Genomic DNA, 55,115 nt, shown 5'->3' on the forward strand with positions numbered 1-55,115 from the left:
TGACCTCCTGCGAGACCTGCGTCGCCATGTCGGCGAACTCGGGGATCGCGACGAACTGGATGCCGGCCGCGGGGCGCTTCTGGACGCCGGGGTTGTTCGGGTCGACGCTCTCGATGGCGGTCTGCGTCTGCTTGTAGAACGCCTGCGTGGCGTTCTGGTAGTCGGTGTTCTCGTACGTCGAAGCACGCTTGCCCGCGGGAACCCGCGACCAGCCGAGCTTCTTGCCGACGAGGTCCTCGTACTTCTTGCTGGAGGCCCAGGCGACGAACTTGGCCGCGGCGTCCTGGTTCTTCCCGGCCTTCTCGATGCCCCAGGCCCAGGTGTACAGCCAGCCGGATTCCTTCGTCTGGTCGACCGGAGCGGCGACGTAGCCGATCTTGCCCTTGACGGGCGAGTCGTCCGCCTCGAGGCTGCCGGCGGCCGAGGTGGCGTCGTACCACATGGCCACCTTGCCCTGGGTGAGGTCGTTCAGGCACTCGGTGAATCCGGCCTGTGCCGCTCCGCTCTCGCCGTGCGCCTTGACGAGGTCGACGTAGAACTGCGTGGCCTTGACGAACTCGGGCGAGTTGACCTGGGCGTTCCAGTCCTTGTCGAACCAGGTGCCGCCGAAGGTGTTCACCACGGTGGTCAGCGGCGCGAAGACCTGACCCCAGCCGGGTTGGCCGCGGAGGCAGATGCCCTTCATGCCCGGCTGGACCCCGTCGACCTTGGCGGCCGCGTCGGCGACCTGCTGCCAGGTCGGCTGGTCGGGCAGCGTCACGCCCGCCTTCTGGAAGACGTCCTTGCGGTACATCAGGAACGACGACTCACCGTAGAACGGCTCGGCGTAGACCTTGCCGCCGACCGTCAGCGCCTGCGTCATCGGCTTCAGGATGTCGGACTGATCGAACCCCTTCGACTTCGCGACGGTGTCGTCCAGCGGGCTCAGCCAGCCGTTCTTGGCGTACGACGGCACCTCGTAGTTGCTGAGGCTCGCCACGTCGTACTGCCCCGCCTGCGCCGAGAACTCCTGGCTGATCTTGGCGCGGACGTCGTCCTCGGGGAGGGTGGTGAAGTTGACCTTGATGCCGGTCTCCTTGGTGAAGTCCGATTTGGCCAGCTTCTGCAGGTCGATCATCTGCGGGTTGTTGACCATGAGGACGTTCACCTCTTTCGAGCCGCCGGAGGCGCTCGAGCCGCCGGCACCCCCGCACCCGGTCAGGGCGAGGGCCGTGACCAGGCCGAGCCCGGTCGCGACCATCAGCTTCTTCTTCGTCGAAATCGTTCTTCTCACGGGGTTCTCCATTGATCGCCGTCACATTTGAGATTCGCCTCTCAAGTGAGCAGTAGCCTCGCATAGCGAACTCATATGTGCAAGACCAATCATTTGAGCCACAATGGGGGCACTTCCTCAGAAAGTTGCCCCATGCCCGAACGCACGACTCCGCGCCTGGCGCGCGACCAGTGGATCCTGCTCGCCGATCTCGCTCGCGGGTACTACGTCGACGACCGGTCCAAGGTCGAGCTCGCCGACCGGTTCGGCCTCAGCCGGTTCCAGGTGGCCAAGCTGCTGCGCACGGCGCGCGACGAGGGTGTGGTGTCGATCGACATCCGCGACCCTCGATCGTGGTCGCCGCACCTCCACGAGGGGCTCGCGGAGGCCCTCGGGATCGACCGCGTGCAGGTCGTCGACATCGAAGACGTCAGCGACGAGCAGGCGACAGCGCGGGTCGGGAGCGCCGTCATGCAGGCGCTCAAGGAGACCGTCCGGGCCGGCGACACCGTCGGCATCTCGTGGTCGCGAACCCTGGACGCCGCCGCCAGGTCGCTCCCCGAGCTGCCTCCCTGCGTCATCGTGCAGCTGGCCGGCGCCCTCCAACTTCCCGGCGCCGGGACGCTCCCCCAGGTCATCCAGAATCTCGGCTCGGCCCCGGGCATCACGACCCTGCCGATCCACGCGCCTCTCCTCGTCGATCGGGCCTCGACGGCGAGCGACCTCCGAGGTCAGCCCGAGATCAAGGAGGCTCTCGACCGGGCCGACTCGCTCGATGTCGCCGTGGTCGCCATCGGCGGCTGGTTGCCGGGCGAGTCCAGCATCTGGGAGAAGACCGGCGACGGCGAGCGCGAGCAGGCGCGCGCCTCGGGCGCGGTCGGCGAGATCTCCGGACGGCTCTTCGACTCGGCGGGCCGCCCCGTCGTCACCCCCTCGACGAGCGCCTGATCGGGGTCCGCTTCGACCAGCTCGAGCGGACGCCGAGGGTGATCGCCGTCGCCCACGGCCCCGGCAGAGCCGCCGCCGTGGTCGCCGCGGCGAACGGAGGATTCCTCACGCACTTGATCGTGGACAGTACGCTGGCAACGACCCTGAACACCCTGCTCGACGAGGAGCGCCGATGACGTCCACCCCCACCCGAACCCTGGTCGCCGGAGTCGACTCGTCGACCCAGAGCTGCAAGGTCGTCGTCCGCGACGCCGCAACCGGCGACTTGGTGAGGCAGGGAGTGGCCAGGCACCCGATCGGCACGGAGGTCGCACCCGCGGCCTGGTGGGACGCCCTCCTCGAGGCCCTCGCGGCGGCCGGTGGGCTCGACGACGTCCGGGCGATCGCGGTGGCCGGCCAGCAGCACGGCATGGTCGTCCTCGACTCGAGCGGCCGGGTGATCCGCGACGCGCTGCTCTGGAACGACACGCGGAGCGCCGGAGCGGCCCGCGACCTGACCGCCCAGGTCGGCGCGGCGGAGTACGCGAGGCGAGCAGGATCCGTGCCGGTCGCGTCCTTCACCGCGACCAAACTCCGGTGGTTGCGCGACGCCGAGCCGCAGAACGCCGACCTGGTCGCGGCGGTCGCGCTGCCGCACGACTGGCTCACCTGGCGGCTGCTCGGCTACGGCCCGGCGGGTGAGGCCCCGCTCGGGCCCGACCTCGACGCCCTCGTCACCGACCGCTCCGACGCGAGCGGCACGTCGTACTGGAGCCCCGAGACCGGCCGGTACGACCTCGAGCTGTTCGAACTCGCTTTCGGGCGACCGGGCCGCGAGGCCGGAGGCGCAGGCACCGCTGCGCCCGACGGCGACGTCGTGCTTCCTCGGGTGCTCGGTCCTTCGGATCCTGCGGGAACGACCGTCGCGAACGGCGCGATCCCGGCCGGTCTCACCGTGGGCCCCGGCGCCGGGGACAACGCCGGCGCGGCGCTCGGGCTCGACGCCGGCGTCGGCGACGTCGTGATCAGCATCGGCACCAGCGGGACGGCCTTCGCCGTGACGGAGAAGGCGGCGACCGACCCGAGCGGGACGGTGGCGGGCTTCGCCGACGCCACCGGCCGGTACCTGCCCCTGGTCGCGACGCTGAACGCCGCGCGGGTGCTGACCTCGATCGAGACGCTCCTCGGCGTCGACCACGACGAGTTCGCCAGGCTCGCCCTCGCCGCCGAACCCGGCGCCGGCGGGATCGCCCTGGTGCCCTACTTCACCGGCGAGCGCACTCCCGATCTGCCCAACGCCACCGCCACTCTCGCGGGCATGACTCTGGAGGGCACCACCCGGGAGAACATCGCGCGCGCCGGAATCGAAGGAATGCTGTCGGCCCTCGCCGACGGGGCGTCGGCCATGCGCTTCCAGTCGCTCGACATGCGGCGCGTGCTGCTGATCGGCGGCGCGGCGCAGAACGTCGCCGTGCAGCGGGTCGCGGCGCAGGTGTTCGACGTGCCCGTCGTCGTTCCCGCCCCCGGTGAGTACGTGGCGAACGGAGCCGCACGGCAGGCCGCTTGGACGCTGACCGGAGCGAATCCGGCCTGGGCCGCGTCCAGCGAGGTCACTCTCGAGAGCGACCACCACGCCGAGATCACGAAGCGCTACCGCGAGGCGCAGCGACTCACCTCCCTGCCCCGGACGGCCGAGGAGAGCGGCGCGTCGGCCTGAGGCAGCCGGCCGCGCTTCCGCCGGCGCGTCCACCTGCGGTTCCACCGGCCGTTCCGCCGCCTAGGATCAACGCATGAGCGGCCAGCGCACCCCGGCGGGAGGAGTGAAGCTCTCGCGTCGCCAGGCCCAGATCATCGAGGGCATCGGTCGCGGCAACACGTATCGCGCCCTGGCCGAAAAACTCTCCATCAGCCCGGCGACGGTCGCGTACCACGTCGGTCGGCTCCAGCTGAAGCTGCGCACGCCGACGCTGCCCGCCCTCGTCGGGCTGGCGATCGTCTCGGGCATCCTCTCGAGCGACCAGTTCCCCCTCGAGCTGACCGGAAATCTCGTCGTGCCGGACGAGTTCCTGGCCGATCCGTGATCGCCTGAGAGCGGTCGAGGAGCGCGTCGGCAAACGTTGGCCAGCCCGTTGCACGCCGTTCATTTCCTATCGCTTCTTCTAGTCGAGTCTGGTTCTGCGCCCCATTCAGGGGTGCTCGACCAGGAGCCTGACGTGAAAAAATCCGCCACCCGCCCACCCGTCGCGCGCAAGCGTGCCCTCACCCTCGGCATCGGCGTCCTTGCCGCAGCGGTGCTCCTCCCCAGCGCAGCCGTCGCCGGAGCCGGCGTCGCCCTGTCGCAGAACGGAGGGGCGGCCCGCCACACCGGCGACCAGACGGCCGACGTCCGTGCCGCCATCAAGAACTCCACGGCCAAGAACGTCATCTTCCTGCTCGGCGACGGCATGGGCGACTCCGAGATCACCGTCGCCCGGAACTACGCCTACGGCGCCGCCGGCAAGCTGCCCGGCCTCGACGCCCTTCCTCTCACGGGCTCGTACACGACCTACTCGCTCTACAAGGACGGTGCCACCAAGGGCAAGCCGGACTACGTGACGGACTCGGCCGCCTCCGGAACCGGCTGGACCACCGGCACGAAGAGCTACGACGGCGCGATCTCGGTCGATATCGACGGCACCCCGCAGGACACCCTCACCGAGATCGCCAAGGCCAACGGTCTCCGGACCGGCGACGTGAGCACCGCCGAGATCCAGGACGCGACGCCCGCCGTCCAGGTCGCGCACGTCAAGGATCGCGGCTGCTACGGCCCGGACACCGCCGCGTGCGGCACCGACGCCCTGGCCGCAGGCGGCCTCGGCTCGATCAGCGAGCAGCTGTTGAACACGCGCCCCGACGTCACCCTCGGCGGCGGCCGGACCAGCTTCCTCCAGACGGCGAAGGCCGGTCAGTACGCGGGCGAGTCGCTCTTCGACCAGGCCTCCGCGCGCGGCTACCAGGTCGTCCAGGACGGCGCGAGCCTCGCCGCGGTCAAGACCGCCGACCAGAAGAAGCCGCTCCTCGGGCTCTTCACCCCGGGCAACTTCCCGACCCGCTACGCGCCGACGACGGCGACCGTCGGAGGCGCAGACGCGGCGCCCGTCACGTGCACGGCGAATCCCGATCGGCTGAGCAGCGACCTCAGTCTCTCCAGCATGACGAACAAGGCGATCTCGCTCCTGAACAAGCCCAAGAACGGCAAGGGCTTCTTCCTGCAGGTCGAGGGCGCGTCGATCGACAAGCAGGATCACGCCGCGAACGCGTGCGGTCAGATCGGCGAGACCCTCGACTTCGACGAGGCCGTCCAGGCCGCCCTGGCATTCGCGAAGAAGGACGGCAACACCCTCGTCATCGCGACGGCGGACCACGCTCACTCGAGCCAGATCGTCGACAGCACTCCGCCGGCGACCCTGAGTTCCGCGCTGCTGACGGCCGACGGCACGACGATGAAGGTGGCCTACGGGACCGCCGCCGCGGGCGCCTCGCAGCAGCACACCGGCACGCAGGTCCGGATCGCGGCCTACGGCCCCGGCGCGGCGAACGTCGTCGGACTCAGCGACCAGACCGACACCTTCTTCACGATGACTCGCTCGCTCCGCCTCGACCGTGACACCGACCGCTTCAGCAGGTCCGCTCGGGCGACGGCGAACGACGTGCGACCTCGCCCGTCCGAGAAGATCACCGTCACGGGCACGCGATTCGCCGGTGATCGTCAGGTCACGGCCACGGCCGGATCCGCCGACCTGGGCACCTTCGACGTGATCGACGGAACGGTCACCGTGACGTACACCGCGCCCGCCAAGACGGGAGACGTCGCCGTCACCCTGCACGGCGTGCAGAGCGACGCCTCGGCTGTCGTCCGACTGCGGGTCACGAAGTAGCGCGACGCGCAGCCCTCGAGCGGGCCCGCCGCCGCGATCCTGCGGCGACGGGCCCGCTTTCCGGCGCTCGGACGGTCAGCGCAGGATCACGCGGGCTCACCGAGCAGGCCGAGATCGCGCAGGCTCTCGGCCGTCTCGACGATCGTGGCCTCGACGGGACGCGGCCGGAAGCCGAGCTCGGCCTTGGCGCGGTCGTTGTGGATGACGAGGCTCGGCAGTTCGTCGCCCGGAGCCTCCTCCGTGGGCACCCGCACCGCCAGCGACCCGAGCCGCTCGCGCAGCACCCGGGCCACGGCGAGGAACGTCGTCGTCGGGCCGTCGGCGAGCGCCAGGTAGCGCTTGCCGGCCGCCTCGGGCGCGGCCATCGCTGCTACGTGCAGGTCGGCGACGTCGCGCACGTCGGCGATGCCGAAGCGCTGCCGCGGCGTCACGGTCATGGCTCCGCTGAGCATGGCGGTGAAGACCTGCAGCGAGGAGCGAGCCGCGGTCGTCAGGGTCGGGCCGGCGATCCAGGTCGGGTTGATCACGACCAGCTCGGTGTCGCCGCCCTCGTGGTCGATGAAGTCCCACGCCGCTCGCTCCGCCACCGCCTTCGACAGGGGGTAGGCGGGGAGCCCGGGGTGTCGGGGTCGGTCCAGTCGGCCTCGGTGTAGTCGCGGACCGGCTTCGGCGAGTAGCCCACCGCCGCGAAGGACGACGTCAGGACCACCCGACGGGCGGAGGCGTCGCGGGCCGCGCGGAGCAGGCGGAGAGCGCCGTCGCGGGCGGGCACGACGACGTCGTCGGGATCCTGCGCCTGGATCATCGGCGACGCGAGGTGATAGACGTCGTCGATCCCGGCGACGGCCTCCGCCCAGCCCGCGTCGGCGGTCAGGCTCGCGACGACGAACTCGAGTCCGTCGTCGTCGGCGCCGCCGCGTCGCACGGCGGCGCGGACCTCGGCCTCGCTCGCGAGCGACCGGACGGTCGTGCGAACTGCCGTGCCACCGCGCAGAAGGTCGGCGATCAGCCGGGTCGCAAGGTAGCCGGAGCCACCGGTCACGAGGACGGGGCTCATCGGATCACCGCCTGGAGGCTCGGAACGATCTCGTCCACGCGGGCGCGCGCTTCGGCCTCGCCGGCGGCGTCTCCCCGGTCTCGGGCGTCCCAGAGGGCCGCCTTCGCACCCAGGTAGTCGAGATGGACGTGGAGCGTCTGGATCTCCTTCTCGATCCGCGTCGCGTGCCGGAGCAGGAGGTCGCGCTGCTCGGCGGCGGCGGCCGACCCGAGAGCCCGGTTCGCCTGGTAGGTGCGCATGTCTTCGATGCCCACTCCCATCGCGCGAAGGCAGGCGAGCACCTGCAGGGAGTCGAGATCGCGATCGTCGTAGCGGCGATGCCCGCTGCTGTCGTCGCGGGCGATCGGGCCGACGAGCCCGACGTCTTCGTAGTAGCGCAACGTCGGCTCGCTGAGCCCGCTCCGTCGCGATGCGTCCTGGATGGTCATCGTGGTCATGACCCGAGGTAAACACACCTCAAGCGCTTGAGGTCAAGCGCCGGTCGTCGAGTGCCCACGAGAGGCGAGCACGACGCGGGCGACATCGCGGGCACGCTCGAACGGGTGAGCGAAGGTTTCCATGCCCACCGTGACGATGGCACCCTCGTAGAGCAGCATCATGGTCGTCGCCGTCTCGCGCGGGTCGTCGAAACCCGCCTCGTCGAGGAGGTCGGCGAACACGCCCAGGAGCCACGTCTTCTGCCGAGCCACCTCGGGGAAGACCGGGTTGCCGTCGTGCCCGTCGCCGATCTCTGCGCGCGCGTTGATCGCGCTGCACCCCTTGGTGTTGTTCGCGTCCGACCACGAGATCGCCGCATCGAAGATCGCGAGCACGCGCGCCGGTCCCGGCTCGGGGACACGCTCGAGGTGAGCGGTGAGATGGTCGCGCCAGCGCGCGTCGCGGTGCTGCAGGTAGACGACGACCAGCGCCTCCTTCGAACCGAATCGGTCGTAGAGGGTCTTCTTCGTGACACCCGCGGTGGCTGCGATGGTGTCGACGCCGACCGCGTGGATTCCACTCTCGTAGAAGAGGCCCGACGCCGCATCGAGAACGCGACGTGCTGCGGGGGTGAGAGGGGCGAGCTCCGAAACGGCATCTGGCATACCCTGATTATACAGATCTGTATAGTAACGGGAATGAGTAAACAGATCGGTGTAATCGGAGTCGTCGTCTCGGCCTTCGCCGCGGCCGCCTTCGTCGCGGCCTGGAGTTCGGGCTTCGTCATCGCGGCGGTTGCGACCGTGGACGTGCCCTGGACGACGCTGCTCGTCTGGCGGTTCGTGCCCCTGGCCGGCGTCCTCGTGGTCCTGGCCGCCGCCCGCACATCGACTCACCGGGTGACGCGCGCCGACCTCCGACACCAGGCCGTGATCGGTGTGTTCGCGCAGTTCGGGTACTGCACCTTCGTCTATGCCGCGATCGCTGCGGGAGTGGCCACCGGCACGAGCGCCCTGATCGACGCCGCCCAGCCACTCGTCGTCGCGACGCTGGTGGGGCCGCTGCTCGGGCTGCGCGTGCGCGGCGGGCAGTGGGCCGGTCTGATCGTCGGGGCGCTCGGGGTCGCACTGGTCATCGGCTCGCAGCTGGGCGGCTCGCAAGCGCCGCCCGCCGCCTTCCTTCTGCTCGCCGGTGCGATGGCCTGCCTCGTCGCCGGCACCTTCGTCGAGAGACGGCAGGATGCCAGGCTCCCCGTCCTGACGACGCTCACGGTCCACGTCGTGGTCACGGCCGCCGCCTTCGTGGTGCTCGCCGCAGGGACCGGCACCCTCGCGCCGCCGATGACGTCGGCCTTCTGGCTCTCGGCGCTGCTCTCGGCGCTCGTGCCCACCGTCCTTGCCTACGGCCTCTACTGGTGGCTGCTGCGCCGGCTCGGCATCACGGCGGTGAACGCCCTGCTGTTCCTGGTCGCGCCGGCGACGGCCCTCGCCAGCGCGCTCCTGCTGGCCGAGCCGCTCGCGCCCGTGACGGTCGCCGGCTTCGCCCTCTGCGGTGCCGGAGTGGCCGCGGTCCTGGTCGCCGACGATCGACGTCGGCCACGGGCGGCGCGGGTCTCGACGTGACGCCTCCGCGGGCGGGCGGGGCTTGGTCGGCCGTCGGGCGTCGTCCTCAGGCGGCGGGCTTGGGGCGTCGGCGTCGGGCGCCGGGCGCCGGGCGCCGAGCGCCGGGCGCCGGGCGCCAGCAGGCGAGATCGCACGTCGACCGGCCCGAAATGCCCTGCACCGGGCCACCGTGCGATCTCACGGCACGCGGGCGCACCCAGCCACCTCGCGACGGCTCAGCGCTTCGAGGCGACGGCCTCGCGGCTCGGCTCGGTCAGGTGGCCGCTGTCGCCGGCCACCTTGGCCATCAGGGGCAGCAGGATCGGCCACTGCACGATCCGCATGACGAGGGCGTTGAACCGGATCCCGAAGCGGGTCTTGGGCGCGACCATGTCGACTCGGCCCGGAATCAGCTTCTGCGCCGCCGTCACGCGGGGGCGCATGCGGCGCTCGTACTCCGCGAGCAGCTGTGCCCGGACGCGGTCGTCGCCCAGCCCGGACCCGTCGCCGAACGCGTCCGCCAGAGCCGCAGCACCGCTCAGCCCGAGGGCGGTGCCGAGGCCGCTGAGGGGGCTGGCACACCAGGCGGCGTCACCGAGCAGGATCACCCGATCGTCCGTCCAGTTCGGCATGTGGATCTGGTCGTAGGTGTCGAGCGCGAAATCGCGCGCGGTGCGGGCGGCGGCGAGGAACTCGCGTGTCCGCCATCCGACGCCGTCGAACGTCTTCTCGAGCAGGGCGAAGCGCGCCTCCACGTCGCCGCGCGAGGAGTGTGTCGGCAGCGAAGGTGAGGCCGACCTCCTGCTCGCCGGGGTGGCCCGGCCGAGCCGCGACCGACCGGCGCCCGGGCGCGTTGTGCACGAGGGCCCAGCCGTCGACGGACGGTGTCGCCGGGTTCTCGGTCAGCGTGTACCAGGCGTGGGCGAGGCCGAGCGGCCGACGGAAGAGTTCTTCGGAGCCGAAGCGCAGGGCCCGGATGCGGGAGTGCGCACCGTCCGCGCCGACGACGAGGTCGAAGGTCGCGAGATCGCCGGAACGGAAGCGGACGGAGACGCCCGCCCCCACGTCGTGCAGCTCGTCGACGGTGTCGCCGAAGCGGTGCTGAACGCCGGCATCGACCGCGGCTTCGTGAAGCAGTCGCGCCAGGTCGGTGCGCAGCAGCTCTTCCTCGACACGAAGCCCTGGCCGCCGAACGCCTCCACGGGCATCGCGGCCAGCCGGCGTTCGCGTTCGTCCACCCAGGCGATGCCGCGCTGCGGGACCAGGACGCCGAGAGCGGCATCGAGAAGACCCAGCCTCTCGAGCACCTCGCGGGAGTCGCCGCGGAGGTCGACGGTCTGACCGCCTTCGCGGAGCGCGGGCGCGATCTCGACGACGGTCACGTCCCAGCCCGAGCGCCCGAGCAGGACGGCGAGGGTGTCGCCGGCGATACCGGCGCCGGTGATGAGGATGGTGGGCATGTCAACTCCTGTCTAGTAATGCAAAAATACTTGCAAAAGGGAGCTTACGATTAACGCAAGTGAATTTGCAATAGAATCAGGATCATGCCCGAACACTCCGGAGTCTCTCGCCCAGGCGGCCGCACGGCCCGCACCCGTGACGCCGTACACGCCGCGGTCCGCGAGCTCCTGGCCGAGCCGGAGACCGAGATCACCATGGCCGCCGTCGCCGAGCGATCGGGCGTGCACTTCACGACCCTCTATCGGCGCTGGGGCAACATCGAGTCGATCGTTCTCGACCTCGCCGTCGAGCGCGTCACGGAGGAGTCGCCCGTGCCGGCGACCGGCGATCTGCGCGCCGATCTGACGGAGTACGTGCACCGACTGCTGGCCTCCCTCCGCCAGGCGGGTACGGGCACCCTGCTGCAGGCACTCCTCGCGGCGGCTGGGCAGGCCACCGAAGCGGAGCAGGTGACCCAGTTCGTCGAGCCCCGGATCGAACAGTTCCAGTCCCTGCTCGACGCCGCCGAGGTCACCCGCATCGACGGCTTACGCCTGGTCGAGCTCATCCTCGCCCCCGCCTACCTCTGGGCGCAGTTCGGTGCCCCGCTCGATCCCGACGCCGACACCGCCCGGCTCGTCGACACCGTCCTGGCCGTCGCGCGAGATCCTGCTTGACGGAGTCCGCTCAGCAGCCCCTGACCGTCGGCTCGCCCTCCGCGTTCCAGGCGAAGAGGGTCAGGTGCCAGAGTCCCGGGCGCTGTCGGGACGGGTCGATCAACCCGAACGCTCCGAGTTCGACCAGCGCATCCCGCACCCGCCAGGACGGTGGCGTGCGACCCGCCGCGACGTCGGCCTGCCACGGAGCCGCTGCCGCCTCCACGTCGATCCCGAGCGCTGCCATCCGGGATCGATCCCGGAGGTCCGCGATCCCCGGCGCGTCCACCTCGAACTCGAGGACCTCGCGCGGAGGTGCGCTCGGGTCGACGTGGGCGATCATGGCCGCCGCGACACCCTCGGCGGACGAACTCAGGTAGAGCGTGGGAACCCCCGGCGGCGAGAACCTGCCGGCCGAGCGCGACCCGGCGAGCGCCGATTCCCGATAGGCAGGATCGACGCCGCGAGAGAACGTGCCGCGGACCCTGCTCCAGAGGGCTCCATCCCTTTCGACGCAGGGCTCCTCAGGTTCCATGACCCCAGAGTGTCCCCATCCGGCCGGCCGTGCGCACGCGACCGGCGAGGGCAAGTCGACCGTGGCCGCCGACGTCTCGCGACTGCCCGCCGGTCGCGACGTCACGGGCGCGTTCTGCGGTCGAGCACCGGACGAGACAGGTCAGAAGACGTCGTTGACCAGGATCACCTTCCCCCACCGGGGACGCTTCTCGGCGGCCCGGTGCGCGGCGGCGGCCTGCGAGAACGGGAACGTGCCCCGCAGGGGAACACGAAACGACCCCTCCCTCGCCAGGCGCGCCGCCTCGGCGAGGCCGTGTCGTCCGTCTGCCTCTCCCGCGAGCGCGCCCCGGGTCAGGCGGACGCCGTGTTCCGCGGCGGAGAAGTCGGCGATGGTCACGACCCGATCCGGGCTTCCGGTGAGGGCCACCAGGGTGGGGAGGACTCCGGCCCCGCTGGTGTCGAGGGCCCGGTCGACGCGGTCGACCCCCTCATCCCGGAGGTCGTGCGAGAGATGCATCCCCGCACGAATGGCGGTGACACCGTCCAGGGCCGCAACGACGTCGAGGCTCTCCGTCCGGGCCGTGCCGAAGACGCGGGCCCCTCGGGCGACCGCGAGCTGCGCGGCGACGACGCCCACCCCTCCCGCCGCGCCGTCGACGAGGACGGTCGTGCCGGTGTCGACCTCCAGCAGGTCGAGGGCCCGGGTCGCCGTCTCCACAGACGATCCTGCGCCTGCCGCTTGCGACCAGGGGAACTCGGCCGGTCGGGCCGCCCACGCCGCGAGGACGGCGAACTCGGCGGTGGCGCCCCCGAGGGTCGCGAGGTCGACGCTTCCGAACACCTCGTCTCCGACCCGGACGTCGTCGACCCCGTCTCCCAGGGCGACCACGACGCCGGCCGCGTCGACGCCGGGGACGTGGGGTAGCGGCAGCGACGACGCCATGGGCGTCGTCCCGGCGCGGAGCCCGAGGTCGACCGGAGAGATCCCCGCTGCGCGGACGTGGATCAGCACGGATCCGGCGCCGGGCTCGGGGCGCGCGTGCTCTGCCAGGCGGAGCACGGACGGGTCTCCGGTTCGGTCGAAGTGGACGGCGATCATGGTGGCTCCCGGTCTCGGAAAAGGCGATACCCGTACCGTAGAGACGATCCGGATCACCCGCTCCGGATTCGACGGAACCGAGACGCCCGATGGCCGAACCGACTCGGAAGACCCGGGTCGACAGCGACCGCAACCGGGTCCGGCTGAGGGCTTCGGCCGCCCGGGCGATCCGCTCGGGCGGCCTCGACGTGTCGATGCGAGCGATCGCCCGAGACGCCGGAGTCGGGATCGCGACCGCCTACCGCCACTTCCCGACCAAGGGCGACCTCCTCGAAGCGGTGCTCGCGGAGCGCGTCGCCGAGTGCGTCCTGGTGCTCCGGGACGCTCTCGACGAGCCGGATCCGTGGACAGCGCTGAAGACGGTCGTCGGCTGGTTCGCCGAGCTTCAGATCTCGGACCCCGGCCTGCTGCGCACGCTCCTGGACGCGTCGGCCGGTGGCGCTCCGTTCGCGCAGGCGCGCAGCGAGCACGCGGCCGCTCTCGACCTTCTCGTCAGGAGGGCTGCGGGAGCGCGCGCGACACCGCGGCACCTGCTTGGCACCACGCGCCCCCTCGGTGCCAAACGGCGGTAGTGGTGCCACCTCGGGCGACCCCGAACGCAGGATCGGCGGACGGACGAATTAACAGGAACGTTCCATTCCACTTCGGTTACAGTAAGCGGAATTAGTAGTTCCGCATACTCGGAAGGAGTCGCCATGAAAGTGCTCGTCTACGGAGCGGGCGCCCTGGGCAGCCTGTACGCCGCGCGCCTCCACGAGGCCGGGCACGACGTGTCGCTCCTCGCCCGGGGTGAGCGGCTGACCGCCGTGCGGGAGAACGACATCCTCCTCGCCGAGGGCGACAGCCCGGACATCCGGCGGGTGCCGGTGCGGGTGATCGCGAAGCCGGCCGACGGGTACGACCTGATCATCGTCCTGGTGCGCACCCATCAGGTCGACGCCGTGCTCGAGTCGATCGCGCACCTGGAGGGCGACGTCCTGTTCCTGCTGAACTGGGCGGCAGGGCCGGAGCCCCTCGGCGCGGTGATCGGCGCCGAGCGGGTGCTGCTCGGCTTCCCGACGTCGGCCGGCATCATCGACCGGGGTGTGGTCCGGTTCCGGCGCGCGTCGCTGGTGACCCGACTGGTCTCGATGCCGATCGGCGAGCCGAGCGGCCTCGCCACTCCGCGTCTGAAGAGAGTCGTGGAGATGTTCCGCTCCGCCGGATTCCAGGCCAAGGCCGAACCGCGGATGGACGCCTGGCTCACGACCCACGCGGCCTTCGAGGTGCCGCTCGGGCAAGCCGTGCACGCCGCCGGCGGCCCGGGCGCTCTCGCCGAGGACGGAGCGGCGGTCCGCGACATGATCGGCCGGTTGAAGCAGAGCCTCGAGGATCTGCCGGGCCGACCGGTGCCAGCGGCCTTCGGCGTCCTGAGAGTCCTGCCGGATCGGGCGCTCGCCCCCGTGTTCCGCCGCTTCCTGCGCAGTCCGGTGTCGGCGTCGCTGGGCTCCGCGTCGCCCGGCCTGTCCGGCGAGGTCGCTCGGCTGGCCGAACAGCTGGCCGCCGATGCGAGACCCCGGCGGGCGACGGATCGAGCCCGGTGAGGAGCGATTCGCCGTGAGCGACCGAGACGATAATGGCCGGGTGCCCCCGACCAGAATCTCGCCCGCCCCAAACGCAAAGACGCGGTCCTGAACAACGAGCGCCTTCTGCAGGCCGCTCGAGAGGTGTTCGCGCAGCGGGGCTCTCGGCGACACTGGAGGACATCGCCCGGCACGCAGGGATCGGGGTCGGCACCGTGTACCGGAACTTCCCCAGCAAACGCGCGATCGTCACGGCCCTGTACGACGCCGCGATCGACTCGGCCCTGGCGGACGTCGAAGAGGCCCTCCGAATCGACGACCCGTGGCTGGCCCTCGTCACCTTCTTCGAGGTCACCGCTGCCAACCAGGCCCGGGATCGCGGTCTGAGCGAATCACTCCTCGGGCACGACCGGCGGGACCGGCACGACGGGCGGGACCGGCACGACGGGCGGGACCGGAACGGCGGGCACGACCGGAACGGCCGCTCCGGCCCGGCCGAGCAGATGGCCGAGAAGATCGTCGCCGTCGTCTCTCCGCTGTTCGAACGGGCCAGCGCGGCGGGAGTCCTCCGCGAGGGGGTCCTCGTCACCGACCTCCTCCCGATCTTCGCCATGCTCGACAGCGTCTACCGACTCAGCGAGACGAGTCCCGACCTCTGGCGGCGGTACCTCGCGATCCTGCTCGACGGCCTGCGCGCCGACGAGCGCCCGGCTCTCCCGGTCCCCGCTCTCGACGTCGCGGCGTTCACCGCTGCCCTCGCGACCGGCGACTGACCACCCCTTCGGGGGCTGCACGCACGACGCCCGGGCCGCCTAAGGTGAATCGACCCGCACCGAGGAGAGCTGTGACCGACCCGACTGGCCGCGCCGTTCCCGTGCGGTTCTGGACGCCTGCGCGCCTCGCCGTGACTGCCGCGATCCTGGTGGGGATCCTCGGCATCGGCGCGATCGTGTACGTCGTCACCGGACCGGCGGCCGAAGACGATCCCGCTGCCCTCTCGCGCCGTTTCAGCACGGCGATCGACTGGCAGGCGTGCGGTGACGGCCTCCGGTGCGCCGATGTCGACGCACCCCTGGACTGGCACGACACCACGACCGGTTCGATCTCGCTCAAGCTCATCAAGCACACGGCCACCGGCACTCGCGAGGGCACCCTTCTGGTGAATCCCGGCGGTCCTGGCGGCTCCGGTGTCGACTTCGTCGGCGGCGACGTCCACCAGGCAGTCGATCCGGCCCTTGCGGAGCACTTCGACGTGATCGGGTTCGACCCCCGGGGCGTCGGCGAATCGAGTCCCGTCCGTTGCTACGGCGCGAAAGAGATGGACCGCTACCTCTACGGGATCCTGCCCGGAGCCATCGGCTCCGCGAAGTGGCTCGCCGCCTCGCGCCGGGCCGACGCGGACTTCGCGGCAGCCTGCGCCGACCGGACCGGGCCGCTCATCAGCCACGTCGACACGGAGAGCGTCGCCCGCGACCTCGACCTGATTCGCTCCGATCTTGGCGAGAAGAAGCTCGACTACCTCGGGTACTCCTATGGGACGTACCTCGGCACGATCTACGCCGGGCTCTTCCCCGAACGCGTGGGCCGGTTCGTCTTCGACGGCGCCGACAACCCCTGGAGCGACGGCGGCGGCAGCACCGACGACGAGGGCGCCACCGATCAGGCCGTCGGCTTCGACGGCGACCTCCGCAACTATGTGGCGGCGTGCATCGCAGGATCCCGGGAGGCCGTGCCCCAGGGCTCGTGCCCGCTCGCCGGCAGCACCGACGCGGGCATGACGCAGGTGAAGTCGATCCTGGACCGCGTCGCGGCGTCCCCGCTCCGGGCGAAGGACGGCCGCCTCCTCGGCGACGCGACCCTCGCGACGGCGATCGCCGAAGCGCTTTACGACACGACGAGCTGGCCGCGGCTGACCACCGCGTTCCGTCACGTTCAGGCCGGAGACCCGGCGGCCGCGTTCGCCCTCGCCGACGACTACAACGGCCGGTCGCCGAAGGGTCGTTACTACGACAATTCAGCCGAGGCCTTCGATGCCGTGACCTGCCTCGAGTCGCCCGGGGAGGATTCCGCCACGGCACTGCGCAAGGACGCCGCGAAGATCCAGGCGGAGGCACCCGTCCTCGGGAAATACCAGGCCTATTCTGACCTGCTGTGCGCCCAGTGGCCGACCGAGGTGGCCGACTTCCCGGAACCGGTTCGTGCGCCGGGCGCGGGGTCGATCCTGGTGATCGGGTCCACGGGAGATCCTGCGACCCCGTACGCGGATGCGGTCGCTCTGGCCAAGCAGCTGAAGACCGGCCACCTGCTGACGCGCGTGGGAGACGGCCACACGGCCTACGACCTCGGCGACTCGTGCATCGACTCGGCCGTCGACTCGTTCCTCCGCACGGGCGCGACACCCGCGGGCGCTGCGGCCCGCTGCGACTGACGCACGGCACACCACCCCGTGCAGCGCGATCACCGCGCCAACCGCCCGCCGCGCGGCGAGTCCGGACGCGGTCGGGCACGCAGGAGGGCCAGGATTGCGGACGCAGAGCTCGGAGTCCGCGCGCGCGGGCGGCACCGGGCTTCACGTCGACGACAGCGGCCGGACGACTGACCTCAGAGAAGAGTGAGAACCATGGCGGAACCCGAACGGATCGAACCCGCGAGCGACCTGCTGGCTCCCGACGCCCAGGTGGAACGCCTGTGGACGGGCGCCGAGTGGGGCGAGGGCCCCGTCTGGCTTCCGGCGGAGCGGGCGCTGCGCTGGAGCGACATCCCGAACAACCGGATCCTGCAGTTCGACGCGACGACGTCGACGACGAGCGTCTACGCGACGGAGGTCGAATACACCAACGGCCGCACCCGTGATCTCGACCAGCACGTGGTGCAGTGCTCGCACGGTCGGCGCCGGGTCGAGCGCGACGTCGACGGCGTGGTGACGCCGGTCGTCGACAGCTTCGAGGGGCGGCGGTTCAATTCGCCGAACGACGTGGTGGTGGCGTCCGACGGGGCGATCTGGTTCACCGATCCGCCGTACGGCCTCCACCCGAGCGGCCGCGAGGGCCACCCGGGAGAACGCGAGTACGACGGCTGCTTCGTGTTCCGGTGCGTGGAGGCGACGGGAGAGCTGACGCCCGTCATCACCGACATGGTTCACCCCAACGGCCTCGCCTTCTCCCCGGACGAGAGGATCCTCTACGTCGCCGACACCGGGCTCTCTGCCGCCGAGTACGGCCAGACTCCGGGTCGCGCGCAGATCCTCGCCTGGGACGTCTCCGCGGACGCGGTCTGCAGCAACCCGCGCTTCTTCGCCGACCCCGACATCGCCGACGGCTTCCGAGTCGACGTGGAGGGCCGCGTCTGGACGTCCTCGCACTCCGGCGTGTTCGTCTACGCCCCCGACGGAACGGAGCTCCTGCGGATCCCTCTCCCGGAGGTCGTGTCCAACCTCACGTTCGGCGGCGAGGACGGCAGCGACCTGTACGTGACCGCGTCGACGAGTCTCTACCGGATCCGCACGGCCACGCGCGAGACGCCGCGACCCGGCGTGCGCTCCTAGGAGACGGCTCCGCGACTCGGGTCGCGGCGCATCACGCGTGCGGCGCCGGGTGCTCCTGGAGGCGCTCGCGCATTTCTTCGAGTCGACTGGGCATCGTGATGCGGATCGCGCGAGCGCAGCGAATACGGCAGGATCGGCGGCGTGCAGAATCACGACTCGATCACTCTCTGCTGCCTGCTGTGGGCGCGTGACGGAGCCGCAGGAGCGCTGTCCGATTACGAGGACGCCGTACTCGAGTTCCTGGCTCCACACGGTGGCGAACTCCTGACTCGCGTCGTCAGTGAGGGCACCGACGGAGTACCCGACGAGGTCCAGACCTACCGTTTTCCGAGCGCAGCCGCGTTGGACGGCTACCTGCACGACCCGGCGCGTCTCGCGCTGGCCGACTGGCGCGATCGCGTCGTGGCCCGCACGGAGCTCTTCCCGGTAGAAACGCGGTAGCGAGGCCCCGGAGAACGCCGGCGGCGAACACGGCGACACGGCCGCCCGGGCTCGCCTAGAGTGGCGGCGACCAACAGACCTTCGCGGGTTCACCGCCCCGCCACTTTCGCAGGAGCATCCCATGGCCGCCGACTACGACGCCCCACGCAACACCCCCGAAGACGACGGCAACGACTCCATGCAGGCGTTCAAGGAGCGGGCCCCGCAGCGCGTCGGCCTCGTCGCCGACCTCGACGACGGAGACGCGTCCGGCGGTTTCGAGCTGGACGCCGCGGACGTCGACGAGGCGCTCGACGTCATCGTCCTTCCGATGCAAGACCACGAGTTCACCTGCGTCGAATGCTTCCTCGTGCGCCCGCGCCTGCAGCTCGATCACGAGACGAAGCTCGGCCCCGTCTGCATCGAGTGCGCGTCCTGAGAGACCGTGGTCGGGTGCGCCGACCCGGCGGGCAGACGCTCACTGATCGGGCGGCGTGCTCCCGCGCATGTCGACGCGGCCGGTAGCGGCGTTCCAGCGGTACGTCGCCGTGGCCCGCCCGGAGGGGTCCGCGTTCGAATCCGTTCCCTGCGCATAGCGGTAGGTCACGGAGATCGCGTCGTCCGAGCCGCGCGCGATGACCGGCGAGAACCCGTACGGAACGGACGTAGCCGTTCCGAGGTACTCGCCGTCATGGAACAGCAGGATCGCATACGGCGAGCTGGGTGTGGAGCCCTCGATCGTCACGACCGACCACGACAGGGCCGCACACGGCTCGTAGCCGCTGTAGTCCGCGTGGGCTGCATCCCACCGCGCGTCGCTCAGGCCGCTGGGGAGGGCGAGCGCCCTGATCGGCTTCGCCGCCACCTCCTCGCCGCTCGACGGACCACAGGAGCTCGTGGGGCTCGGCCTCGCCGCCGCCGATGCGCTCGAGGACACTCTCGTGTCGGTGCTACTCGGAGAGGTCGAGGTGCATCCCGAGAGAGCCAGGATCACCGTCGCTCCGGCCAGAGCCCCCTGCAACAGTTTTTTCTCGGACATGCCTCCACACTGCACCCCGTCCGCGCAAGAAACCCGAGTCGTGCCCAGGGCGACGCACCTCCGGCGAACGCTTGAGAAGCGCGCCTCAGGAGTGCGCGATCACATGGCGGTGTGCGAGGGTGATGACCCACCGCACCGCATCGACTTCCGCAGGCGCGTGCTGGGCGGCGGTCCGCCACGCTTCGAGGTAGACCTCGCGGGTCATTGCTTCCGTGTCCGCGGTCGTCGTCAGGTGATAGCGGATGAGATTGAAGACCGTCACGATGCTGAGGTCGTACAGCTGGGCGAAGGCGTCCCTGTCACCGGAGGCGATCCGGCCCAGCACGTCCCCCTGAGCCAGGAGGACGTGCGGCACAGGAGCGAGCGTGGCGCTCATCGGATTCGACGGGTGGCTCGGCGGGTGCCCGGAAGCAGGCAGTCGCCGCCCGCGATCGACGCGATCAGGCGCACGAGCTGCTCGTGCGGGAGGGTGGCCAGACCATCGGCGTTCACGGGAGAACCGATCAGAGGGGCGGTCATGAAGACCTTCGTCTCGGGCGTCGTAGGCCCGATATCGCCTGGAATTCTGCCGCACCAGAGGGTCCGCGTCGCGGAGTCGTCATCGGGCGTGCAGAGAGAGTGATCGTCCCAGTGGCACCAGTCAATCCCTCGCGGGGTCGCCTTCGCACCCCCACTACTGAGCCTTGACGGAGACTCGAGGAGGGGCGTAGGAGCTTTCCACCGGAACCCTGTACCCCGACGTTTTCCCGGCGCACCGAGCGGGCGGTCGTGGACCACCTCGAGCGGTACCGACGAGAACGACTCCTCCCCTAGCTGTCGCGGAACCCGCGGTCGGAAGCGGGCAACGGCGCGCTCTCTCGGATCTCGATGGTGTGCGGCACGATCACGTGGCGCCCGGGGCCGTCGTAGCCCTCGATCCTCTCGATCAGGAGGTCGATCGCCGTCGTGGCGATCATCTGCTTGTCGGGACGCACGGTGGTGAGGCTGGTCTCCAGGAACTCGCCCGCCGTGTCGTCGTCCCAGCCGACCAGGGCGACGTCGTCCGGCACCCGGACCTTCGCGGCACGGAGCGCTCGCAGGGCACCGAGGGCGACCCCGTCGTGGCGGCAGACGATGCCATCGAAGCGGGTGCCGGCCGCCAGGGTGCGCTCGATCGCCCGCAGCGCGTCGCCCGAGCCGAACCCGTCGAGGGGGATGAGCAGGTCGTCGTCGATCTCGAGGCCGGCCTCTTCGAGTCCCTGTCGGTAGCCGGCGATCCTGTCGACCGTCGGCGGAGTCAGCGGCGCTCTTTCGACGCCGAGAAAGGCGATGCGGCGCCGACCGAGACGAACCAGGAGGTCGACTGCCTCTCTCGCGGCTTTCACGTTGTCGATCATCACGCGGTCGAATCGACTCGGGACGTCACCCTCGCCCAGGAGGACGATGGGCTGACGCGCGACCGCCTGCTCGATCTCGTCCGCCGAAAGACTGACGGGATGCGCCAGGATCCCGTCGACGAGACCGGCTTCCGACACGTCGAGTGCCGCCCGCTCGGCCTTCTCCCCGGCGATGGTCTGCTGAATGAGCACCCGGTAGTCACGTCGGGCGGCCTCGTCGGCGAGGCAGCGCGCGAGTTCGGCGAAGTAGGGGATGTCGAGCACCGGGATCGCGAGCGAGAGCATGCCGGTGCGCCCGGTCGCCAGTCGGCGGGCGGCGGAGTGCGGCCGATAGCCCAGTTCGTCGATGGCCGCCTGGACCTTCGCGCGCGTCGCCGGTCGGATGTGCGGGTAGGCGTGGACCACGTTCGAGACGGTCTTCATCGAGACTCCCGCGTGCGCCGCGACGTCGACCAGACGCACGTTGTTCATCCGAACCTCCGAGCACAGACGGCACGGCGGCGCCGTCCGGAACTCCATCGTGGCACATTTGCCACCGCTCTGGACTGATTCTCTACAGCGCTGTAATGTGCACCGGACGTGCCCACGTCGATGTGGCGCACGGGGCTCGCGAGCGCTGTCGACGACGACATCGCGAGGGTCAGGATCCAAAGGAGGAGCCGATGAACGACGTCAGCGTCCGAGCGCGCCCAGCGCGCCGGACCCGAGCGGAGGCGCAGGATCCGGCCTTCTCGACGCCCCCGGCAGTGCGGCGCAAACGCACCTGGCGCGAACGGGCCAAGCGCGATCGCGTCCTCCTGCTGATGGCGATTCCCGGCCTGGTGCTCCTCCTCGCCTTCCACTACGTGCCGCTCCTCGGCAACCTCATCGCCTTCCAGGAGTACCTGCCGTTCGTGCCGCTGGGGCACAGCCCCTGGGTCGGATTCGACAACTTCGCCGTGATCTTCAACGGCGACCCGGCGTTCCTCAACGCTCTGCGGAACACCCTCGAGATCACGCTCGTCCAGGTCGTCCTGGTCTTCCCGGCGCCGATCCTGATGGCGCTGCTGCTCAACAGCCTGCTGTCGGAGCGGCTCAAGCAGATCGTCCAGTCGATCCTGTATCTGCCGCACTTCCTCTCCTGGGTGATCGTCGTCGCCGTGTTCCAACAGATGCTCGGCGGCAGCGGCCTCCTCAACAACGCCCTGCGCGCGGGCGACCACGGGACGGTCAACATCCTCGGCGATCCGCACAACTTCATCGCCGTCATCACCAGCCAGGTGATCTGGAAGGACACGGGCTGGGCGACGATCCTGTTCTTGGCCGTGCTGTCCCAGATCGACGCGAGCCTGTACGAGGCAGCGAGCATGGACGGCGCGTCCCGGTGGAGTCAGATCTGGCACGTGACGCTGCCCGGCATGCGCGGGATCATCATCCTGCTGCTCATCCTGCGACTCGGCGACTCCCTCAGCGTCGGCTTCGAGCAGATCATTCTGCAGCAGGGAGCATTCGGGCGCGATGCCAGCGAGGTGCTCGACACCTACGTGTACAACAACGGCGTGCTCGGCGGCCAGTGGGGAGTCGCGGCGGCAGTCGGGCTCGTCAAGGGGATCGTCGGCGTCCTTCTCGTGTTCGGCGCCAACAAGGTCGCGCACGTCTTCGGCGAGGCAGGGGTGTACCAGAAGCAATGACGACCACACACGGCAACATCGAGGCGCCTCGGAAGGCGCCCGTCCCGTCCGCTCCCGCGCGAAAGAAGCGGCGACGGCGGCTCGACGCCCCGTCCATGCCGATCCGCCTGGTGAAGGGCCTCGTGCTCCTGATCATCTGCGCCGTCGTCATCGTCCCGTTCATCGGGATCGCGTCGACGAGCATCGCGGACCCGAAGGAGGTCACGCGAGCGGGCGGCTTCGTCCTCTGGCCGCACGGCATCAACTTCTCGTCGTACGAATCCCTCTTCGCCGGCGGCGTCGTCACCCAGGCCCTGCTGGTGAGCATCGGCATCACGGCCCTGGGAACGCTCGTCAGTCTGACGGGCTCGACACTCCTCGCCTACTCGCTCAGCCGGCCGGGTTCGTTCGCGCACCAGCCGATCCTGATCATGGTCCTGCTGACGCTCCTCTTCGCTCCCGGCCTGATCCCGAACTACCTTGCGGTCAAGGAGTACGGCCTGCTCGACAGTTTCGCGTCGCTCATCCTCCCGACCGCGATCAACGCCTTCAACGTGATCGTGCTGCGCGCCTTCTTCATGGGCATCCCGCGAGAACTGGTCGACAGCGCCCGGATCGACGGCGCCGGCGACTTCGGGATCTTCTGGCGCCTCGTGCTGCCGCTCTCCAAAGCGGTTCTCGCTGTGATCGGGCTGTTCTACGCGGTCGGCTACTGGAACTCGTTCTTCAGCGCCCTGCTCTACATCAACGACACCGGAAAGTGGCCCCTGCAACTCGTGCTGCGGACGTACGTCATCAACAACTCGCAGCTGGGCGGCGCTCAGCTCGGTGCGACCGCCGATCAGTTGCCACCTCAGGCGTCGATCCAGATGGCGATCCTGGTGATCTCGATCGTGCCGATCCTGATCGTCTATCCGTTCCTGCAGCGACATTTCGCGAAGGGCGTGCTGACGGGGGCGGTGAAGGGATGAGCGCGAACACACCGTTCGGGCGCCGGACCTTCCTCAGCGGAGCGCTGCTGTCCGCCGCCGGGCTGGCCGGTGTGGGCTCGCTGGCCGGATGCACCACGGTCACCCGGTCGACCGACATCAAGGCGATCAACAAGGCGGTGGCTCTGCCCGACTACGTCCGGTGGAAGGGTCCGAAACCCGACCTGCCGACCGTGAACCCGCTGATGCCGGACGCGTACTACCGCTACCCAGCGACCACGAAGGTGCTGTCCGGACACCCGGGCGACGGCTCCCGGCTGCAGGGCACCGTGCCGACGAACACCCCTGTGCCTCCGTCGCTCGATCGCAACCAGTACTGGAAGGCGTTGAACGGCAGGCTCGGTCTCGACCTCGGACTGAGCATCACCCCCGGCGGCGACTACCCCAACAAGTTCCAGACGGCTCTCGCCGGCGACCAGCTGGGCGACGTCTGGAACATCTTCGGTGCGCCCCCGTACCTTCCGCAGCTCTTGCAGGCGAAGGCGCAGGATCTGACGGAGTACCTCTCCGGAGACGCGATCCGTCGCTACCCGTTCCTGGCCAACCTGCCGACCGAGGCCTGGCGCGGGTGCGTCTTCGCCGGCGGCATCTACGCCGTGCCGGTCGCCCGAGGCATCATCGGCACCAACGTGCTCCTCTCCCGCCAGGACCTGTTCGAGGAGCGCGGCGTCGACATGACCTTCAAGAACGTGGACGAGCTCCAGTCGCTGGCCGGCCAGATGACCGACGAACGCTCCAACAAGTGGGCCTTCGCCGCCGTCCCGAACCTGGTGCTCTCGGCCATGCTCGGCCTCCCGAACACCTGGCAGGAGAAGGGCGGACGATTCACCAGCGAGAACGAGCTCGACGCCCACAAGGACATGCTCGAGATCGGTCGCCGGATGACTTCGAAAGGGCTCGTGCACCCCGACAGCGTCAGTGCACCCAACGCCAAGGTGTGGTTCAACCAGGGCTCTGCCGCGATGACCCAGGACACGTACACGGCGCTGCCCGGCTTCTACCAGCAGAACGTCGCGGGTAAAGCCTTCACGATCGGGATCCCCACCATTCCCGGCCCGGACGGTAAGCAGGGCAACGTCTGGCTCCCGAATCCGAACAACTCGATCACCGCGGTCTCGAAGGCTTCGCCCGATCGGATCCGGATGATCCTGGACGCCCTCAACTGGTTCGCCGCTCCCTTCGGCAGCAAGGAGTACACGTTCCGCAAGTACGGCGTCGAAGGCCACGACTTCGACTTCTCGAACGGCGAACCCGTGCTGACGACGACCGGTAACAGCGAGACGGGACTGGGAGCGTTCCCGATCGAGTACATCGTCGACTCGCCCATTCCGATCTACTACTCGGGCCACCCGGACGGCACGGACAGCGTCTACCGGAACATGCTGGCCATGCAGCCTCACGCGATCCAGAACCCGACCTACGGCCTCTACTCGCCGACCAACTCGACGAAGGGGAGCCTCCTCTCCACCGTGCTCTCGAACGCCACGAACGACATCTACCTCGGCCGGAAGCCGGTCTCGAGCTGGGACTCGGTGGTGAGCCAGTGGCGCAAGGGCGGTGGTGACGCCATCCGGAGCGAGTACGAACGGGCTTTCGAGGCGAAGAACTGACCGGCGCCGGCCTCGTGAGCATCACGTCCGCAGGCGCCGGCCTCGACCTCGCGCCGACGCCGCGCCGTCAGTCGACGAGAACGACGACCTTGCCGACGACTCGGCCGGCGCCGGCCTCCGCATGGAGCGCCGGCAGGTCGGCCAGCGGGATGCGACGGGTGACCTCGACGGTCAGCGCACCGTCGTCGACGAGAGCCACCAGCTGCGCGAGCCGATCCCGGTTGGGCAGGACGAACACCGTGGCCGCGCGAACCCCGCGCGACTCGTCGCTCGGTGTCGCCATGAAAGCGGTCGTGCTGACGACGATGCCGCCGTCGCGCACGGTGGCGACATACGCGCCGAACCGGTCCGGATCGATGGGGGCGAGGTTCAGCAGCACGTCGACCTGTTCTGTAACGGCATCGAGCACGTCGGTGCCGGTGTGCTCGACGATCTCGTCGGCACCGGCCGCGCGGACGGCGTCGATGCTGCGCGGGCTCGCAGTCGCGATGACGTGCACGCCGGCGCGCTTCGCGAGTCGGATCGCGTACTTGCCGACGACTCCGCCGGCGCCGATGATCAGCACGCGCTGTCCGGCCGCGACGTGGCCGTCGTCGAAGAGCGCCTGCCACGCGGTCAACGCGACCGACGGCAGAGCCGCAGCGTCGGCGATGGGAATGCTCGTCGGCGCCGCGACCACCGCCTCCGCCGGTGCGACGACGTACTCCGCCGCCCCGCCGTCTTTCTCCATCGGGAGGAACCCGATGACGGCGTCTCCGACGGCGAGGTCGTCGACGCCGTCGCCGAGGGCATCGACGATGCCGGAGACGTCGTAGCCGGGCACGTGGGGGAGCTCGACCGGAATCGGGAGGAATCCGGCGCGCATGCCGTTGTCGGCCGCATTGAACGCGGACGCTGCGACGCGAAGCCGCACCTGCCCGGCTGCGGGCGTGGGTTGCTCGATCTCCTCGGTGCGGAGCACCTCGGGACCGCCGACCTCGTGGAACCGTACTGCCTTCATGATTCTGTCCTCTTCTCCATGTGCTTCGAGTTCGAAGCATCTGAAGGAACGGTAGCACTGCTTCGAACTCGAAGCAACGGTATGCTTTCAGAATGACCGAGACGCCGGCATCCCTGACCTCGACACAGCTCGGGGCCTACTTCGCCTTCACCGAGGTGAGCAGCCTCCTGCGGCACGCAGTCGAGAAGCAGCTCCGCGACGTGGGCGACCTCAGCTACGTCCAGTTCCAGCTCCTGGCCCGCCTGGGCGACTCCCCTCACGGGCAGCAGCGCATGACCGATCTCGCCGACGGTGTGGTCTACAGCCGAAGCGGCCTCACCTACCAGGCGCAGTTGCTCGACCAGCGGGGGCTCGTCACCCGCGCGCCGTCGCCCGACGACGAACGCAGCACCGTCATCTCCCTCACCGAAGCCGGTCGAGACGTCCTCGCGGCCGTGTTCCCCGGGCACATCGAGGCGCTTCACAGCCTGCTGTTCGCCGCCCTGTCGGACAGCGACATCGACGAACTCGCCCGCATCCTCGGCGCGGCCGCGGCACACCTCCGCGCGATCCCGCCGCGCTCCGCAGCGCCGCGTCGACGCTCGCGGCCGGAGGCCTGAGCGGCTTACAGACAGAAACCAAGCACATGCTTGACATCTCTTCCGACGGTTGTCAAGATTCCAAGCATGTCTTTGGAAAAGTCTCTTCGGCGTTCACGATGGCGCCTTCTGACCGAGAACAGAGACCTCTCGCTCTTCCTGTCGGCGAGCCTCGTCTCGCAGACGGGCGACTGGATCCTGGACACGGGAATGGCCTTTCAGGTCTATCTGCTCACGCATTCGACCTTGGCCTCTGCCGCGGTCATGCTGGCGACGCAGATTCCTCAGGTGGTCCTCGGCTCGGTCGCTGGGGTGATCGTGGATCGTCACGACAGGCGACGGATGATGATCGGGACGAACGTGATCTCGGCCCTGGTCATCTGGCCGGTCGCCCTGGTGCAGGATTCCGGATCGGTGTGGATCATCCTCGTCGTCGCAGCGGTGACGAACTGCGTGTCACCGTTCTTCTCGTCGGCCGAAGCCAGTCTCCTGCCCGGCCTGGCGAGGAGGCCGGAGAACTTCGTCACGGTCAACGCTCTGCACGCTCAGGTCAGGAACGTGGCGCGGCTCATCGGCGCGGCTCTCGGCGGCATCCTCATCACCGTCGGAGGGCTGACCGCCCTGGCCGTCGCCGACACCGCCAGCTTCCTGGTCGCCGCCGTCCTCGTCGTCGCGATTCGGCATCGACTCGCGTCGACCCCGACTCGACGAACCGGCCTCCTCGCGGAGTGGCGCGCCGGCCTTGCCATCGTCCGGCACAACCGAGTCCTCCTCGTCCTCGCCGCCTTCTTCCTCCTTCGCGGCGTCGGCGAGGGAGCAATGGGCACGCTCTTCGCGCCGTTCGTGAACGATGTCCTCGGGGCGGGCGGGAGCGTCTACGGAGCGATTCTCGCGGCCCAGGCGATCGGCGGCATCGTCGGTGGTCTCGTCATCACCCTCGCAGGACGCCGCGCGAGCCCGCGGAGGCTCTTCGCCTGGGGGACGCTCGCGTTCGGGATCCTGGATCTGGCGCTGTTCCTCTACCCGCTCATCGACGCGTCCTCCTGGCCGGCCGTGCTGCTCATCGCCGTCGTCGGAGTGCCCGGTGCCGCCCTCAACGCCGGCATGCTCACGCTGTTCCAAAGCACCACCGGCGACCTCACCCGCGGGCGAGTCTTCGGATTGCTCGTGAGCGCCGAGAACGCGACCATGCTGCTCAGCACCCTTCTCGCGGGAACCCTCGCCGGTAGCGTCGGGATCATCCCGGTGATCAGCACGCAGGGTGTCGTCTACGTTCTGACGAGCGTGATCGCCCTCACCGTCCTGTCCAGGCGACGCCGCTCCGGCGGCGTCCTCGTGTCCGAACCCGTTTGACATCCGGCCCCACGGCCCCGAAGATGCGGAACATGCCCGTCCCTCCCCCGTCGGCACACGCACCGTCGACAACCCCCTGGCTCTGAGGGCGTTTGCGCATCCTCTTCGACGGAAGCTCTACGACCTCATCGCCCGGGAAGGCGCGCTGACCTCCGCCGATGCCGCACGGCTCCTCGACATCAGCCACGGCCTCGCGAGTCACCACGTCCGTCAACTCGCGAAGTACGGCTTCGTCGAAGCCGCTGAGACCACCGACGCCCGTGCCCGTCCGTGGAGGGTCACATCGACCTCGTTCCACATCGAGTCGACGGACCCCGAATCGCGCGGCCCGGCGGACGTCCTCGAACGTCACACCGTCGAGGCGGCGGCGCGGGATCTCTCCGACTGGCAGAACAGGCGGGATCACGAAGACCCCGGCTGGCAGTCGCTCGCCGGCACGAGGGAGAGCCTCCTGTACCTCACCCCCGATGAACTCCGCGACGTCCTCGATCAGTGGAGCAGGATCGTCACGCCCCTCGCGACCCGCAGACCCATAGGACACCACGATGAGCGGCCGGATGACGCCGCTCCCGTCGCTCTGACCCTCGTCGCCGTGCCGCTCGTCCGAACCGAACACGGCGGCTGAGGGTCTCCTTCGCTTTTCGGGTCGACTGGCGCTCCTGCGTCGGCCGCGCCAAAGGTCCGCGCCGTGTTCCCGCGACAGGCGGTGGGGCTCACGCGCGCGGCAGAACGCCGACGAGTGCCGACGTGAGGGCACCCCGGAGAGCCTCGCCGAGGTCCAGGTCGAGCAGGCCGAGAGCGGGCTCGTCGGCGTAGGCGGCCACGAGGCTGGGTGGCGGCGGGACGTACGTCGACAGAGCACCCGCCGTGACGAGGGTCATGAGACAGAACCATTGCGCGGCGTCGCCGAGCTCGGGCACGTGGTGGCGAACGAGGTCGGACATGGTCGCGAGCTTCGTGAGGGAGGACCGCTTGTGCCGTTTGACGACCTCGACCGAGACGTTGTGCTCCAGGACGCCGCCCTGCGCGCCGAACAGGTCGCACAGGACGACCCGGGCCGCCAGCGACTGACTGAGGGTCTCGGCCAGCTGGATCGCTCGTGCTTCGGGCGCCGATCGTCTGTCGATCCTCGCGTCGAGCTCGTCGGCCAGCGCGGTGAGCCAGCTTCCGAGGAAGTCGTCCAGCAGTTCGAGGAGCACGGCCTCGCGAGACTCGAAATAACGCAGGACGTTCGACTTCGCCAGGCCCACTCGCCGACTCAGTTCGTTGAGGCTCACGTCTGCGACGGGCATCTCGTCGAGCATCGCCGCGGCTGTGTCAAGGATCGCTCGGCGGCGGATCTCTCGCTGCTCATCGCTTCGCGCCCGCTGGAAAGTCACCGCCTCAGCCTAACTTAAAGACCCCCGGTCCCTTGTTATAAGACCGGCGGTCCTTTATGCTCGCAAATAACAGACCGATAGTTTTTTAGGAGAGTGGCATGAGCGACGACTGGACCGAACAACGAATCCCGGATCAGCGAGACCGGGTCGCGATCGTGACCGGCGGCAACACCGGCCTGGGCTTCGAGACCGCCCGAATGCTCGCAGCGCGCGGAGCAACGGTCGTCCTGGCCGTTCGTGACGTGGAAAAAGGCAGGAGGGCCGCCGCCCGCATGACCGGCGACGTCGCCGTCCAGGCGCTCGATCTGACGTCGCTGGAGTCCGTCCGGTCCGCGGCCGCCGATCTGCGAGCCAGTCATCCCCGCATCGACCTTCTGATCAACAATGCCGGCGTGATGTACACGCCCAAGCAGACCACCGTCGACGGCTTCGAGCTGCAGTTCGCGACCAACCACCTCGGACACTTCGCTCTCACCGGCCTCTTGCTCGACCAGCTCCTCCCCGTCCCCGGTTCCCGCGTCGTCACGGTGAGCAGCACCGGCCACCGCATCCGGGCCGCAATCCACTTCGACGACCTGAACTGGGAGCGTTCCTACAGCCGCGCCGCCGCGTACGGCCAGGCCAAGCTCGCCAACCTGATGTTCACGTACGAACTGCAGCGCCGCCTGGCAGGGCACGGCACCACCGTCGCGGTGGCCACTCATCCCGGCGTCTCCAACACCGACCTCGCCCGCAACACGCCCGCAGCGCTTCGACTCCCCCTCACGGTGCTGGCGCCGCTCCTCACGCAGAGGCCCGAGATGGGCGCCCTTCCCACACTGCGCGCGGCCACCGACCCGGCTGTCATCGGCGGTCAGTACTACGGCCCCGGCGACCGGCGTGAGACCCGGGGCTATCCGAAGGTGGTCACCTCCAGCCCGGACTCCTACGACCAGGACACCCAGCAGCGGCTGTGGACCGTCTCCGAGGAACTCACCGGGGTGACGTTTCCGCTGCGGTGAGGCGGAAGGTGCCGAACCCCGCCACCCTCTTCGCTGGCGTCACGACGACAGGGTCGTCGCCGACGGAGCGAAAGTGGGAACCGGCATCGAGATCCCTCCGGCCAGGGCCGACTCGTGGGCGACGATGCCCGGCGCCGTCCACTCGGCGGACCGGATGGCATCGACGCGAGGCGACCGAGCGCTCACGATGCTGTCCACGAACTCGTGGACGAGATACGGGTGCGATCCACTGTGGTGGGAGGCCACGTCGACGGGCCTCGGCATGCCCGGCAGCAGAACGCGGGACGGTCGGACGAACTGTCTCAGCTCGGGCGGAAGGAGCTCGGGGAAATCCGACGGGGTGAGCGAGGTCGACGTGATCGGGTTGCCGCGCTGGCCGCCGGCCGGGCGGACCATGTCGTACTGCGTCAGGTCGCCCTCGTTGTCTTCGGGCCATTCGATGCCCCGGTGCTCGCCGTAGAGCGCGAAGCCCTCGAGATAGCTCCGCGCCGTCTGGAAGAACGACATCGTGATGTCGGCGAGAGCGTCGGACCCGGTCAAGCGGAACAGACCGACCTCTGCCGGAAAAGGATTGTCGAATTCTCCGGCCTGACGGTCAGAGGTCAGTCGTCCTGCCCCGTGCGCCTGGACGGTGGCGACGGTCGTGCCCAGCATCGCCAGCACCGGGGACAGCGCGTGGGTCAGGTAGTGCATCGGCGGGTACCCCTGCCAGTACGACGGGAACCCGTCGAGGTTCTGGATGTGCGTGCCTCGATATAGGGTCAGGTCGCCGATCTCGCCGGCCCGGTACATCCGGTCGACGGTCAAGTACTCCCGGCCGTAGACGGACGTCTCCATCATCATGTAGTTCGTGCCCGCTGCCTCGCGAGCGCGGATGATACGTGCGATGTCGGCGAGCGAGGTCGCCATCGGCACGGCACAGGCGCAGTGCTTGCCGGCCTCGAGAACCGCCACCGACATGTCCGCGTGGAACTGAACGGGCGCCAGGATGTGGACGGCGTCGACGGTCGGATCGGCGAGCACACCGGCGATGTCGGCAGAGGAGTCCGTCACACCGAATCGCTCCTTGACCTCTCGGAGGCGAGCCGCATCGGGTTCGACGAGCACCACTCTCGCGACGTCGGGGTGACTGAGGTAGATCGGCACGAAGTCCTGACCGAAGCCGAGACCGACGACGGCTACGGTGAGGCCCGCGCCCGCGGTTGCTGCGCTCGTCATACCAGCGTCACCTCGAGCTCGTCCCCCGTTAGGAACTCCACCGAGCCGGTGACGAAGTTCTCGAGATCCTGATTCGCTCGCACCCCCTCCGGTGACGCCATGATCGACTTCATCGCCTCGGCCGACTCCGCGTAGAGCTCGGCGACGAGGATGTAGCGGGACGCCGCACCGTCGTCGTTCGATGGCGCCGGATCGATCCACGACAGGTTCCAGCCCGTGAGACCCTTCATCTTCCGAGCGATCGGAATGTGGGTCTCTTCGTAGTACCGCCGAAACGCCACCGGATCGGCGGGGGCGCCGTAGAGAATGGTCATCCTGTACACGGTCTTCTCTTTCTACTGCCGGGTGAAGGTCGGAAGGGAGATGCGGGTGTACTTCGACATGTGTTCGACCATGGCGACTTCGGTCGGCAGTCGTTCCATGCTCGATGCGCCGAGGAACCCGTGGACGCCCGGCACGGAGCCGATCACCTCGGCCGCCTCGTCGGGGCTGTAGATCGGACCACCGTGGGCGACGATGATCACGTCGGGGTTGCCTGCGCGTGCAGCCGAAGCGAGAGCGTCGACCTTCGTCTTCGCCTCGTCCAGGGTCATGGCCGTCTTGGCGCCGATCATGCCGGCGGTCGTCAGGCCCATGTGGGGCACCACGACGTCGGCGCCCGCCTCGGCCATCATCAGCGCTTCGTCGTCGTTCGCCACGTACGCGCACGTGAAGAGGTCGAGGTCGTGAGCTTCGTGGATCATCTCCGCCTCTTTGTAGAACCCCAACCCGGTCTCTTCGAGGTTGGCACGGATGATGCCGTCGAAGAGGGCCACCGTCGGGTAGTTCTGGACTCCGGAGAATCCGGCGTCCTTCACGTCGCGCAAGAACTTCGGCATGAGCCGGAACGGATCGGTGCCGCACACGCCCGCGACCACAGGAATGTGGTCGACGACCGGCAGGATCTCCGCCCCCATGTCCATCATGATCTGATTGGCGTCGCCGTAGGGCATGAGCCCCGCCATCGAGCTCCGGCCGGCCATCCGGTAGCGCCCGGAGTTGTAGACGACGATGAAGTCGAGACCGGCTGCTTCGGAGCACTTCGCCGAGAGGCCCGTTCCGGCGCCGCCGCCGATGATGGGATGCCCCGAGGCGATCTTGCTGCGGAGCCGCGCCATGATTTCTGTTCGTGAGGTCATTGCTTGTCACCTTTCTGACTGGCGAGGGCACGGAAGAGTGCCTGGGAGATCGCGTCGGCGAACCGCGGATCGTTGAGAGCGGCATCGTGGACCACGAGCGGGATCCTGTCGCTCAGATTCACCTGGAGTGCGTCGATGAGCGCCTCATCGGCGTCGGCGTCGTGGAACGGGCCGCCGGGCTCGGAGATCTGCGAAAATCCCCGACGCGGGACGTGGACCTCGGCGAACGCCGTCGACCGGTTGATCCTCTCGGCCAGCTCGCGGCCGAGCAGCGCACATTCCGGGGCCGTGGTCCGCATGAGCGTGACGGCGGGATTGTGGGCGAGGAGTCGACGGTCGGCGTAGCGAGCGGGCACCGTGTCCGCCGGCCCGAAATTGACCATGTCGAGCGCTCCGACGCTCACCACCTGCGGTACTCCGACGTCCGCGGCAGCCGTGAGGCGCTCGGGGCCCGCGGAGCAGACCCCGCCGAACAACTCGTCGGCGAGCTCGGTCGTCGTGATGTCGGCAACCGCCGAGAAAGAACCCGAACGGATCAGCGCCTCCAGACCGCGGCCCCCACGCCGTTCGCGTGGAAGGTGTGGCCCTCGACGCCGGCGAGCGCCAGCGCATCGAGAACGGCGCTCACGCACGCTGTGGTCACGCCGAACATGCTGCATCCCACGAGCGGTCGATCATCCGCTCCCGCGGGCTGCGACAGGCCGTGAACCATGCCCGCCAATGCGTCGGCCGCGCGGGCCAGGACGACCGAGCTGATCGAGTTGAGGCCCGCAAGGTCGACCACCGGATAGATCATCGTCAGGTCGCTCGTGCCGAGGTACGGGCGGGTGTCTCCGGCCACGATGGTCGAGACGAGCATTTTGGGCGTCCCGAACGGGACCTCCGGGGCGACGCGGCTCATGACGTACCCGGCATTGGAGCCGCCGAGGACGAGCAGCCCCGAGACGGCGCCTCGGGCGACGAGACCGCGCGCGAGAACACTCGCCCCCTGCGCCATGGCCGTCATCGCCTTACCGCGGTCGGCGGAGCGAATCAGCTCGTCGAGGGTCGTGCCTCCGGCTCGGGCAACCGATGCGCGGTCGATGTCCGCCGTCGTCCGAGGGGTGCCGAGAACACCGACGTCCATCTTCACGGAGGCGATCCCCCTTTCGGCGAGACGGCGACTCACGAAGTCGTACTCCTCCGCCTTGGTGTCGAGGGCACCGACGAGCAGGATCGTGGCTGGGATCGAGTCCATGTCGCCTACTTCACAGCACCCAGCGAGAGACCGTTGACGAGTCTCTTCTGGGCCAGGATGAAGACGATCAGCAGGGGCAGGGACGTCAGGACCGCCAAGGCCATCAGCCCGTTCCAGTTCGCCGAGTAGGTCGAGTTCTGCTGGGCGAGGAGGGCGCTCACCGGCAGTGTCGTTCCTTCGGGAAGGAAGTTGATCGCGTAGACGAACTCCCCCACGCCGAGATGAAGATCACGCACATCACGGTCACGATGCCGTTCGCCAGCATGGGCACGGTGATCCGACGGAAGGTCTGGAAGGTACTCGCTCCGTCGATCTCCGCCGCTTCGTAGAGGGCGGCGGGGATCGACAGGACGAACGGCCGCAGAAGCATGATCGAGAAGGGCAGGAGCAGGGCGATGTCGGCGAGGATCAGGCCCGGCAGCGTGCCCAGAAGCTTCCACTGCGCCAGCACGCTGTAGAGCGGGATCACCGTCATCGGCTGCGGCACCATCTGCAGCACGAGAAAGGAAGCGAGGACCACGGCGATGATTCTGTTCCAGGTCGGCGTGATCCTGCGGGCCAGCGCGAACGCGGCCGGCACACCGACCAGCAGCACCACGACCGTCACGAAGACCCCGATCTGCAGGGAGGTCAGAATGGCTCCGACGCCCTGCCCGATCACTTTCTCGTAGGTCGCGAACGTCGGCGTGAAGATCAGGGAGTTCGGGGCGCGCAGGATGTCGTCGTTGGTCTTGAGGGACGTGATCACGATCCAGAGCAGGGGCAGCAGATAGACGAGGCCGATGACGACCTTCAGGACGGTGAAGACGCGCCGCGTCGATGTGCCGATCATTCTTCGGGCTCCTGTCGAATGCTTCGGACGTAGGGGATGGCGAACAGGGCGACGGCGAGCATCGAGATGACGGCGATCGTCGCGCCCGTGCTCATGTCGAAGTTCGAGAACGCCGTGTAGTAGGAGAGCACCGGCAGCGTGTTCGTGGCCGTGCCGGGACCGCCCTGAGTGAGGACGTAGAAGAAATCGAAGCTCTTGAATGCGTAGAGCACCGTAAGGATCCCCAGGATCCACATGGTCGGCCTCAGAAGCGGCAGGACGACCGCGAACTGGGTGCGCCAGTAGCCCGCACCGTCGATCGCCGCCGCTTCGATCACCTCGGGGGTGATCGCGAGGAGACCTCCCCGCAGGATCAGCGCCGAGAACGGGATACCCGCCCAGGCGACGACGGCCGCGACCGTCCAGAGCGCGAGACCCGGAGAGCTCAGCCACGACACCGGGTGAAGTCCCACCGAGTGAAGGATCGTGTTGACGGCACCCGAATCGTCGAGCAGGAACTTCCACACGCTGCCGCTCACGATCGGCGGCAACGCCCAGACGAAGACCATGATGCCGAGCACGACGTTGGTGATGCGTCCCGTGGTCGACAGGACCGAGGCGACGAGGAAGCCGACGATGAGGTTGACCGCGAGAAGGGCGGCGGCGAGGCCGGCCGTCCGGGCGAGGCCCCGCCAGAACTCCGGCAGGCCGAACACGGTGCCGAAGTTGGCGAAGCCGACCCAGTTCCAGACGCCCACGATGTTGCTCGGGCCGACGTCGCTGAACGCCATCCGGACCAACACGAAGATCGGATAGGCCGCGAACGCCAGGAGGATGACCACCGCCGGCACGAGGTAACCGAGCGGGATCTTCCGCACGAGACGGTGCGACCGCCGCGGCCCCGGCCCCGCCGTCGAGTCGAAGGCCCGAGGTTTCTCTTTGGCGATGACACTCACTTGCAGGTGCCTCCACCCGAAGCCTTGGCCTTCTTGATCGTGTCGATAGCCGACTGCGCGCCTGCCGACGCGCTCTGCTGACCGGAGATGACACTGCTGATCGCCTTGCCGAGCGACGTCTGCATGTCGGCCGTCTTCGGGTTGTTCGGCCAGGTGCCCGTCTTCTGGGCGGCGGTCAGGAACGGCTGGACGTACGTGTTCGTCTTGATCGCCTGCGTGTCGGACGCGTCTTTCCGCAGGGGAATGGAGCCCGTCTGCGCAAAGCTCGTCTCGGCGGCGTCCTTCGACAGGAAGACGCTCTGGATGTACTTCCACGCCTCGGCCGGGTGTTTCGACTTGGCGCCGATGGCGATTCCCTCACCGCCGGGGTAGACCGTGCTCGTGCCATCCGTCGGCTTCGGGAACTCGGTCGTGCCGTAGGCGAACTTCGCCGACTTCACGTTTCCGAGCTGCCAGTTCCCGTTGAGACCGAACGCGTACTTGCCGGTCATGAACTGCTGCCAGGCGGTGTTCTGATCCCACGTGGCGGTCGAGAGAGGGATGTAACCCTTCTTGGACCAACCCGCCACGCGATCGAAGGCGGTCGTCACCTTCTTGCCCGAGAAATTGCAGTAGTTCACGCCGAGGCCGAGCAGCTGCGGCGCGAAGAGCCACGCCCCTTCGACCGTCGGGGCCCCGGACTCGGCGAGAGCCTTGTACGTGCCCCCTGCCGTGACCTTGGCCATGTCGTCCTGAAACTCGGTCAGAGTGGTCGGCGGGCTGTCGATCCCGGAGGCCTTCAGGATGTCCTTGTTGTAGTACAGGCCGATGAGGTTCGTGTACGACATCAGGTTGTAGACCTTGCCGTTCGTCTTCCAGGCGGCCGTCGAGGGGTACTGGGCCTTGTCCTGGTAGGAGTTCCACATGGACGTCATGTCTTTCATGACGCCACCCGCGACGAGGGTCGGATTGTCGACGACGATGTTGTTGATGAGGACATCCGGGCCGTTCCCGGTCGCGACCGAGGCGAGCAGCTTTTGATCCTGCTGGCTTCCGACCACCTGGACGAGGTCGACCTTGATCTTCGGATTCGCCTTCTCGAACTTCTTCGTCTGGGCCTGCAGCCAGGTCAGCTGTGTTCCGGTGTAGTAGTTCCAGAACTTCAGGGTCGTCGTGCCCGCCGGAGCATTCGCGGCGGAATCGTTCGACATCGTGCAGCCGGTGGCCACCAAGAGGAGTGAGGCGGCTACGGCTGCCACTCGCACTGCTTGGGTTCTTCTTCTCATAGCGTCATTGCTCCTTGAGATCGTCGTAGAGGTGAAGCTATTTCCCTTTATGTGGATTGTCAAGATAATTCGATAGGCAACTTCACGAAAAGAAGGGGAAAGATCGTTGTTTATGATTAAATAAGACGACTTCGAACGATGCGGGGACCAGATGAGCATGAAAGAGGCGACCGTCGACCCGGTCGATCGGACACTCCCGTCGCCGGGCGCCGTCGAGGGTTCGGGTTTTCTCCTGCAGCTCCTGCGGCAGACGGCGGGTCAGACGATCTCCGAGCTCGCCGCAGCCATGGGCGTCTCGCGGTCGACGGTCGTGCAGAGACTCGACTTTTTACACGAGCGTGGTCTCGTGTCGAACGGCACCTCGGGAAGCGGGTCCCGAGGTCGTCCAGCGGCCGTCTCTCGTTTCGACCCCGCCGGAGGAATCGTCCTCGCCGTCCAGATCGGCATGACCGGCTGTCGATTCGCCGTCACCGATCTCTCCGGAGAAGTTCTCGCCGATCGTCTGGTCTCGATCGACATTCCGGCGGGCCCAGAGCGAGTGCTGGCCGATCTCGAGAAGAACTTCGTCGAGATCGTTCGAGAGACGGGGCGCGAACTCGCCGAGATCGCGGGGATCGGTGTCGGCATTCCCAGCGCCATCGAGCTGCTCACCTACTCGAGATCGCTCGGCCAAGCCGGGACGGACTGGGATCGAGAGTGGTTCGCGAGCAATCTGCGCGAACGCTTTCACTCGCCCGTCTTCATCGACCTCGACGTCAACCTGCTCGCTCTCGCCGAACGACAGAAGGCGTGGCCGCACGAAGAGGTCTTCGTCTGCATCAAGCTCGGCACCCTGATCGACGCCGCGATCGTCGTCAACGGCGCCCCGATTCACGGCGTCAGCAAGCTGGCCGGCGAGCTCGGCCACATCAAGGTCGGCGGATCGACCGTCCCGTGCACCTGCGGCGGCGTCGGCTGCCTCGACGCGGTCGCGAGTGGGAACGCCCTGGTGAAACAGCTGGCCCGGGAGGGATCCACGGTGACACACGTCTCCGACGTGGTGGCGCTCGTCGCGCAGGGCGATCCGCAGGCGGTCCGCGCCGTTCGTGAGGCCGGGCGGCACATCGGCGAGGCACTGGCCTCGGTCGTCAACCTGCTGAATCCCTCCGTCATCGCCGCCTGGGGATACCTGACGGGTGCCGAGACGGCGCTGTTCGCGGGGATCCGGGAGGGGCTCTACCAGAACGCCCTGCCCGGCTCGAGCGAGCGCCTCCGGCTCGTCAGCACGGCCCTCGGCGACCTCGCCGGCGTGCAGGGTGCCGCCTCGATGGTGATCGACGAGGTTCTCGAGCCCGCCGCCGTCGACCGGATGATCGTTCAGGGGTCCTGGTAGCTCCACGAGGCGCACCGGCGGAGGAGCCAGGAAGGTCATCAATCCGCGCCTGTCTTTTCGCGTGAACCGGTGACGGAGAAGAAAGCCCCGGCGCGACCACGCTGGTTGCGACGGGCGCCCGTCCCACCGCTCGACCTTGACTGGCCGCCCGCCGTGCGTTCTGACTTCTCAGCGAGGACGGCTCGACGAATGTCTTCACCGTAATGCCCCCTCGGACCCGAATGGGTCTCCGTCGCCGCGTCACGTCGCGGTCCTCCCTTCGGCCGACTGTTGTTCGTTCGACGGCGGTCATAGAATTTTCTCAGGCAATTTGTTTACCTCTCTTACAAATTCGTGAGAGTTCCGTTCGAGGGTCCACGGCGTGATGCCGGGATCGAACAGGGGTATCAGGTGAAAATCGTTAGAGGAATCACGAAGGTGGCTTACGTTGCGGCGGCGGCCACGGTCGTCGCAGGCTCGATCTTCGGCGGCGTCAGCGCGCAGGCAGCGACGCCCGCATGTGCGACGGCGTGGAGCGCGGGCACGGCCTATTCGGGTGGCGCAACAGCCAGCGAGAACGGCGCGAACTACACGGCGAACTGGTGGACCCAGGGAGACGACCCGGCGACACACTCGGGCGCCACTGGCAGCGGCCAGCCCTGGACGTCCGCTGGCGCCTGCACGGGCAGTGCCGGCGGCACCGGCGGCGGAGGCACCGGCGGCGGAGGCACCGGCGGCGGCGGAACGGGTACCGGCTCGGCGACAGGCACCTTCTTCAGCCCGTACAAGGACGTCACGGCGAACCTGAACTGGAACACCGACGTCATGCAGACGGCCATCACGGGCTCGACCATCCCCGTGGTCGGCACCAGCAACAGCCTCGTCTCGACCGCCGTCCCGAACCTCGGTGGCATCAGCCTCGCTTTCGCCACCGGAACCTGCGGGTCCGAGAACTGGGGCGGGGTCGCCGGCGGTGCTTTTGCGGCGGCCAACATTCCGGCGCTCGACAAAGCGGGTGTGAACTACGTCGTCTCCACCGGTGGCGCCGCGGGATCCTTCACGTGCGCCTCCGGTGCGGCCCTGAATTCCTTCATCGCTCGGTACTCGTCGGCTCACCTCGTCGGCATCGACTTCGACATCGAGACCGGCCAGACCGCCTCGGACATCCAGGCACTCGTGTCCGCCGCCGCAACGTCCCAGGCGACCTACCCGAAGCTGCGCTTCTCGTTCACGTTGGCGACGCTCGCAGCCTCCGACGGGTCGTACGGCGGGCTCAACAGCACCGGTGACACCGTCGTGAAGGCGATCAAGGCGTCGAGCCTGACCAATTACACGATCAACCTCATGACGATGGACTACGGCAACGGCACGCCGAGTGTCTGCGTCGTCAGCTCCGGCGTCTGCGACATGGGCGCCTCGGCCGTGCAAGCGGCCAAGAACCTCCAGCACACGTACGGCACCCCGCTGACGAAGATCGAGCTGACCCCGATGATCGGCGTCAACGACTCGGCGAGCAACGTCGTTTCGCTGAAAGACGTCGACACCATCTCGTCCTACGCCGTGGCCAACAAGCTCGCCGGGGTCCACTACTGGTCGCTCGACCGCGACACCCCGTGCCCGACGACGCAAAGCACTGCGTCCGCCACGTGCAACTCGATGGCCGGCTCCACTGCTCTGCAGTACACGCAGCGGTTCCTGACCGACCTCGGCAAGTAGCTCGACGGCACCCGGGTGGGGTCGGCGCTCCGAGCGTCGGCCCCATCGTCGCGTGCCGACGTGCTGGAGCTCGGCCTCGCCGGGCTTCGGTGAGCTGCGATGGATCTCCCCGTCCGACGGGGCGAAAACGCCGCCGATAGGCTGAGTGGGTGGGCGATGACGCGACTCCGGCGGAGACCGACGCCGGCGATCGCGTGGGGGAGGTGCTCCGGCTTCCGGCGTTCGCGTTCTTCTGGAGCGCCACGACCATCCGCGCGTTCGGCAGTTCGGTATCCGGCGTCGCGGTTCAGGTTCTGATCGTCACCGTGCTGCAAGCGACCCCCGCAGAGATCAGCATCTTGAGTGCACTCAGTGTCGTCCCGTACGTGTTCCTCGGGCTGATCGTCGGTGCCCTCATGGATCGTCGGCGTCGACAGCGAACGCTGGTAATCACCAGCGTCGGCACGGCAGTCGTCCTGGCATCCGTGGTCGTTCTGCTGCTCTCCGGCGCACTCGGCTTCTGGTCATTGGCGCTTGTCATTCTCGTCCTCGGGGTGTTGGCTCTCTTCTCGGACTCGGCGTCTCAGCCGCTCCTCCCGCGGATCGTTCCACGGGATTCACTCGTGATGGCGAACGCCCGTCTGGGACAGAGCAGCACCGTCGCTGCGACCGCGGGTCCAGCCTTGGGCGGTGCGCTTCTCACTCTGCTCGGAGCGCCGCTGCTCTTCGCGGTCGACGCGACGCTCACCGCGATGGCGGCCGTCCTCCAGTCGCGGATCAGAATCGAGGAGTCGAAGCCGGCACCCCGCGCAGCCGGACGCCACGTCGGGCACGACATCGCCGAGGGAGTCAGGTACACCTACCGGCATCGGACCCTGCGCCCGCTCGCGCTCTCGGTTCACACGTGGTTCCTGGGCAACAGTATCGTCGCGACGCTCTTCGGCGTCTTCGTCCTCCGCGAGCTTCACCTGCCCGCCTGGGCCTACGGCGTCGCACTCGCCTTCGGTGCTGTCGGCGGCTTCCTCGGAGCGCTCACCGCCACGCGCATCGGCGCTCTTCTCGGGACGGGACGCGCCATCTTCGTCGGCCGGGCACTCGTGATCCTGCCGTGGCTCGTCCTGGCAGTCGTACCACTCGACGCACACAGCGGGCTCGTCGTTCTCCTCGCCCTCGTGTCCACAGTGCAATTCGTCTACGCCCTCGCCATGGGGATCGAAGACGCGAACGACACCGGATATCGACAGACCGTGGCGCCCGACGCCCTGCAGGGGCGGCTCAACTCGACCATCCGAACGGTCAACCGTGTCGTCTTCCTCTTCGGGGCCCTCCTCGCCGGGCTTCTGGCGACTCTCCTCGGGTATCGCGTCACCCTCGGAATCGCCGCCGTCATCTTCGCGATCGCCGCTCTCATCGTCGTCGTGTCGCCACTCCGCGACGCGCGGCACACGGATACGCCCGACCGCCAGTAACCCCCTCCCCTTCCTCACCGTTGACCGAAAGGGCCGAAATGTCCACTCCCGACCGCGGATGCGTGCATTTCGGCCCTCTCGCCGCGCGCGGGGCAGTCAACACTGCCCCACGCACGACGGGCCTCGGCAGCGGAGCCCGATCAGAGGCCCAGCAGCGCCTCGGCGTTCCGGCTCGTGAGCTCCCGCCAGCTCGACGCACCAGCGGGGGCAGGCGCGGCATCGATGCTCGCGATCTGCGCGTCGACGCCGGTCGCCGGGGTCCAACAGGAGTCGCTGCCGTAGACGATGCGCTCAGCTCCTGCGATCCCTTCGAGGACCGGGATGTCGGTCGGGAACGGGGTGCCGGCGGTGTCGAACCACAGCCGACGCATCGCCCCGGCCCAGGGCATCGCGTCGCCCGCATCGCCGGACAGCCGCTGGAACAGGGCGATTCGATCCGACAGGAACGGCAGGGTCGCACCGGAGTGCGGGACGATCACGCGCAGATCGGGGTACCGGGTGAGCACTCCGGCGAACACGAGGTCGACGATGCTGCGGGTGGTGTCGAAGAGAAATTCCAGCATGGGCCGCGGACGTCCGAGGGCAGTCCTCTCCCAGCCGACCGGCGACGTCGGGTGCACGAAGACGATCGCGTGCCGCCGGTCGAGCTCGGCCCAGAGTGGTTCGAGAGCCGGGTCACCGAGGTACTGTCCGTGAGCGTTGGACTCGAGGACGACCCCGACGGCGCCCAGCTCGCCCATCGCCCGCCGCACCTCCCGAACGGCGCCGTCGATGTCGGGGGCGGTCAGGGAAGCGAAGAAGGAAAGGCGCTCCGGCTGTCTCCCGACGATCGAAGCGGCTTCGTCGTTGACGTACCTCGCCAGTTCTCCCGCCCGGTCGTCGTCGCCGAAGTGCACGCCCGGAGAGGAGATCGACAGGATCGCCTTGCGGATCCGGCGCCGATCCATGGCGCCCAGCTGCTCCGGGAGAGACCACGTCGGCCAGACCGGCATGCCGTCCGGCGAGTCGTGTCCGCCCGCCTTCGCCGCAGCGGCGTAGTCGTCGGTCACGAAGTGCGCGTGCACGTCGATCAGGTCTCGCGTCTCGGTTGCCATCGGAACTCCTGGCCGGCGGTCGCCGGCGGTTGCGTTTAGTGAACGAATCTGTATCGTAACTCTCATGACAGTGACCATCACCAACGTCTCCCTCGCCCCTCTCGACGCAGGCACCCCGGCCGGGCCGGTCGATGTCGAGTTCGACGGCGTCATCTCGGCCGTCCGCCGGGCCGGAGCACAGGACGCGACGGGCACCGTGGTCGACGGCACGGACGGCATCCTGGTTCCTGGCCTCATCGACACCCACGTCCACCTCGGCTCTCCGTCCGCCCTCGAGTCGGCCGTCAGGGCCGGCGTCACGACCATGGTCGATCTCGGCACCACGCCCGACTCCTCGATCGCCGAGCAGCGCAGGATGACGGGTGTCCCCTCGCTTCTGAGCGCCGGGTCGGCGGCATCGGCGCCGGGCAGCACCCAGATCGCGGTGATGGGATTCCCGGGCGAGAGCGGTGTCACCGACCCGCAGGACGCCGAACGCTACCTCGATTGGCGCACCGAGAACGGCTCCGATCTCATCAAGATCATCGTCGAGGATCCCGACGCGACCGATACCCCGGCCCTGGACATCCCGACGATCACCGCTCTCGTCGACGGAGCACACCGTCGCGGTCTCCTCACGGTCGCGCACGTGGTCACGGCCGACGCCTTCGGCCGCGGTCTCGACGGTGGGGTCGACATCCTGACCCATGCACCGCTCGACCGGCCGCTCCCGGACGAGACCGTCGCCAGGATGCGGGAACAGGGGACGATTGCCTCGCCCACGCTGGTGATGATGGGCGTGATGGCACGGGCACGCCTCGGCGACCACGCCGACGCCGCCATCGGCAACACGATCGAGAGCGTTCGTCGGATGCACGCGGCCGGCGTGCCCGTCGTCGCCGGCACTGACGCCAATGAGACCCCGTTCGCTCCCGTCGCGCACGGCGCGGGCCTCCACATCGAGATCCAACTCTTGCAGCAGGCCGGTCTCAGCGCCGCTGAGGCTCTCTTCGCGGCCACGACGGGTGCTGCCGCCGCGTTCCGCCTCGCGGACCGAGGAGCCATCCAGGTCGGCCGCCGCGCCGACCTGCTTCTCGTCGACCGGGATCCGACCGTCGACACCGCCGCCCTCCGCCAGCCGAACGCCGTCTGGGTCGGCGGAGTGCTAATCGCGTGAGCGGCAGGAGCCGTCGCCGCGGCGCCGACCTGGAGGACGCCATCTTCGACGCCACCCTCGACGAGCTGGCCTCCCACGGCATGGCGGGGCTGACCTTCGAGACGATCGCCGCCGCGGCCGGGGCCGGGAAGGCATCGCTCTACCGGCGCTGGGCGGATCCCGAACAGCTCGTGCTCGCGGTCCTCGCCCGAAGCGAAGACGATGCCGAGCAGGGCGAACACCCGTCCGGCACGCGGCTGACTCCGACAGGCGATCTCCGCGAGGAGCTGATCGCATTCCTCGGCGATCTCGCCGACGGGCTCACCACCCCGGTCGGGCGCGCCCTCCCGCCGCTGCTCCTGGAGCGTGAACGGCGGCCGGAGATGTGGGAACGCATCGTCACCCTCCTGGTCGAGCCCCGCCAGCGACTGATCACCGAGGCGATGGGGAGAGCCGCCGGCCGCGGTGAGATCCCAGCCGACGCCGTCACCCCGTCCCGGGTGAGCGCGGGCGCCGCCCTCGTCCTCGGACGCCATCTGACCACCGGACCCGTCGATCCGGCGACCATCGTCGCCATCGTCGACGACGTCGTCCTGCCCGCTCTGAGGGGGTGAATGCAGGATCCCGCACTCAGCCCGCCTCGGGCGGACCTGCCTGGGCAGTACCGCTACTTCAGCAGCCCTTCTTTGGTCAGCCACTCTTTCGCGGCAGTCGCGGCCTGAGCCTTTTCGCTGCCCTCGACACGGTTGCGCAGGGCGATGAGGTCATCTGTCGTCAGCTTCGCGGACACCTCGTTCAGCACGGACGCGAGCTTCTTGCTGTAGATCTTCTTGTTGAGGAAGGGCAAGACGTTCTGCGCCGCGATCAAATTCTTGGGATCCTTCAGCACAAGCAATTTCTTCGTCACGAGATCAGGCGACGTCGTATAGATGTCGGCCACCTGCACCGCATTGTCGACGAGTGCCTTGACCGTGTCGGGCCCGCCGTAGTCCTCGATCGATTTGAAGGTGACCTTGTCGACGCCGTACGTCGACTTGAGCCCGGGGATGCCGTAGGGCAGCGTGCCGAACTGCGGATTGGCACCGAGCGTGAACGGCTGGATCTTCGAAAGGTCGGCGATCGACGTGAGGCCGTTCTTGGCTGCCTCCGCCTGGGTCACGACGTAGGCATCCTTGTCTTCGGCCGGCGATGGTTTGAGCACCTGGAAGTCACTCGGAACCTCGGTCTTCAACGCAGCGTCGACGTCGGCAGTCGTCTTTGCGGTGGCCTTGGTGTCGTAGAAGAACAGCAGGTTGCCGTTGTACTCCGGCATGAGGTTGATCGAGCCGTCCTTGAGGGCGGGAATCGTGGTCTGCCTGGGTCCGAGATTGAACTTGGTCGTGACCGTGAATCCGGCGTGCTTCAACGCCAGAGCGTACATGTTGCCGAGGATCTCGCTCTCCGGGAAGTTGAACGAGCCGACCACGATGGGTGTGCTGCCCGCTTTGGAGGTGGAGTCCGGCGCCGCTTTCGTGGGGTCGGAGGTGGCGCATCCGGAGAGCGCGACGATCGCTCCGATCGCGACGACGCCCGCGAGAACGCGTGTCTTTCTGCCTGCTGTGAACATCAGTGGTCCCTTTCGTCGACGGAGGCTACCGTCACCGCGCGCCGCCCGGGTGGCAGCGCGCGGACGCGTGTGCGACGGCGGCGGGTCTGTCCCGTTCCGGCGCGTCGAGTGAGTCGCTGTGCGAGCGCGAAGAGCCCGTCGATCGCCAGGGCGAGTGCCGTGACGAGAAGCGCGCCGCCGAGGATGAGGTTGTTGTCGTTCAGACTGATGCCGGTCGAGATGATCGCGCCGAGGCCCCCGAGCGAGATGTACGAGGCGATGACGACGGTCGCGATGACCTGCAGGACGGACGCGCGGATCCCGCCGATGATGAGCGGGAGCGACAGCGGCACCTCGACCTTGAGAAGGATCTGCAGTTCGGTCATCCCGACCGCGCGCGCGGCATCCACGGTCTGGGGGTCCACGGACTCCACACCCGCGTAGGCCCCGGCGAGGATCGAGGGGATGGCCAGGACGACGAACGCGATGATGGACGCGATGAAGGCGGTCTGGGTGAACGGCACGGTCATCCCGATGACCACGAAGAGGGTGCCCAGCAGCCCCAGCGTCGGGAGCGCGCGCATGGAGCCGCTGAAACCGATGACGAACTGGCGCCCACGCCCGGTGTGACCGATATAGAAGCCCAGTGGAAGCGCGATCAGGGCAGCGATCGCGACCGAGACGAACGTGTACAGGAGGTGCTCCCCGAGTCGATCCTGGATCGGAAGCGGGCTCTGCAGTCCGGCACGGTAGTTCGCCGGGTCGAGGAGCCAGGCGACCGCGTTCAAGAAGAACTGCATGCTCAGGCTCCCCGCTCGATCGTCGCGAGCGCCGGTTCACGCCGCCCCCGCCGCGGGATTCGACTCGACCACGGCATCAGGATGCGCCCGATCCCGACCAGGATCGTGTCGAAGACCAGTGCCACGATCAGGCTCGCCACGACACCGACGAGGATCTCTTCGAGGAATTGACGCTGTCGCCCATCCGTGAACAGGAAGCCGAGGTTGGCGGAACCGACCAGGGCACCCACCGAAACCAGCGCGACCGTACTTGCGGAAACCACCCGCATCCCTGCGAGAAGAACGGGTCCGGCCAGCGGGAACTCGACTGCCCAGAAACGCGTCCACGTGGAGTGCCCCACCGAGGTTGCCGAGTCGATGACGTCCGACGGAACGGCTGCGAACGCGTCAGAGGCCAATCGCACCATCACGGCGACCGCATAGATGGACAGGCCGACGACGATGTTCACGGGATCCGTGATGCGGGTACCGAGCAGGTAGGGCAGGATCACGAAGAGTGGCAGTGACGGAATCGTGTAGAGCAGACTGCCGCCGACGACGATGAATGATCTGACGGTGTTCCAACGGTTCGCCACCCAGCCCAAGGGAACCGCCACGGCGAACCCGACGACGATGGGCGCGACACTCAGCGCTGCATGAGTGGCGGTGAGGCCCCAAATGAGACCGATGTTCGAGACGATCCAGTTCAGGTGAGCATCCCCATCGTCGATGAACAGCCGGCAGGATCGATCTTCTTCCCGCAGGACTGCCGCGTGGATCCAAGGATAAGCCTCGCCGGACGGTTCGGGCCGGGCCGGGTCCGTGGCTTGTTCGCCGGGCGACGAACCAGCGCCGAGAACGTGACACCGCAGAACGGAAACCGGCGCCGCCAGGCGGACACACCGTCGGGACACGCCACATCAACGGCCAGCTGTGGGTCCGGACGGACCGGTCGGAACGACACCGTGAGGATCGGTTCTCACGGACGGACGGTCACCGTGCCCAAAGCATTCCCACTGGTGTTCCGTCGCGACGTCGTCGCGGTTAGCGCGGAACCGAGACCGAGGCGCGCTCGACGAGCGGGCAGTCGAGAAGCGTCTCACCCGTCGACGGGGCGACGGTGCCGGCGGCCAGGAGGCTACCCGCCCGAATCCCCATCTCGTAATGCGGCAGGGCGACGGTGCTGAGAGCAGGTCGCAGCTCGGCGGCGAGATCGGGCTGGTCGTCGTACCCGACCACACTCATGTCGTCGGGAACCGAGATGCCGGCCTCGGCCAGTGCGAAGAAAGCGCCGAGCGCCATGCGGTCGTTGCCGGCGACGATCGCGGTCGGCCGGGCCCGCCGGACGCTCTCCCGGGTGAGCTCGTAGCCGGAGCTGATGTCGTAATGCCCGAACTCGACCGTGAGCTCGGACCGCGGCACGCCGGCGGCATCGGCGGCGGCGAAGAAGCCGGCCAACCGGCGCACCGTTGCCGCCTCGTGCTCTGTGCCGCCCAGAAAGGCGACCCGGCGGTGGCCGCGCGAGAACACCGTCTCGGCTGCCCGCCGCCCCCGCCGATCTCGTCGGGCAGGATCACCGCCTCGGCGTCGACCACCGGTTCGGGCCAACAGTTGACGAAAATGGTCCGTGTGCCGCGCAGATGCCGACTCGCGTGCACAGGCAGGAGGGCCGGCGAGGCGTAGATGATGCCCGCGGCTCCGCGGTCGAGGATGCTGGCGACGGCCTCGTCACCCGCTGCCGGATCGCCGGTGGTGTCGATGACCATGCAGACCAGGCCGGCATCGAGCGCAGCGCGTTGGATGCCTTCGATGGTGCGACCGGCATAGGGCTGTGAGGCTATTCCATTGGTGACCACGCCCAGGGTGAACGAGCGGTCGAGCTTGAGAGCCTGGGCCGTGCGGTTCGGCCGGAAGCCCAGGCGGTCGGCAGCGTCGAGCACGCGCTTTCGTGTCGCATCGGACACCGCGACATCGCGGCGGTCGTTCATCACGAACGAGACGGTGGGCTGAGATACGCCAGCGAGACGGGCCACGTCGGTCATCGTCGGCCGTCGCGGGGGCCGCGAACCGGGTGCTGCAGCCATGAAACTCCTTTTCGAACAGTTTACCAATTCGTATTGACTTCTCGTTTCGATCGAGGTTCACTCGTCCCCAATACGTATTGGTACTCAGAGAGGAGTCACCATGGATTCGTCCATTGCACCGCAGATCAGCCGTCGAGACCTGTTCCGGGTCGGCGGAGTCGGAGCGGCTGGCCTGTCGCTTGCAGCCCTGACGGGCTGTTCGGTATTCGGCTCGGGGTCGGGCGGATCGAGTGCGACCACGTTCACCATCGCCTACTTCGGCGACCAGAAGTCGGCGACCGCGCTCCAGAAGCGCCTCGCCCCCAAGATCCGATCGATCGACAAGTCGATCACGCTGAGCATCAACGCGGTCAACGGGACCGACTGGAACGATTTCTTCTCGAAGATCCTGACCCAGATCGCGGCGGGGAGCCCGCCTGACATCGTCGGAGTGCCGACGGAGGGGCTCCAGCTGCTCGCCGAGAAAGGGCTCGCCATCCCCCTCGACGACTACGTCACGAAGGACATGTCCAAGCTGAAGAGCTACTTCGCCGACGTCCACCCGAGCCTCGTCGAGGCGATGATGTACAAGGGGCACCTCTACGAACTGCCCGTCGACTTCAACGCCGGCAACATGTTCTTCGACACGACCCTCTTCCAGCGAGCCGGTGTCGCCGCGCCGGCGCCCGACTGGACGTTCGACGACTTCGAGGCGGCCGGCCGCAAGATCGCGACCCTCCCAAACGTCAACGCCTTCGACTGGGTCGTTCGGCTCTGGGGCAGCTGGACGTCTTTCATGTACGCGAACGGCGGCAACCTGCTCGAGGAGGGCAAATACGCGGGCGGGGACTGGCTGTGGAACACCGCGTACGCCGGCGACTCGGCGGCGAAGGGCAGGCAGGGCGGCTGGAAGTGGGGACAGCCGACGGCAAACAGCGCGGCGGTCGTCGAGTCGCTCGAGTACATGATCGAGCTCAAGAAGGCAGGCCTCTCGCCGTCGCCCGACGTCGGCGGTGGCGGTACCTTGCAGGGTCTGTTCTCGGCAAACCGCATCGGCATGGCTATCGGCGGCGGCTTCTGGGCCGGCGGCCTCCACGACGCGGGCATGAAGAACGGCTCGTTCGACGTGCAGTACTTCCCGACCGGAAAGGTGCAGCGGCAGCTGCTCGGCACGGGTGGTTATGCGATCTTCAAGTCGTCGAAGAAGAAGGATCTCGCCTGGGAGATCGTGAAGCTGCTGATCGAGCCCGAGTCGTTCGACATCATCTACCCCGGCAACACGACCACCTCCGCCCGGCGGTCGCTCTCGACCGCGGCGCGCTACAAGACGACCGGCCCTGAGCACTGGCAGACCTTCTACGACTCGCTCTCCGACGTCGACGTGGCGCCGATCCCCGCTCCTCCGATCTATAACGCCCTCGCAACGTCGCTCAATCAGCGGACCACGCAGGCGATCTCGACCGGCAACGCGAAGTCTGCCCTCGACGGGATGCAGCGCGACCTCGAGTCGGCTTTGGCCTCCAAGTCATGACCACTCAGCTGGCGGTCCGGCCGCGGGCCAGGGCTGCCGCGCCACCGAAACGGTCCAAGAAGGCTCGGCGCGGGGAGGCGGTGTTCGGCTATGCGATGATCGCCCTCTCGGTCGTCTTCGTCGGCGTGTTCACCTTCTTACCGATCCTCGCGTCGCTCGGGCTCTCGTTCTTCAGCTGGGACATCCTGTCTCGACCGAAGTTCGTCGGGCTGCAGAACTACGGGCGCCTTCTGCACGACGGGCCGGTCCTCCACTCGTTCGTGACCACGATCGTGCTGGCGATCGTCATCGTCGTGCTGCAGATCGTGATCGGGCTCGGTCTCGCCGTCCTGGTGCAGCAGAGGCGGCATAAGGCCACCCAGACGGTCTTCCGCACGGTTTTCTACCTGCCGTTGCTCGCCTCGACCGCCTCGGTCGCGATCTTCATGGGCTACCTGTTCGACCAGAAGTTCGGCGTGATCAACTACTACCTCGGTCTGGTCGGCTCGGGCGACGTGCCGTGGCTGACAAGCTCTTTCGGGGCATCGGTCACGATCGTGCTGGTGACGGTCTGGCAGCAAGTCGGGTTCACCTTCGTGCTCATCTCGGCGGCGCTGACCTCTCTACCGCGCGACATCCTCGAGGCGGCGGCCGTCGACGGGGCGGGGCCGATCCGCACGCTCGCGAGAATCAAGCTGCCGCTCATCAGCCCGACGCTCTTCTTCGCCACCGTCGTGGGCCTGATCAACGCCATGCAGCTCTTCGATCAACCGTTCATCATGACGAAGGGCGGCCCCGGCAGCGCGACGACCACGACCGTGATGGTCATCTACCAGTCGGCCTTCAACAACCTGCAATTCGGCTACGGCTCGGCGATCTCAATCGTCTTGCTCCTGCTGATCCTGCTCGTGACCGGAATCCAGTTCGCAGCCTCACGAAAGGTGGTGTTCTACCAGTGACCACGCAGACGACATCCGACGCCATAAGGCGAGGGGCAGGATCGCCGGGATCGTGGTCATCGTCATCGCGGCGATGGCCGCGTTCGGGCCCTTGCTCTGGACGCTGACGACCTCGCTCCGAACGCCCGCCGAGGCATTCACGAACCCGCCGCAGTGGCTCCCCCTCCACCCGGACTTCGGCAACTACGCGGCCGTGTTCTCGCAGATCCCGCTCGGCACGTTTTTCGTCAACAGCGTCGTGGTCACGGGGCTGATCGTGGTCGGGCAACTCGTCACGTGCACGCTCAGCGGATACGCCTTCGCGATGATCCGGTTCAAAGGGCGAGGCGTGATCTTCGCACTGTTCCTGGCGACCATGATGGTGCCGCTGCAGACGATCATCATTCCCGTCTTCGTCATCGTGAAGGTGCTCGGCATCACCGATTCGCCACTCTCGCTGGTGATCCCGGCGCTGGGCAGCGCGTTCGGCACGTTCCTGATGCGGCAGTACTTCTTGCAAATGCCCCGAGAGCTCGGCGAAGCGGGTCGGATCGACGGCGCCAGCCAGTGGCAGGTCTTCCGGCTCATCTACGCGCGCATGGCGACGCCGGCGATGGCGACACTGGCCATCCTGAACTTCTCGTCGTTCTGGTCGGAGTTCTATCGCCCGCTGATCTTCCTGCAGTCGCAGGGAAAATTCACTCTCCCGCTCGGTCTCGTCGGTCTGCAGGGCAACCTCGGAACCGGCAGCATCTCGGTCGTGCTTGCTGGCGTCATCCTCGCGCTCATCCCGAGCGTCGTGCTGTTCGTCGTCGCCCAGCGCTACTTCATCGAGGGCATCACCGCCGGCTCGTTCCGCTGAACCGACCCACTCAGGAGATCTCTGTGACGAATTCCCATCTCTATCCCACCTTCCACGTACGTCCGCCGCGAGGTTTCGTGAACGATCCGAACGGGCCTGTGGTGGTCGACGGGCACGTGCACCTCTACTACCAGTTCCGCCCCGCGACCTCACAGGAGACCGCGGTCTTCTGGGGTCACGCGTCGAGCCCGGATCTCGCCGCCTGGACGCACCATCGGGTCGCGATCTCGCCAGAACCGGGGGCTTTGATCGCGACGGCTGCTGGTCGGGCAATACCGTCGTCGACGATGACGGCGACGTGGTGGCGTTTTACTCCGCCTACGATGCCGGCTCGCCCTATCAGTCGGTCGTGCGAGCCCGGTCGCGCGACGGCGGCGACTCATTCGAGCCGGCCCGGGCCGCGTTCGCCGACCCGGCACCCGAAGAAAATGTGCGCACCTTCCGCGACCCGTTCGTCTGGCGCGACGACTCCGGCTGGCGGATGGTCGTCGGCACCGGCATGACGGGTGAGATCGCTGGGCTCCGGGCGTACTCGTCGCCCGACCTCGAGACCTGGACCTATGACGGGCTCCTGTTGCAGCTCGCCCGCACCCGGACACCGCACGACACGGGTGCGATGTGGGAATGCCCTCAGATCCTGACCCTCGACGGCACCGACATCGCGCTGGTATCCACATGGACCGAAGAAGACGGCATCATGCAGGTTCTGAGCACGACGCTGGACGGCGGGGCACCGCGGTTCGACCGGGTGGATCACGGCACGAACTTCTACGCCGCCAGCGTGCTTCGCGCCGGACCGTTCGGGCCCGTCGTCTGGGGATGGGCGACGGAGGGGCGTGACCGCTCCTGGTGTCTGGAGGACGACTGGTCGGGCATGCTCACGCTCCCCCGGCTGGCGAGCCTCCGTCCTGACGGCTCGGTCGGCTACAGACCCCCGCTGGGCTCGCGAACATCCGCGGCGCGGAGGCCCCCGCGACGGCGGGCGACGACACGGTCACCTGGCGACAGCTCGATCGGCACGCCTGGATCACCATCGACCTGGCCGCGCAACGAGATGGCGGCCCGAGTGCCGTGATCCTGCGCTTCTCCGAGCGGGAATGCCTTGAGATACTGATCGACTGGGACGGAGGCACGATCTCGATCGATCGCTCCCGGGCCAGCAGCGACCCGCGGGCGGACGGCCGTTCGGTCGGCTTCGCCGCCGCCGGTCTCACCGAGACCCGGCGCATCGGCCTCGACGTGTTCGTCGACGGGTCGATCGTCGAGCTCTTCACGTCTGCCGGCGACGTCGCAACGATGCGGGTGTACCCGGCCGAACCTGGAGCAATGGACGTCGAAGTGACGAACGTCGACACGGCGAGCACGGGCAGCGCGTGGCCGATGAGGGCCAGCGCGGACGGGCGCGCCGCCCCGATCGAAGCCGAGCGGGCAGAGGCCCGCGCAACGGCGCAGACGTCACGCTAGGCGCCTTGCCGAGGAGGGCTCGCGTCGCATCGATCAATTCGTCGGGGTGTTCGACGTGAACCGTCGTGATGGAGATGCCGGCCGGAAGCACATTCGACACGATGTCGCCCGTCGTGACGAGTGGCTCATCGTCTGCGTTCCGACGGGGAAGCCCCGCGCTAGTGCGGCGTTGGCAGCCTGAGGGCCGCGCTGAAGTTGGTGCCGTCGCGCTGATGCGTGGCAAAGAAGCGCAGTTGGTCGAGGTCGCCGCGGCAGATCTGGGCGGCGAACCGGTGCGCCGCGACGGCACTTCCGAGCGCACTTCGCGGATCCTCCCCGGGCCGGACGCTCTCCAGCTCGTCGGCGAGGTGGTCATGGTGCAGGGCTGCGGTTTCCAGGTCGCCGCCTGAGCACAGCGTCACGACAGCAGCCAGTTCGAGCTGGGTCGAAAGGGTTCGGACGCCGGCGTCGTCCCGGTCGCCAGTCACCATGTCCAGAACGAGCCTGCCGAGTGCGAGTGTCCGAGCCCACGCGAGGCCCGCCGAGGTGGCAGGGTCCTCGTCAGCGTGTTGATCGACCATGCGCGTGATGGCTGCGAGCTGCGGGTTGTTCATGGAGCCCTCCTGGTGGCGAGACTAGCGAACCAGCGATCCCCTTGATTCCTTCTTGTGATTCGCTGGACGAATCCTCGGAGTCGGGTGACTACGACCGCCGGCGGATTCGTGCGGGGATGACAGAGGAGGCGCGTTACCTGCGCCGACCGAAAAGACCCGGCAGGGAGCGCCGGCGCTCACGAACGCGTTCTCGGTGACCTTTGTGCGTGCGGCTTCGGCCTCATCCGCAAGGGACCACCTGTCCAAGGTGGACGCGCTACGGTCACGCGCAGTTGGCCTCGTTCGCGTACGCGAGAGGAATTCTCTTGCCGGGCGTCCCAGACTTGATCTGTCAGGCGCCTCGGCCAGGCGGGGGCTCCAGCAGAGCCCTTATCACATCGCTCAAGGGACCTTCGAGGTCGCCGGCCCCGGCAGACGTCAGCGGCTCGAGTCCAGTGGACGATGCCCGCAGCAGGGCGATCCCGAGCATCGTCGAGAGGGCGACCTGAGCCCGGAGCATGAGGTCGTCGCTTCGGGCACTCTCCGGCGCCCAGCCGGCCGCGACCGACATCTGCTCGGCGAACGATCGAAGCGTGTTCCGCCTAATCCGGTCCGCGCCCTCGTCGCCGGACGATCTCAGAAGCAGAAGCAGCATCAATGTTCGTTCGCCGTTCGGCGGCCCCGAGATCTGCCTCGTGGTCTTCTCGACCAGGTTGTCCAATGATGTCGTGGCGTCGTCAGTTCGACCCAGCTCGTCGCGGGCAGTAGCCAGACACGCTTCGAACAGCCCCTCCTTCGAACCGAAATACCGATTGATGAGTGCGACGTTGACACCAGCGTCCGAGGCGATGTCTCGAACCTTGGTCGAGGAGTAGCCGTCCTGAGCGAATCGACGACGGCCGGCGGTCAAGAGGAGCTGCCGGGTGGCCCCGGCATCTCGAGACCGGACCGTGGTCTCCAGGTCGTCGTCACCGACGACCAGGGAGGGCGAGTCGGGTGACATCGATTTCCTTTCGTTCTGCGTCACGCTACAGGCCCATTCTGGAAGAAGTAAACAGCAATTGACTTTCGGAGAGAACGGTCTAGAGTTTGTAAGTCAGCACTTGTTTACATCGACCGGAGACGACATATGTCGCACACCCTTCAGGAGCCCGCCACCGGCTCCGTTCCCGCCACAGACGGGCACAAGCCGAACACGACGCTCCTCGTCGTCTACCTCGCGCTCGGCGGTCTCGCCTATGCGGTCCTGCAGTCGCTCGTGGCCCCGGCCCTCTCGACCATCGGCAAAGATCTCGACGCAACCACGTCGAGCGTCAGCTGGCTGATCACCTCCTACCTGCTCTCGGCCTCCGTGCTGACGCCGATTTTCGGCAAGCTCGGCGACATGATGGGTAAGCGCAAGATCCTCATCGTGGTCATGTCCCTCCTCCTCGTGGGCACGGTCGTCGCCGGTCTCGCACCGAACCTCGGCGTGCTCATCGTCGCCCGCATCTTCCAGGGCGCTGCTGGGGCCGTCCTGCCGCTCTCCATCGGCATCGTCCGCGACGAGCT

The 55,115-nt window shown here is 68.2% G+C and carries 58 protein-coding genes and 6 pseudogenes (2 of these 64 running past the window's edge); 32 read left to right on the top strand and 32 right to left on the bottom strand.

The window, feature by feature from the left end; translation table 11 throughout:
* Positions 1-1,240: the 5' portion of an ABC transporter substrate-binding protein gene (locus QUE79_RS03530; protein WP_286346829.1), read on the bottom strand. The gene continues 95 nt to the left of window position 1, outside the view; only the first 1,240 of its 1,335 coding nucleotides appear in the window; its start codon is at positions 1,238-1,240; the stop codon falls past the left edge of the window.
* Positions 1,241-1,405: 165 nt separating this feature from the next.
* On the opposite strand from QUE79_RS03530, the pseudogene QUE79_RS03535 reads away from it, so the two are divergent.
* The 4 genes and pseudogenes from QUE79_RS03535 to phoA all read left to right on the top strand — a co-directional run bounded on the left by QUE79_RS03535 (position 1,406) and on the right by phoA (position 6,096).
* Positions 1,406-2,376 (top strand): annotated as a pseudogene (locus QUE79_RS03535) (sugar-binding transcriptional regulator).
* Entirely contained in the window at positions 2,373-3,896 is a 1,524-nt protein-coding gene (locus tag QUE79_RS03540; protein ID WP_286345453.1) for a xylulokinase, read from the top strand. Before QUE79_RS03535 ends, QUE79_RS03540 begins: the two are co-directional and overlap by 4 nt.
* 73 nt (positions 3,897-3,969) lie before the next feature.
* Positions 3,970-4,260, top strand: a complete 291-nt coding sequence (locus QUE79_RS03545) for a helix-turn-helix transcriptional regulator (protein ID WP_286345454.1) — start codon at positions 3,970-3,972, stop codon at positions 4,258-4,260.
* A gap of 132 nt (positions 4,261-4,392) precedes the next feature.
* Entirely contained in the window at positions 4,393-6,096 is a 1,704-nt protein-coding gene (gene phoA / locus QUE79_RS03550) for an alkaline phosphatase (RefSeq protein ID WP_286345455.1), read from the top strand.
* Positions 6,097-6,182: 86 nt separating this feature from the next.
* Here the strand turns inward: phoA and QUE79_RS03555 are convergent, their stop codons facing one another.
* The 4 genes from QUE79_RS03555 to QUE79_RS03570 are packed head-to-tail and all read right to left on the bottom strand — an operon-like array spanning position 6,183 to position 8,235.
* A complete protein-coding gene (locus QUE79_RS03555; protein ID WP_286345456.1) occupies positions 6,183-6,683 on the bottom strand; it encodes a Rossmann-fold NAD(P)-binding domain-containing protein in 501 nt (166 codons plus the stop codon).
* On the bottom strand, positions 6,620-7,153 hold the full coding sequence (locus QUE79_RS03560) for an NAD-dependent epimerase/dehydratase family protein (protein WP_286345457.1): 534 nt from the start codon (positions 7,151-7,153) through the stop codon (positions 6,620-6,622). The genes QUE79_RS03555 and QUE79_RS03560 overlap by 64 nt, the downstream gene beginning before the upstream one ends.
* Entirely contained in the window at positions 7,150-7,590 is a 441-nt protein-coding gene (locus QUE79_RS03565) for a MerR family transcriptional regulator (protein ID WP_286345458.1), read from the bottom strand. The genes QUE79_RS03560 and QUE79_RS03565 overlap by 4 nt, the downstream gene beginning before the upstream one ends.
* Before the next feature lie 33 nt (positions 7,591-7,623).
* A complete protein-coding gene (locus QUE79_RS03570; protein ID WP_286345459.1) occupies positions 7,624-8,235 on the bottom strand; it encodes a TetR/AcrR family transcriptional regulator in 612 nt (203 codons plus the stop codon).
* Between the two features lie 33 nt (positions 8,236-8,268).
* Here QUE79_RS03570 and QUE79_RS03575 point away from each other — a divergent pair, with 33 nt between their 5' ends.
* Entirely contained in the window at positions 8,269-9,192 is a 924-nt protein-coding gene (locus tag QUE79_RS03575) for a DMT family transporter (RefSeq protein WP_286345460.1), read from the top strand.
* A 215-nt stretch (positions 9,193-9,407) separates the two neighbouring features.
* Here the strand turns inward: QUE79_RS03575 and QUE79_RS03580 are convergent, their stop codons facing one another.
* From QUE79_RS03580 to QUE79_RS25165, 3 genes and pseudogenes are all read right to left on the bottom strand, one after another.
* Positions 9,408-9,926 (bottom strand): FAD-dependent monooxygenase, encoded by a 519-nt coding sequence (locus QUE79_RS03580; protein WP_286345461.1) that lies wholly within the window; start codon positions 9,924-9,926, stop codon positions 9,408-9,410.
* A gap of 274 nt (positions 9,927-10,200) precedes the next feature.
* Positions 10,201-10,413 (bottom strand): annotated as a pseudogene (locus QUE79_RS25160) (hypothetical protein); the annotation flags it as partial.
* Positions 10,407-10,631: pseudogene (locus QUE79_RS25165) on the bottom strand (FAD-dependent monooxygenase); the annotation flags it as partial. The pseudogenes QUE79_RS25165 and QUE79_RS25160, both read right to left, overlap by 7 nt.
* Positions 10,632-10,715: 84 nt before the next feature.
* Here QUE79_RS25165 and QUE79_RS03590 point away from each other — a divergent pair.
* On the top strand, positions 10,716-11,288 hold the full coding sequence (locus QUE79_RS03590) for a TetR/AcrR family transcriptional regulator (protein WP_286345463.1): 573 nt from the start codon (positions 10,716-10,718) through the stop codon (positions 11,286-11,288).
* Between the two features lie 10 nt (positions 11,289-11,298).
* Here the strand turns inward: QUE79_RS03590 and QUE79_RS03595 are convergent, their stop codons facing one another.
* Positions 11,299-11,802: an RES family NAD+ phosphorylase gene (locus QUE79_RS03595; RefSeq protein WP_286345464.1), complete on the bottom strand. Its 504-nt coding sequence runs from the start codon at positions 11,800-11,802 to the stop codon at positions 11,299-11,301.
* Positions 11,803-11,943: 141 nt separating this feature from the next.
* Positions 11,944-12,882 carry an NADP-dependent oxidoreductase gene (locus tag QUE79_RS03600; protein WP_286345465.1) on the bottom strand — a complete coding sequence of 313 codons (939 nt, stop codon included), beginning with the start codon at positions 12,880-12,882 and terminating at the stop codon, positions 11,944-11,946.
* Positions 12,883-12,971: 89 nt separating this feature from the next.
* Here QUE79_RS03600 and QUE79_RS03605 point away from each other — a divergent pair, with 89 nt between their 5' ends.
* The 7 genes from QUE79_RS03605 to QUE79_RS03635 all read left to right on the top strand — a co-directional run bounded on the left by QUE79_RS03605 (position 12,972) and on the right by QUE79_RS03635 (position 18,847).
* The gene (locus QUE79_RS03605; protein WP_286345466.1) at positions 12,972-13,454 is read left to right on the top strand and encodes a TetR/AcrR family transcriptional regulator; all 483 of its coding nucleotides are present in this window, start codon (positions 12,972-12,974) and stop codon (positions 13,452-13,454) included.
* Positions 13,455-13,577: 123 nt separating this feature from the next.
* Positions 13,578-14,465 carry a ketopantoate reductase family protein gene (locus tag QUE79_RS03610; protein ID WP_286345467.1) on the top strand — a complete coding sequence of 296 codons (888 nt, stop codon included), beginning with the start codon at positions 13,578-13,580 and terminating at the stop codon, positions 14,463-14,465.
* Between the two features lie 32 nt (positions 14,466-14,497).
* Positions 14,498-15,217, top strand: coding sequence for a TetR/AcrR family transcriptional regulator (locus QUE79_RS03615; RefSeq protein WP_286345468.1), 720 nt, complete (start codon positions 14,498-14,500; stop codon positions 15,215-15,217).
* A 71-nt stretch (positions 15,218-15,288) separates the two neighbouring features.
* Positions 15,289-16,872, top strand: coding sequence for an alpha/beta hydrolase (locus tag QUE79_RS03620; RefSeq protein WP_286345469.1), 1,584 nt, complete (start codon positions 15,289-15,291; stop codon positions 16,870-16,872).
* Between the two features lie 192 nt (positions 16,873-17,064).
* Entirely contained in the window at positions 17,065-17,988 is a 924-nt protein-coding gene (locus QUE79_RS03625; protein WP_286345470.1) for an SMP-30/gluconolactonase/LRE family protein, read from the top strand.
* Positions 17,989-18,129: 141 nt separating this feature from the next.
* Positions 18,130-18,429: a DUF1330 domain-containing protein gene (locus QUE79_RS03630; protein ID WP_286345471.1), complete on the top strand. Its 300-nt coding sequence runs from the start codon at positions 18,130-18,132 to the stop codon at positions 18,427-18,429.
* Between the two features lie 121 nt (positions 18,430-18,550).
* Positions 18,551-18,847 (top strand): DUF4193 family protein, encoded by a 297-nt coding sequence (locus tag QUE79_RS03635; RefSeq protein ID WP_286345472.1) that lies wholly within the window; start codon positions 18,551-18,553, stop codon positions 18,845-18,847.
* Between the two features lie 39 nt (positions 18,848-18,886).
* Here QUE79_RS03635 and QUE79_RS03640 read toward each other — a convergent pair whose 3' ends face one another.
* The 4 genes from QUE79_RS03640 to QUE79_RS03655 form a co-directional block, all read right to left on the bottom strand.
* On the bottom strand, positions 18,887-19,447 hold the full coding sequence (locus QUE79_RS03640) for an LppP/LprE family lipoprotein (protein ID WP_286345473.1): 561 nt from the start codon (positions 19,445-19,447) through the stop codon (positions 18,887-18,889).
* An 85-nt stretch (positions 19,448-19,532) separates the two neighbouring features.
* Positions 19,533-19,823, bottom strand: coding sequence for a sigma-70 family RNA polymerase sigma factor (locus QUE79_RS03645; protein WP_286345474.1), 291 nt, complete (start codon positions 19,821-19,823; stop codon positions 19,533-19,535).
* The gene (locus QUE79_RS03650; RefSeq protein WP_286345475.1) at positions 19,820-19,966 is read right to left on the bottom strand and encodes a hypothetical protein; all 147 of its coding nucleotides are present in this window, start codon (positions 19,964-19,966) and stop codon (positions 19,820-19,822) included. The genes QUE79_RS03645 and QUE79_RS03650 overlap by 4 nt, the downstream gene beginning before the upstream one ends.
* A gap of 290 nt (positions 19,967-20,256) precedes the next feature.
* Positions 20,257-21,294, bottom strand: coding sequence for a LacI family DNA-binding transcriptional regulator (locus tag QUE79_RS03655; RefSeq protein ID WP_286345476.1), 1,038 nt, complete (start codon positions 21,292-21,294; stop codon positions 20,257-20,259).
* Positions 21,295-21,485: 191 nt separating this feature from the next.
* Between QUE79_RS03655 and QUE79_RS03660 the strand changes: the two genes are divergently transcribed.
* From QUE79_RS03660 to QUE79_RS03670, 3 genes are read left to right on the top strand one after another with little or no spacing between them, the layout of a single operon-like run.
* Positions 21,486-22,493: an ABC transporter permease gene (locus tag QUE79_RS03660; protein WP_286345477.1), complete on the top strand. Its 1,008-nt coding sequence runs from the start codon at positions 21,486-21,488 to the stop codon at positions 22,491-22,493.
* Positions 22,490-23,443: a carbohydrate ABC transporter permease gene (locus tag QUE79_RS03665; protein ID WP_286345478.1), complete on the top strand. Its 954-nt coding sequence runs from the start codon at positions 22,490-22,492 to the stop codon at positions 23,441-23,443. Before QUE79_RS03660 ends, QUE79_RS03665 begins: the two co-directional genes overlap by 4 nt.
* Positions 23,440-25,071: an extracellular solute-binding protein gene (locus QUE79_RS03670; protein WP_286345479.1), complete on the top strand. Its 1,632-nt coding sequence runs from the start codon at positions 23,440-23,442 to the stop codon at positions 25,069-25,071. Before QUE79_RS03665 ends, QUE79_RS03670 begins: the two co-directional genes overlap by 4 nt.
* A 67-nt stretch (positions 25,072-25,138) precedes the next feature.
* On the opposite strand, the gene QUE79_RS03675 is transcribed toward QUE79_RS03670, so the two are convergent.
* Positions 25,139-26,071: an NADP-dependent oxidoreductase gene (locus QUE79_RS03675; RefSeq protein WP_286345480.1), complete on the bottom strand. Its 933-nt coding sequence runs from the start codon at positions 26,069-26,071 to the stop codon at positions 25,139-25,141.
* Between the two features lie 92 nt (positions 26,072-26,163).
* On the opposite strand from QUE79_RS03675, the gene QUE79_RS03680 reads away from it, so the two are divergent.
* From QUE79_RS03680 to QUE79_RS25170, 3 genes are all read left to right on the top strand, one after another.
* Complete coding sequence (locus QUE79_RS03680) at positions 26,164-26,670, top strand: MarR family winged helix-turn-helix transcriptional regulator (protein ID WP_286345481.1); 507 nt, start codon at positions 26,164-26,166, stop codon at positions 26,668-26,670.
* Positions 26,671-26,736: 66 nt separating this feature from the next.
* Positions 26,737-28,002, top strand: a complete 1,266-nt coding sequence (locus tag QUE79_RS03685; protein WP_286345482.1) for an MFS transporter — start codon at positions 26,737-26,739, stop codon at positions 28,000-28,002.
* 145 nt (positions 28,003-28,147) lie between these two features.
* The gene (locus QUE79_RS25170) at positions 28,148-28,627 is read left to right on the top strand and encodes a hypothetical protein (protein ID WP_350271738.1); all 480 of its coding nucleotides are present in this window, start codon (positions 28,148-28,150) and stop codon (positions 28,625-28,627) included.
* An 88-nt stretch (positions 28,628-28,715) separates the two neighbouring features.
* Here the strand turns inward: QUE79_RS25170 and QUE79_RS03695 are convergent, their stop codons facing one another.
* Positions 28,716-29,381: a TetR/AcrR family transcriptional regulator gene (locus QUE79_RS03695; RefSeq protein ID WP_286345484.1), complete on the bottom strand. Its 666-nt coding sequence runs from the start codon at positions 29,379-29,381 to the stop codon at positions 28,716-28,718.
* 98 nt (positions 29,382-29,479) lie between these two features.
* Here QUE79_RS03695 and QUE79_RS03700 point away from each other — a divergent pair, with 98 nt between their 5' ends.
* Positions 29,480-30,382, top strand: coding sequence for an SDR family NAD(P)-dependent oxidoreductase (locus tag QUE79_RS03700; protein ID WP_286345485.1), 903 nt, complete (start codon positions 29,480-29,482; stop codon positions 30,380-30,382).
* A 39-nt stretch (positions 30,383-30,421) separates the two neighbouring features.
* Here QUE79_RS03700 and QUE79_RS03705 read toward each other — a convergent pair whose 3' ends face one another.
* From QUE79_RS03705 to QUE79_RS03745, 8 genes and pseudogenes are all read right to left on the bottom strand, one after another.
* Positions 30,422-31,600 carry a Gfo/Idh/MocA family protein gene (locus QUE79_RS03705; RefSeq protein WP_286345486.1) on the bottom strand — a complete coding sequence of 393 codons (1,179 nt, stop codon included), beginning with the start codon at positions 31,598-31,600 and terminating at the stop codon, positions 30,422-30,424.
* Positions 31,597-31,914, bottom strand: a complete 318-nt coding sequence (locus QUE79_RS03710; protein ID WP_286345487.1) for an EthD family reductase — start codon at positions 31,912-31,914, stop codon at positions 31,597-31,599. The genes QUE79_RS03705 and QUE79_RS03710 overlap by 4 nt, the downstream gene beginning before the upstream one ends.
* A gap of 21 nt (positions 31,915-31,935) precedes the next feature.
* The gene (locus QUE79_RS03715; protein ID WP_286345488.1) at positions 31,936-32,778 is read right to left on the bottom strand and encodes a phosphoenolpyruvate hydrolase family protein; all 843 of its coding nucleotides are present in this window, start codon (positions 32,776-32,778) and stop codon (positions 31,936-31,938) included.
* Positions 32,775-34,015, bottom strand: a pseudogene (locus tag QUE79_RS25175) (Tm-1-like ATP-binding domain-containing protein). The gene QUE79_RS03715 and the pseudogene QUE79_RS25175 overlap by 4 nt, the downstream one beginning before the upstream one ends.
* A 5-nt stretch (positions 34,016-34,020) precedes the next feature.
* Positions 34,021-34,176 carry a hypothetical protein gene (locus QUE79_RS03730; protein WP_286345491.1) on the bottom strand — a complete coding sequence of 52 codons (156 nt, stop codon included), beginning with the start codon at positions 34,174-34,176 and terminating at the stop codon, positions 34,021-34,023.
* Complete coding sequence (locus tag QUE79_RS03735; protein ID WP_286345492.1) at positions 34,173-34,847, bottom strand: carbohydrate ABC transporter permease; 675 nt, start codon at positions 34,845-34,847, stop codon at positions 34,173-34,175. Before QUE79_RS03735 ends, QUE79_RS03730 begins: the two co-directional genes overlap by 4 nt.
* A complete protein-coding gene (locus QUE79_RS03740) occupies positions 34,844-35,782 on the bottom strand; it encodes a carbohydrate ABC transporter permease (RefSeq protein WP_286345493.1) in 939 nt (312 codons plus the stop codon). Before QUE79_RS03740 ends, QUE79_RS03735 begins: the two co-directional genes overlap by 4 nt.
* Positions 35,779-37,020, bottom strand: a complete 1,242-nt coding sequence (locus QUE79_RS03745; protein WP_286345494.1) for a sugar ABC transporter substrate-binding protein — start codon at positions 37,018-37,020, stop codon at positions 35,779-35,781. The genes QUE79_RS03740 and QUE79_RS03745 overlap by 4 nt, the downstream gene beginning before the upstream one ends.
* A gap of 178 nt (positions 37,021-37,198) precedes the next feature.
* On the opposite strand from QUE79_RS03745, the gene QUE79_RS03750 reads away from it, so the two are divergent.
* The 3 genes from QUE79_RS03750 (at position 37,199) to QUE79_RS03760 (ending at position 41,562) form a co-directional block, all read left to right on the top strand.
* Complete coding sequence (locus QUE79_RS03750) at positions 37,199-38,419, top strand: ROK family transcriptional regulator (protein ID WP_286345495.1); 1,221 nt, start codon at positions 37,199-37,201, stop codon at positions 38,417-38,419.
* Between the two features lie 417 nt (positions 38,420-38,836).
* Entirely contained in the window at positions 38,837-40,114 is a 1,278-nt protein-coding gene (locus QUE79_RS03755; protein WP_286345496.1) for a carbohydrate-binding protein, read from the top strand.
* Between the two features lie 149 nt (positions 40,115-40,263).
* A complete protein-coding gene (locus QUE79_RS03760) occupies positions 40,264-41,562 on the top strand; it encodes an MFS transporter (protein WP_286345497.1) in 1,299 nt (432 codons plus the stop codon).
* A 140-nt stretch (positions 41,563-41,702) separates the two neighbouring features.
* Here QUE79_RS03760 and QUE79_RS03765 read toward each other — a convergent pair whose 3' ends face one another.
* Positions 41,703-42,656 (bottom strand): amidohydrolase family protein, encoded by a 954-nt coding sequence (locus QUE79_RS03765; RefSeq protein ID WP_286345498.1) that lies wholly within the window; start codon positions 42,654-42,656, stop codon positions 41,703-41,705.
* Positions 42,657-42,720: 64 nt separating this feature from the next.
* On the opposite strand from QUE79_RS03765, the gene QUE79_RS03770 reads away from it, so the two are divergent.
* Entirely contained in the window at positions 42,721-43,812 is a 1,092-nt protein-coding gene (locus QUE79_RS03770) for an amidohydrolase family protein (protein WP_286345499.1), read from the top strand.
* Positions 43,809-44,405, top strand: a complete 597-nt coding sequence (locus tag QUE79_RS03775; protein ID WP_286345500.1) for a TetR/AcrR family transcriptional regulator — start codon at positions 43,809-43,811, stop codon at positions 44,403-44,405. The genes QUE79_RS03770 and QUE79_RS03775 overlap by 4 nt, the downstream gene beginning before the upstream one ends.
* Positions 44,406-44,458: 53 nt before the next feature.
* Here QUE79_RS03775 and QUE79_RS03780 read toward each other — a convergent pair whose 3' ends face one another.
* From QUE79_RS03780 to QUE79_RS25180, 5 genes and pseudogenes are all read right to left on the bottom strand, one after another.
* The gene (locus QUE79_RS03780) at positions 44,459-45,397 is read right to left on the bottom strand and encodes an ABC transporter substrate-binding protein (RefSeq protein ID WP_286345501.1); all 939 of its coding nucleotides are present in this window, start codon (positions 45,395-45,397) and stop codon (positions 44,459-44,461) included.
* The gene (locus QUE79_RS03785; RefSeq protein WP_286345502.1) at positions 45,397-46,176 is read right to left on the bottom strand and encodes an ABC transporter permease; all 780 of its coding nucleotides are present in this window, start codon (positions 46,174-46,176) and stop codon (positions 45,397-45,399) included. Before QUE79_RS03785 ends, QUE79_RS03780 begins: the two co-directional genes overlap by 1 nt.
* 2 nt (positions 46,177-46,178) lie before the next feature.
* Positions 46,179-46,772, bottom strand: coding sequence for an ABC transporter permease (locus tag QUE79_RS03790; protein WP_286345503.1), 594 nt, complete (start codon positions 46,770-46,772; stop codon positions 46,179-46,181).
* A 427-nt stretch (positions 46,773-47,199) separates the two neighbouring features.
* Entirely contained in the window at positions 47,200-47,763 is a 564-nt protein-coding gene (locus QUE79_RS03795; RefSeq protein WP_286345504.1) for a substrate-binding domain-containing protein, read from the bottom strand.
* A gap of 305 nt (positions 47,764-48,068) precedes the next feature.
* Positions 48,069-48,239, bottom strand: a pseudogene (locus QUE79_RS25180) (LacI family DNA-binding transcriptional regulator); the annotation flags it as partial.
* Between the two features lie 100 nt (positions 48,240-48,339).
* On the opposite strand from QUE79_RS25180, the gene QUE79_RS03800 reads away from it, so the two are divergent.
* The 6 genes and pseudogenes from QUE79_RS03800 to QUE79_RS03820 all read left to right on the top strand — a co-directional run bounded on the left by QUE79_RS03800 (position 48,340) and on the right by QUE79_RS03820 (position 52,992).
* On the top strand, positions 48,340-49,749 hold the full coding sequence (locus QUE79_RS03800; RefSeq protein ID WP_286345505.1) for an ABC transporter substrate-binding protein: 1,410 nt from the start codon (positions 48,340-48,342) through the stop codon (positions 49,747-49,749).
* Positions 49,746-50,687: a carbohydrate ABC transporter permease gene (locus tag QUE79_RS03805; RefSeq protein WP_286345506.1), complete on the top strand. Its 942-nt coding sequence runs from the start codon at positions 49,746-49,748 to the stop codon at positions 50,685-50,687. The genes QUE79_RS03800 and QUE79_RS03805 overlap by 4 nt, the downstream gene beginning before the upstream one ends.
* Positions 50,688-50,739: 52 nt before the next feature.
* Positions 50,740-51,528, top strand: coding sequence for a carbohydrate ABC transporter permease (locus tag QUE79_RS03810; protein WP_286345507.1), 789 nt, complete (start codon positions 50,740-50,742; stop codon positions 51,526-51,528).
* Positions 51,529-51,551: 23 nt separating this feature from the next.
* Positions 51,552-51,740 (top strand): annotated as a pseudogene (locus tag QUE79_RS25185) (glycoside hydrolase family 32 protein); the annotation flags it as partial.
* Positions 51,731-52,603, top strand: coding sequence for a glycoside hydrolase family 32 protein (locus tag QUE79_RS03815; protein ID WP_350271739.1), 873 nt, complete (start codon positions 51,731-51,733; stop codon positions 52,601-52,603). The pseudogene QUE79_RS25185 and the gene QUE79_RS03815, both read left to right, overlap by 10 nt.
* Positions 52,600-52,992 carry a GH32 C-terminal domain-containing protein gene (locus QUE79_RS03820; RefSeq protein WP_286345509.1) on the top strand — a complete coding sequence of 131 codons (393 nt, stop codon included), beginning with the start codon at positions 52,600-52,602 and terminating at the stop codon, positions 52,990-52,992. The genes QUE79_RS03815 and QUE79_RS03820 overlap by 4 nt, the downstream gene beginning before the upstream one ends.
* Positions 52,993-53,150: 158 nt before the next feature.
* Here the strand turns inward: QUE79_RS03820 and QUE79_RS03825 are convergent, their stop codons facing one another.
* Complete coding sequence (locus QUE79_RS03825) at positions 53,151-53,585, bottom strand: hypothetical protein (RefSeq protein ID WP_286345510.1); 435 nt, start codon at positions 53,583-53,585, stop codon at positions 53,151-53,153.
* A 331-nt stretch (positions 53,586-53,916) separates the two neighbouring features.
* On the bottom strand, positions 53,917-54,567 hold the full coding sequence (locus QUE79_RS03830) for a TetR/AcrR family transcriptional regulator (protein ID WP_286345511.1): 651 nt from the start codon (positions 54,565-54,567) through the stop codon (positions 53,917-53,919).
* A 126-nt stretch (positions 54,568-54,693) separates the two neighbouring features.
* Here QUE79_RS03830 and QUE79_RS03835 point away from each other — a divergent pair, with 126 nt between their 5' ends.
* On the top strand, positions 54,694-55,115 hold the 5' end (the start) of the coding sequence (locus QUE79_RS03835) for an MFS transporter (protein WP_286345512.1). The gene runs 1,081 nt beyond the window's last position; only the first 422 of its 1,503 coding nucleotides appear in the window; its start codon is at positions 54,694-54,696; the stop codon falls past the right edge of the window.

The sequence above is a fragment of the Frondihabitans sucicola genome, assembly GCF_030296615.1.
GTDB lineage: Bacteria > Actinomycetota > Actinomycetes > Actinomycetales > Microbacteriaceae > Frondihabitans > Frondihabitans sucicola.

Excerpts from the sequence above, each read along its gene's own strand:
- QUE79_RS03540 (WP_286345453.1), top strand. The coding sequence starts at position 2,373 with ATGACGTCCACCCCCACCCGAACCCTGGTCGCCGGAGTCGACTCGTCG.
- QUE79_RS03545 (WP_286345454.1), top strand. The coding sequence starts at position 3,970 with ATGAGCGGCCAGCGCACCCCGGCGGGAGGAGTGAAGCTCTCGCGTCGC.
- QUE79_RS03560 (WP_286345457.1), bottom strand. The coding sequence starts at position 7,153 with ATGAGCCCCGTCCTCGTGACCGGTGGCTCCGGCTACCTTGCGACCCGG.
- QUE79_RS03565 (WP_286345458.1), bottom strand. The coding sequence starts at position 7,590 with ATGACCACGATGACCATCCAGGACGCATCGCGACGGAGCGGGCTCAGC.
- QUE79_RS03570 (WP_286345459.1), bottom strand. The coding sequence starts at position 8,235 with ATGCCAGATGCCGTTTCGGAGCTCGCCCCTCTCACCCCCGCAGCACGT.
- QUE79_RS03575 (WP_286345460.1), top strand. The coding sequence starts at position 8,269 with ATGAGTAAACAGATCGGTGTAATCGGAGTCGTCGTCTCGGCCTTCGCC.
- QUE79_RS03590 (WP_286345463.1), top strand. The coding sequence starts at position 10,716 with ATGCCCGAACACTCCGGAGTCTCTCGCCCAGGCGGCCGCACGGCCCGC.
- QUE79_RS03595 (WP_286345464.1), bottom strand. The coding sequence starts at position 11,802 with ATGGAACCTGAGGAGCCCTGCGTCGAAAGGGATGGAGCCCTCTGGAGC.
- QUE79_RS03600 (WP_286345465.1), bottom strand. The coding sequence starts at position 12,882 with ATGATCGCCGTCCACTTCGACCGAACCGGAGACCCGTCCGTGCTCCGC.
- QUE79_RS03605 (WP_286345466.1), top strand. The coding sequence starts at position 12,972 with ATGGCCGAACCGACTCGGAAGACCCGGGTCGACAGCGACCGCAACCGG.
- QUE79_RS03610 (WP_286345467.1), top strand. The coding sequence starts at position 13,578 with ATGAAAGTGCTCGTCTACGGAGCGGGCGCCCTGGGCAGCCTGTACGCC.
- QUE79_RS03615 (WP_286345468.1), top strand. The coding sequence starts at position 14,498 with ATGGCCGGGTGCCCCCGACCAGAATCTCGCCCGCCCCAAACGCAAAGA.
- QUE79_RS03625 (WP_286345470.1), top strand. The coding sequence starts at position 17,065 with ATGGCGGAACCCGAACGGATCGAACCCGCGAGCGACCTGCTGGCTCCC.
- QUE79_RS03635 (WP_286345472.1), top strand. The coding sequence starts at position 18,551 with ATGGCCGCCGACTACGACGCCCCACGCAACACCCCCGAAGACGACGGC.
- QUE79_RS03640 (WP_286345473.1), bottom strand. The coding sequence starts at position 19,447 with ATGTCCGAGAAAAAACTGTTGCAGGGGGCTCTGGCCGGAGCGACGGTG.
- QUE79_RS03645 (WP_286345474.1), bottom strand. The coding sequence starts at position 19,823 with ATGAGCGCCACGCTCGCTCCTGTGCCGCACGTCCTCCTGGCTCAGGGG.
- QUE79_RS03650 (WP_286345475.1), bottom strand. The coding sequence starts at position 19,966 with ATGACCGCCCCTCTGATCGGTTCTCCCGTGAACGCCGATGGTCTGGCC.
- QUE79_RS03655 (WP_286345476.1), bottom strand. The coding sequence starts at position 21,294 with ATGAACAACGTGCGTCTGGTCGACGTCGCGGCGCACGCGGGAGTCTCG.
- QUE79_RS03660 (WP_286345477.1), top strand. The coding sequence starts at position 21,486 with ATGAACGACGTCAGCGTCCGAGCGCGCCCAGCGCGCCGGACCCGAGCG.
- QUE79_RS03665 (WP_286345478.1), top strand. The coding sequence starts at position 22,490 with ATGACGACCACACACGGCAACATCGAGGCGCCTCGGAAGGCGCCCGTC.
- QUE79_RS03670 (WP_286345479.1), top strand. The coding sequence starts at position 23,440 with ATGAGCGCGAACACACCGTTCGGGCGCCGGACCTTCCTCAGCGGAGCG.
- QUE79_RS03675 (WP_286345480.1), bottom strand. The coding sequence starts at position 26,071 with ATGAAGGCAGTACGGTTCCACGAGGTCGGCGGTCCCGAGGTGCTCCGC.
- QUE79_RS03680 (WP_286345481.1), top strand. The coding sequence starts at position 26,164 with ATGACCGAGACGCCGGCATCCCTGACCTCGACACAGCTCGGGGCCTAC.
- QUE79_RS03685 (WP_286345482.1), top strand. The coding sequence starts at position 26,737 with ATGTCTTTGGAAAAGTCTCTTCGGCGTTCACGATGGCGCCTTCTGACC.
- QUE79_RS03700 (WP_286345485.1), top strand. The coding sequence starts at position 29,480 with ATGAGCGACGACTGGACCGAACAACGAATCCCGGATCAGCGAGACCGG.
- QUE79_RS03705 (WP_286345486.1), bottom strand. The coding sequence starts at position 31,600 with ATGACGAGCGCAGCAACCGCGGGCGCGGGCCTCACCGTAGCCGTCGTC.
- QUE79_RS03710 (WP_286345487.1), bottom strand. The coding sequence starts at position 31,914 with ATGACCATTCTCTACGGCGCCCCCGCCGATCCGGTGGCGTTTCGGCGG.
- QUE79_RS03715 (WP_286345488.1), bottom strand. The coding sequence starts at position 32,778 with ATGACCTCACGAACAGAAATCATGGCGCGGCTCCGCAGCAAGATCGCC.
- QUE79_RS03735 (WP_286345492.1), bottom strand. The coding sequence starts at position 34,847 with ATGATCGGCACATCGACGCGGCGCGTCTTCACCGTCCTGAAGGTCGTC.
- QUE79_RS03750 (WP_286345495.1), top strand. The coding sequence starts at position 37,199 with ATGAGCATGAAAGAGGCGACCGTCGACCCGGTCGATCGGACACTCCCG.
- QUE79_RS03765 (WP_286345498.1), bottom strand. The coding sequence starts at position 42,656 with ATGGCAACCGAGACGCGAGACCTGATCGACGTGCACGCGCACTTCGTG.
- QUE79_RS03770 (WP_286345499.1), top strand. The coding sequence starts at position 42,721 with ATGACAGTGACCATCACCAACGTCTCCCTCGCCCCTCTCGACGCAGGC.
- QUE79_RS03780 (WP_286345501.1), bottom strand. The coding sequence starts at position 45,397 with ATGTTCACAGCAGGCAGAAAGACACGCGTTCTCGCGGGCGTCGTCGCG.
- QUE79_RS03785 (WP_286345502.1), bottom strand. The coding sequence starts at position 46,176 with ATGCAGTTCTTCTTGAACGCGGTCGCCTGGCTCCTCGACCCGGCGAAC.
- QUE79_RS03800 (WP_286345505.1), top strand. The coding sequence starts at position 48,340 with ATGGATTCGTCCATTGCACCGCAGATCAGCCGTCGAGACCTGTTCCGG.
- QUE79_RS03805 (WP_286345506.1), top strand. The coding sequence starts at position 49,746 with ATGACCACTCAGCTGGCGGTCCGGCCGCGGGCCAGGGCTGCCGCGCCA.
- QUE79_RS03825 (WP_286345510.1), bottom strand. The coding sequence starts at position 53,585 with ATGAACAACCCGCAGCTCGCAGCCATCACGCGCATGGTCGATCAACAC.
- QUE79_RS03830 (WP_286345511.1), bottom strand. The coding sequence starts at position 54,567 with ATGTCACCCGACTCGCCCTCCCTGGTCGTCGGTGACGACGACCTGGAG.